The organism is Streptomyces sp. NPDC001056 (assembly GCF_053598955.1).
The window spans coordinates 1-48067 of record NZ_JBSFLI010000045.1; the positions used below are offsets into that span (position 1 = coordinate 1).

Genomic DNA, 48067 nt, shown 5'->3' on the forward strand with positions numbered 1-48067 from the left:
TCGGCGTCAAGCTGACCACGCTGCGCCCGGAGCAGGCCGCGTACATCGGCGTGGAGGTCGAAGGCCCGTACAAGCCGGACCACTACCGCTACTGAGCCCGCGGAGCAGAGAGAGATGTCCGAGCACAACCCGTACGCGGCGACGGGCCGGGATCCCGGCCTTCCCGGCCGGCTGCTCCGCACGGAGCGGGACGCGCTGATGCCGCTGCTGCGCGCCGCCCCGCGGGAGCGGTTCGAGCTGCGCACCGCCTGTCCCGGCTGGACGGTGCGGCAGGTCCTCGCCCATTGCGGCGCCGCGTTGATCCGCATCGTCGAGGGCCGCCTGGAGAAGGGCGCGTTCCTGCCGGAGGCGAACGCCAAGGATGTGGCGGAGCGCGAGGACTGGCCCCTGGAGCGCGTGCTGGACGAGCTGGACCAGGGGCTCACGGAGGCCGGTGCGGTCATCGCCCGGCGGGACGACGACCGGCTGGACGCCGTCGCGCTGGGCGAGTGGGTGCACGCCGGTGATGTGCGCGAGGCGTTCGGGGAGCGGGGGGCGTACGCCGGGGAAAGCGTGGAGCACGCCCTCCCCCTGCTCACGGCGACGAGCCGCCGGCGCGGTACGCCGGGGCTGCGCGCCCATCTGCCGGGCCTCCCGGTGCCGCTGCCCCTGGGGAACCCCTGCGCGGAGCGCCCCCTCGCCGAGTTCCACGGCGACATGCCGACGCTGATCCGCGTCTACACCGGCCGCCCGCTCGTCGGCACCCGCTACCAGCTGTCGGGTGCCACGGAGAAGGAGCTGTGCATCTACCGGTGACGCGGGGCACCCCGACCGGTCCGCGCCGCGAACCGGCCGGCGCTCACTCGGTCCTGACGATCTGGAACGCCTCGGCGAGGCGGCCCGGGGGCAGGCCGCCCGCGTCGGCGTGCTCCGCGAGCCAGTCGCGCAGCAGTCCGGCGAGATCCTCGAAGTGGGCCGTCTGCGAGGTGTGGATGCGCAACGCCTCGACCTTGCGCTCGAAGACGGTGGTGACGTCGACGTACTGGTTGGGGGTCGGTCCGGTCATGAGCCACAGTTCGGGCACGATCCAGGGGTCGAGGCCCTCGTGCTTGAGCAGCTCCGGGTGGGCGAAGGGGTTGCGCGCCTCCGGGTAGACGGCCCGCAGCGCCGCGTCCCCGACCGCCCGGTGGTCCGGGTGCAGGTCCGCGACCCGCTTCCAGTTGATCTCGGGGCTGGGGATGATCGCGCGCTGCGGCCGGACCTGGCGGATCACCCGGCACAGGTCGCGGCGCAGTTCGGCGGTCGGCTCGACGAAGCTGTCCCGGTAGCCGAGGAAGCGCACGTCGTGCACCCCGCTGAGCTTGGCCGAGTGCACCTGTTCGGCGCGGCGCAGATCGGCCATCGCCTGCCGGGGCAGTCGTTCGTCGTAGCCGCCGGCGTCGCCGTCGGTCACGATGCAGTACGTCACTCGGGTGCCGTCGGCGATCCAGCGCATCACCGTGCCGCTGACGCAGAATTCGATGTCGTCCGGGTGGGCGGCCACGACGAGAAGACTCTCCGGCGCGCCGCGGTCTGGGGGCTCGGCCCTGAACTCTTCCATGAGATCAACCCTGTTGGGCGGCCACCTGACGGACAAGGCGGCCCCGGTGGCGCGTCGACGCCATGACACCTATGCGCCAGACCAATGATTGTCACCCCCCTATATTTTGTTGCCTCAAAACAACTTGGACCCATGTCTCGGAGGCCACCAGAATGTGCAGGATCTTCGGTTCCTTCGCGGTCGCGGCCACCGGCGCCGAACTGGCCACGGTGTCGGCCCGGCAACGGCACGGGGGGCCGGACGACCGCGGTGTCCTGACCGGCCGCGGCTGGTCGCTCGGCTGCGACCGGCTCGCCGTGACCGACCCGGCGGGCGGCACCCAGCCCTTCACCCTGCCGACGGCGCCGGGTGTGCTGGCCGTACTGAACGGCGAGATCTACAACCACCGCGAGCTGCGCAGGCAGTTGACCGCGCGGGGCCACCGCTTCCCCGACCGCTGCGACGGAAGCCTGCTGCCCGCGCTGTACACGGAGTTCGGTCCGGCGTTCGCCGAGCGGCTGGACGGCATGTTCGCGATCGCCGTCCTCGACCTGCGCGAGCGCCGGCCCCGGCTCGTCCTGACCGTGGACGGGATGGGCATGAAGCCCCTGCACTACCACCAGGGTCCGCGGGGCGCCGTGCGGTTCGCCTCCGAGATCCCCGCGCTGCTCGCGTTCGACGGGGTGCCCGCCACGCCACGCGAGGAGACCCTCGACACCGTCCTGTCCACCAGGACCCCCTTCGGCACGGAGACCGCGCTGCGGGACATCCGCGTCCTGCCGCCCGGGAGCGTCGCGGTGGCCCACGGCGCCGAGGGGCTGCGGATGCTGCGCTGCGGTCCCCGCGCCCCGGAGCCCCGCACCGAGCCGGCGCCGTCGGCCGCGGACGTGCTGGAGACCCTGCGCCGCGAGGTGGGCCGGCTCTGCGACGTCGACCTGCCGCTGTGCGCCCTGACCAGCGGCGGCCTGGACTCCGGCCTGGTGACCGTCCTCGCCGCGGAGCACGCCGGGCCGCTGCACACCTTCCACCTCGGCTACCGGGGCCGCTGGCCGGGCGCCGAGCACACCTACGCCAAGGCCGTCGCCAAGCGTGCCCGCACCCGCCACCACCAGGTCGGCCTCGACCCCGCCGAGCTGCCCTCCCTGCTGACCCGCACGGTGCGCCACCTGGGCCAGCCCAACGCCGATCCCATCACCGTCAGCACCTACGCGCTGTTCCGGGCCGTACGCGAGGCCGGGTTCACCGCCGCGCTCACCGGGGACGGCGCGGACGAGCTCTTCGGCGGCTACGAGCGCGTCCGCACCGCCCTGACCGCGCCCGCCGGGGCCGACTGGACGGCGGCCTACGTCGACGCGCTGGCGGCCGCGCCCCGGCTGCTGCGGGAGTGGCTCTACACCCCCGAATACCGGGCGTTCATCGCCGAACGCGGCTCCGCGGCCGACCGGGTCACGGCCGAACTGCGCGCCTCCGACACCGAACGGGCCGGCATGCTCCAGCAGTTCGAGACGCGACGCCGGCTGCCCGCTTACCATCTGCGGCGCGTGGACCATCTGAGCATGGCGTGGGCGGTCGAGACCCGGATGCCGTTCTGCCAGCCGGCCATGGCACGTCTCGCCCGGCGGCTGCCCGCCGGACCACGCACCGGGAAACGGGCGTTGTACGAGGCCGGGCAGGGGCTGCTCCCCACCACCGTGCTCCGCCGGCCCAAGCAGCCCTTCACGCTGCCCCTGTCCGCGATGCTCGCCGTCGACGGGCCGCTGCTGTGGACCCTGCGCGAGCTGCTCTCGCCCGCGCGGCTGCGGCGCACCGGGCAGCTGCGCGCCGACCGGGTGCAGGCGCTGTTCGCCCGGCACGCCGAACGGCCCTCCGACCAGGACGCCCTCGCCCTGTGGGCGCTCGGCGTGCACGAGCTGTGGACCGATGTGGTGCAGGGTCTTCGGGTGTCGGCCGACCTCGCGGCGTGATCACCTGGCGCATCCACGTCACGGCGTGAACGCGCACCGCTCCGGGCGCGGTCGGGGCGGCACCTTTCTGTCAGGGTGGAGGCAGCCCCCGGAGCGCCACCTCGTCGAGCCCCGTTGACGCTCGCGGGCTCAGCAGCGCTCCCCCACCGCCAAGGAGCTCGGCCATGAGCAGCCCACTCTGGATCACCGCCACCCCCCTTGCCAGTGACGGCGAACTGCACATCGGGCACCTCGCCGGACCGTATGTCGCCGCCGACGTCCTCAGCCGCTCGCTGCGTGCCGACGGGCACCCCGTCCTGTTCACCTCGGGCACCGCCGATCACGCCGAGTCCGTGGCACTGCGCGCGCTGCGCGGCGGGCGCAAGCCGGAGGAGGTGGCGGAGGGCTTCCGGGCGGCGATCACCGCCGACTGGCTGCGCGCCGGTGTCCACCTCGACCGCGTGGTCCGCCCCGGGCGCGACCGCGGCTACCGGCGGTGGCTCCAGGAGCTCCTCCTCGGCCTGTACGCCCAGGATGTCATCGTGCCCCGCACCCGGCTCGCGTACTACTGCGAGTCCTGCCGGTGCTGGCTGCACGGCGCGTACGTCACCGGCGCGTGCGGCCACTGCGGGACGCGCGGCGAGGGCGGGTTGTGCCGCCGGTGCGCCCGGCCCAACGACGCCGAGCTGGTCGATCCCGCCTGCGCGCGGTGCGGTGCGCCGGGCCGCCCGCGCCGCTGCCGGCGCCTCTATCTGCCCCTGGAGCCGATGCGCGAGCTGCTCGCCGACCACTGGCGGGGCTCGGGGCTGCCGCCGCGGCTGGCGGTCCTGTGCGAAAGCCTCCTGGAGGACGGGCTGCCCGACGTACCGGTGAGCCATCCGGGCGAGTGGGGGGTCACCGTGCCCGTGGACGGCTTCGCCGGGCACCGCGTCGATTCCTGCTTCGAGTCCGCCGCGATGCATCTGTTCGGCTACGGCCACGACAAGCAGCCCTTGCCCGGACGCGCCCTGCACTTCTCCGGGTTCGGGCACGCGTTCTGCCATGTGGTCCTGCTGCCCGCGATCCTGGTCGCGCTCGGTCTGAAGCTGCCCCAGGAGTTCCACGTCAACGAGACGTTCGGCACCGGCTGCGAGGAGCCGGACGGCGGTCCCACGCTGTGGGCGCTGGACCTGCTCACGGAGTTCGGTGCGGACACCGTGCGCCGCCATGTCCTGACGGCGCGGCCGCAGGGCCCGGGCCACGGCGCCGGGCGGGCGGAGCTGGAGCACACCCGCCAGTTCCTGGACGGCACCTGGAACAGCTGGCTGAGCCGGCTGTTCGCCGCCGTGCGCGAGGACAGCGCGGGCCGGGTGCCGGACGCGGACCCCGGCGGCGAGGGCTGGGCCGCGCTGCGCCACCGGCTGCACCGGGCCGCCGAGGATCTGCGCGAGGCGTACGGACCCGAGGCGTACGACCCCCGGCGTGTTGTCGCCGTACTGGACGAAGTGGTGCGCTGCACCGCGGACTTCGGGTATGTGAACGGGTTCGAGCGGCACCGGTTGTCCGGCGCCGGACAGCATCTTCCCGCGCTGGCCGCCCAGTTGGCGGTCGCGACGGCGCTCACCGCCTGGGCCTGGCCGGTGATGCCCGAGGGCGCGACGCGACTGGCGCAGGCGCTGGACGTCTCGCCGGGTGGTCCGGTGATCCCCGGGTCCCTCGTCCCGCCGGCTCCCGGAACGCGGCTCGCTCCGCCGTCCGGCCCGGTGTTCGGCTTCTGACCCAGGCCCCCCGACCCCCTGCTCCCGCGCCCGCGGGAGAACCAGGTGCCCACCCGCTCCCGGAGAGGAGCGGGTGGGCACAGCAGTTTACGGACCGTCAGCGAAGGAGTCCCCCTCGTGTCGTTGCGCATCGCCATGCTCAGTGTCCACACCTCGCCGCTGCACCAGCCCGGGACGGGTGACGCGGGCGGCATGAACGTCTACATGGTCGAGCTGTCCCGCGCCCTCGCCCGCGAGGGCGCCCGGGTGGACCTGTTCACCCGCTGCCTCGGCGAGGGCCACCCGCCTCGTGTCGAACTCGCCCCCGGTGCGGACGTCCTGCACCTCCCCGCCGGTCCGCGCCGGCCGCTGCCGAAGGAGACCATGCCGGACCTGGTATCGGACTTCGCCCGCGCCCTGCTGGCGGCGACCGCCCGCGACCGCTACGACGTGATCCACTCCCACTACTGGCTCGCGGGACAAGCCGGCGCCCTGGCCGCCGAACACCGGGACATCCCGCTGGTGCACACGATGCACACGCTGGCCCGGGTGAAGAACGCCTCGCTCGCCCCGGGCGACCGCCCCGAACCCGGCCTGCGCATTCACGGCGAGGCGGCCCTCGCCAGAGCCGCCGACCGGCTCATCGCCAACACCACCGAGGAAGCGGTGGCGTTGCGGGACCTCTATGGGGCCGACGCCGACCGCACCGACGTCGTGACACCCGGCATCAACGTGCGGACCTTCCACCCGGCGGACGGCCGGCGGGCGGCGCGCGCACGGCTCGGTCTGCCGCGGGACGCCTTCATCCCGCTGTTCGCCGGGCGCATCCAACCGCTGAAGGGACCGGACGTACTCGTCCACTCGATCGCCGCGCTGCTGCGCGAGTCACCCGGACTGCGCCGGCGGCTGCTCGTGCCCGTCATCGGCGGGCTCAGCGGAGCCGGCCTGCGGGCGCCGGGTGAGCTGCGGGAACTGTGCGCGCGGCTGGGCCTGCTGGACGTGGTGAGTTGTCGACCGGCCGCGCCCCAGGGAAAGTTGGCCGACTGGTACCGGGCAGCGGACGTACTGGTGATGCCGTCGCGCAGCGAGTCGTTCGGGCTGGTGGCGCTGGAGGCGCAGGCGTGTGGCACTCCGGTGCTGGCGGCGGCGGTCGGCGGCCTGCCCGCCGCCGTGCGGGACGGCCTGACCGGTCTCCTCGTACGGGGGCACGACCCGGACGACTACGCGCGCGCGTTGCGCTGGTTCGCGGAGCATCCCGCACATGCGGCGGGCATGGGCCACGCCGCCGCCGAGCACGCTCGCCGGCTGGACTGGGGGGCGACGGCCCGCAGCACACTGGGCAGTTACACTCGTGCGCTGCGGGACCGGGCGTCCGAGGTGGGGCAGGAGCGGCGGCACGCCCCTGCCCCCGCGGCCGCTTCCTCCCGGAGGTACAAAAGGGCCGCGGTACCAGCCTAGCATTTCATTTGAGCAGACCAAAGGTGTTGCCTCACCCAAAAAGGATGTCCGGCCTGATTTCTTCGGTTGGCCGGATAAAGCCGCCTGTGGTGAATCCGTCGGGCACCACCAGTCCCGGCGCTGTCATATCCGCGCCATGGCAGGTCCACGACTTGAGGAAACATGGACTCCCCGTCCAGGGAGGGCGATTATAGAAATGTCTTCGGAACAAGCCCGGCGGCACGGGCCCGAAGACAAAAACCACCGATCACTTCCTGGAGGAAAAGTGTCCGTGTCTTCCCGCACCGCCGGTTTCCGCACCGCCGCCCGCCAGTTCGCCCTCGCCGCCCTCGTCTGTACCGCCGTGGCGGGCGGAGCGGTCGCGGCCACGGCCACGGCCACGGCCACGGGAACACACTCCGCGCACCACGCGGTCGCCGACAACAACTGGCCGGCCACACCCAGCGCCACCCCGGCGGACAACAACTGGCCCAACTCCGCCACCGTCACCCCGGCGGACAACAACTGGCCCACCGCCAGCGCCACTCCGGCGGACAACAACTGGCCCACCGCCTCCGCCGTCCCGGCCGACAACAACTGGCCCGCCACCCCCGCGCCGGCCGACAACAACTGGCCGACGCCGGTCGCGACGGTCTGACGCGACACCTCCCCAGGGCCGGGAGAGACGGGTGACCGTCTCCCCGGCCCGGCCTGTCATCCCGCCGCGGAAACCGCGGAACGGCAGTCCGGGCACAGCCCCTTGAAAACAATATCGGCGTCGTTCACATCCCAGTCCGGCAGATCTTTTCGCGGCAGGGCCGGAGCGCTGTGAGCAACATTTTCCACACGCCCGCAATGCACACACAGTGCGTGCTGGTGAGACGGTCCCGCGATTTCGAACACCGCCGGCCAGCCGGGACGCTCGAATTTCGTCACCAGACCCGCTTCCAGGAAATGCCTCAGCATTTCGTAGACGGCCTGGGAAGTGAGTGTGCCGAGCCGTTCGCGCGCCGCGGCCGTCAGGCCCTCGACATCGAGATGATCGCCCGAGGCAAGCACCTGCAGCACCTCCAGGCGCGGGCTGGTGACCCGCAGCCCTGCATCGCGGAGTTGGCGGATCGCCGTCTCGCGCCCCTGAGCCACCGCTTCGCGTGCCATCTTCCCGCCATCTGGTGAGACCAAAAGTTTGAATGCATCGTACCTCTTGGTCCACCGGGTGCGCGGAGGGCGCGGCAGGGGTTGGCCGAGAAGGCCCGCCTGCCGGGCGGCGGGGTTCAGTCGAGCCAGCCGAGCCGGGCGGCCCGCACGCCCAGCTCGAAACGGCTGGACGCGCCGAGCTCCTGCATCAGCTCGGAGATCATCCGGCTCACCGTCCGCAGCGAGACGCCGAGGCTGCGCGCGACCTTCTCGTCCTTCATCCCCGAGGCCAGCATGCGCAGCGCCGCCCGCTGCTGCTCCGACAGCCCGTCGCCACCCCGCGCGGGCAGCACCTGCTCGCCGTAGGGCGTCGCGGTGTGCCAGCAGTGCTCGAACAATGTCTGGTACGAGCGCACGATGGCGGAGCCGTGGGCGAGAATGGCACCGGCCGAGCCGTCCTCCGGATCGACCGGAAGAATCGCGAACTGCTCGTCCGCGATGATCATGTTCATGGGGACGACGGGCGAGAGGCGCACCTGGACGCCCAGTTTCGCCTTCATCCGCAGGTGTTCCGCGTCCTCGGGCACCGAGGTCAGGCGCTGGCTGAAAATGGAGCGGACCTGGACGCCCTTCTCGATCTGCCGCCGGTCCCGGTCGAGGGCGCGCTCGGGGATCTCCCGCCCCCGTGCGATCGGGTGCATCGAGGCGAGGTTGGCCTGGACGGTCACCGTGATGTCCTCCAGCACCTGCTGGATACGCCGGTAGTCGGAGAGGATCTCGATCTCCACGCCGACCGTCTGGGCGAGCGTCTCCGTGCGCAGGAAGTTGCCGGCGAGGGTCTTCAGGGTGTGGTGCGCCCGATCGGCCTGCTCCAGGTGGTGGCGCAGCCGGGTGCGCTCACGCTCCAGCAGGCGCAGCAGGGCGATCTCGGGGGCGATGACGGTGACGACGTCGGCCTCCGTCTCGTCGCAGGCGTCCGGTTCCAGGCGGCTCGCGTGCAGCTGGCCGGTCCGGACGACCAGCCCGAGGTCGATCAGCTCCTCGCGACATCGCGCGAGGTCGCCCTCCGAGAGGCCCATGCCGGACGCGACCTGGTGCAGGCTCGACGCCCCCCGTGCTCGAAGATGCCGGTAGAGGGTGAGAGCCAGATCAGTGGATTGCGTCCCTGCACCGCCACTGCCGTTGATCACCGCGACGCGGCCCCCCTTGTGATTGCGCGAAGCTCATCACACCTTGTCACAGAGCAGGCCAGAGATCTCCGATGCTGCTTAGTAATGTGACGCTCGTCACGTGTCGCTGCGGCATACCAGCAGGACGCTCCGGGTCCGCTCGTCCAGCCGGTACTGCCGCTCGTCGGCGACCCGCAGTCCCGCGGCGCGCAGATCCCGGTGAAGTTCCAGGGAGTTGACGATCCATTTGGCGGTCGTCACCGACGAGGAGCGGCTCCCCGCCGGCTCCGAACGCTCGATGGCATAGGTGATGTGCTCGCGCATGGCCACCGGGTCGAAGTCCTGCCGTGCCACGACCCATTCGGTGATGCCGTCGAACCGTGGCACCTCGAACGACCAGGCACGGTGCGGGTGTTCGGCCAGCTCCACGGCGTCATGGGCGGTGTAGTCGAAGGCGAGCGCGCCGTACGGCCCGAGGTGCCCGGCGATCTCCCGCAGCACGCGGGCACGGGAAGCGGGAGGGACGGCGGCGATCATCGACCCTGCCATCACGGCGAGTTGGCAGGGTCGGTGCAGGCGCAGATCGAGCAGATCGGTGCGGGTCGCGGTGATCCGGTCACGGACCCGGGGGCCGAGGCGGCGGGCCCGGTCGAGCAAGCGGTGCAGACTGCGCCCGTCCCGGTCGACCGCGTCCACCGTGAATCCCTGGCGCGCGAGGGGCACGGCGAGCCGGCCCGCGCCCGAGCCGAGGTCCAGCACCGGGCCGCCGGTGGCCCGGGCCAGCGCCAGGTACTCCAGGACGTCACCGCTGAACGGGCCGAGCAGGGCGTCCTGGAGCCACACGTCCTCCCCCGTGAGCGGGGCGAGGCACTCCAGACCGGGCAGATGGTCCGGGCGCGGAGGGGACGCGGTGGCGTTCCGGGACAGCGGGTCCGGCGCGAGCGCAGGCCTCACCGGTGTGCCGGTCTGTGTGTGCATCGCTCCTCCAGGTGGCCTCGGCCGTTCCCGGCCGTCCCGACGGGCCCCGTGCCGCCGGGGCCGCGCCGCCCGACCATCGTGTCCGGGACCGGCCGCGGCGGTCCAGCCAGGAGGTATGCGTTTTCACGCCAACGCGTGGGTACGCCAGGGCCGCGCCCCGGTCGACCACGCGACTCACACGGTTCGCGCCAATCTCCGTCCGTCGGCGGTGAAGCCGCGGGCCGTGAAGAAGGGCGGCGCGGGATCGTCGTCGGCCTGGAGGGTGACGCCTTGTGTCCGTGCCTCCCGGGCGCGCATCCGGCCGGTGAGCGCGCTCGGCAGGGCGCCGTCGATGCCGCGGCGGCGGTGGTCCGGCGCGGTGCACAGGGTGTAGATCACAGGGTGTGGATCTCGCCCTCGCCGACGCCCGGGACACCGCCGGCCGCGGCGCCGACGACCCGGCCGTCGGGCTCCGCAGCCACCAGCCGGCCGAGCCGGCCCGGGGCGCCGCCCGGTGTCCCCGTCCCGGCGGTGATGCGGGGCGGCGAACAGTTCGTCCCCACCGGCCGTGCCACGTCGTCCGCCGGGAGCCGGCCCGTGCAGCGGTGCCGTATGACGGCGGCGAGCGGCTGTGAGACCGGGGCGACGTCCGCCACCCCGGCGGACCGTACGTCCACGCTCACCAGGGCAGAACCTCCACGGAGGCCGTCCTTGCCGGGTCACATGCCGGGGGCCGGGACGAAGCAGCACACCGCCGCCAGTCCGGGCAGACCGACGGCCAGGGCGAGGACGAGCAGGGCGACACCCAGCACCGTGGGGCGCTCGGTGGGTGGTTGAAGGATGCGCCGCATGCGCAGCACCGCCGACGGGCCGCCCGCCGCCAGGGCGGCGTGTGGTGCCTGTCCGGCCGCGACCGCGTACAGCGCGACGGCGAGTGCCCGGCGCGAACACCGGCGCAACGCCCGGTCGTCCGCAATCATTTCGAGCAGTAGGGGCACCTCGTCGCGGACGAGCCGGGCCAGCGGCAGCCGCCGGGAGAGGGCCCCGACGGCCGAGGCGGCAGCGGCGACAAGGTGGTGGCGGCCCGCGATGTGCGCGCGTTCGTGCTCCAGCGCGGCCGTGAGCTGTTCTCCGGTCAGGGCGTGCACGGCGCCCTCGCTGACCACCACTTGGGGCGCGCGTCCCGGCAGGCAGTAGACGGCGGGAGTGGTGTGCGGCAGCACCGTGGCCCTCAGTTCCGAGCGCCATCGCCCCACCACGCCGAGGACTTCGGCGTGCCGGGCGCGCCTGCGCCGGAAGTCGAACACCTGCCGGGCGAAGGCCAGGGCGAGGGCGAGCGGCGGGCAGACGGCGGCGGAGAACCCCGCCCACGCGCGGGCGCTGGGCCGCTCCAGGTCGTCCAGCATGACGACGACACAGCGTCTGCCGCTGCTGAGGAAGCATCCCTGGGTCACCTCGGACAGCTGATGGCTCTCGGCGACGGGGAAGAACAGCTGGAGGACCGCGAGGGACAGGGAGGCGGTGACGACGAGCACCAGCAGCCCCCACAAGCCGAGCGTGAGCCGGGGCGTGCGGTGCGCCCAGGGGCTGCGGACGAGGAACCGCGGCAGGATCACCCCGGCGGCCACGGCCAGCACCAGCGGCGGCAGCACATGGTGGAACCGCATCACCAACTCTCCTGCACGGTACAGGAGTTCGCTCACGACGGTTTCTCCGGTGGCGCCTCGCCCGCCGGCCGGTGTCCTGCGGCACGCAGGGCGGCATCCAGGACGGACACGTCCTCCGGCGACATGTGCTCCACGAAGCGCTGGAGCGCGGCCTGCCGGTCCTCGGTACTGCCGAGGACCTCCTGCATCAGGCTCGCGGTGTACTCCTCACGGCTGCGCAGCGCCTTGTACAGCCAGGCACGCCCGGCCTTCTCGCGCCCAAGCATGCCCTTGCGGTACAGGATGTCCGCGACCGTCATGACCGTCGTATAGGCGACCGGCCGGATGCGGTTGATGTCGTCGACGACCTCCCGGACCGTGGCGGGCCGTCCCCAGTTCCAGAGACGATCCATGATTTCGGCTTCCAGACCACCGAGCCGTCGCACCTGTTCCCCTCCGCCGCCCGTCACCGAGGCGCTCCATATCGTAGGACAAGCCTTCCGGATGCGGCATCACCGACCGCGTCCCCATACCGGGGAGGGGTATGGTCGACGCATGGTGTCCTTCAGCAGGAGAGTCGTCGTCGGACGTCCGGGTGCCGCGTGCGCCACGCTCTGCGGAGCAAGCCTCGGCGAGGCCGAACTGGTTCTGCTGCGCCAGGTGTTCGGCCTGTGCCTGAGTCTCGGTCTGCGGTTGCGCGCCGAGTGCGCGGCGGCGAGGGAGAGGTGACACACGCAGGGCCCCGGGCGGAGCGATCCGTCCGGGGCCCTGCGTTTCGGAGGCCGGCCATCAGGCTCGTACGAGCCGGGCGATGGCGGAGGAGGCCTCGCTGACCTTGGTCCTGGCCTGTTCACCGCCTTCCACGATGGCCTCGGTGACACATGAGTTGAGGTGCTCGTCCAGCAGGGCCAGCGCGCAGGACTGCAACGCGGCGTTGGTGGCGGCGACCTGGGTGAGGACGTCGATGCAGTAGGCGCCCTCCTCGACCATGCGCTGTAGGCCACGGACCTGGCCTTCGATGCGGCGCAGCCGTCTGACGATGTCGTCCTGGTGGGCCACGGCGGCCTCCTTGTCCTCGTCCGCGTCTCAGCGGTCCGCGGGCGTGAAGCCGCGCAACCGGAGGCTGTTGCCGACCACGAAGACCGAGGAGAAGGCCATGGCGGCGCCGGCGATCATCGGGTTGAGCAGGCCGCTGGCCGCGAGCGGCAGGGCCGCGACGTTGTAGGCGAAGGCCCAGAAGAGGTTGGACCGGATGGTGCCCAGCGTCTTGCGGGACAGCCGGATCGCGTCCGCCGCGACCCTCAGGTCTCCCCGGACGAGCGTCAGGTCGCCGGCCTCGATGGCCGCGTCCGTGCCCGTTCCCATGGCGAGACCGAGGTCGGCCTGGGCGAGCGCGGCCGCGTCGTTGACGCCGTCCCCGACCATGGCGACCGAACGGCCCTCGCCCTGGAGGCGCTTGACGACATCCACCTTGTCCTGGGGAAGGACTTCGGCGAAGACGTGCTCGGGGGCGATCCCGACCTCCGCGGCGACCGCCTCGGCGACCGCGCGGTTGTCACCGGTCAGCAGGATGGGCGTGAGCCCGAGTCCGCGCAGCCGGCGGATGGCCTCCGGGCTGGTCTCCTTGATGGCGTCGGCGACCTCCAGCACCGCGCGCGCCTCGCCGTCCCAGGCCACCGTGATGGCCGTACGGCCGGCCGCCTCGGCCCGCGCCTTGGTCTGCGCGAGCTTCTCGGGCAGTTCGATCGCCCACTCGGCGAGCAGCTTCTCGCGTCCGACGAGCACCGCGTGCCCTTCCACGATGCCCTGGACGCCGAGGCCGGCGATGTTGGCGAAGTCCTCGGGCGCGGGCAGGATGCCCACGCGGGCGGCGGCGCCGGAGGCGACGGCCTGGGCGATGGGATGCTCGGAGGCGTGCTCCAGCGCCCCCGCGAGGCGCAGCACCTCGCTCTCGTCCGTGCTGTCGGCGGCGTGCACGGCCAGCAGGGTCATCCGGCCGGTGGTGACGGTGCCGGTCTTGTCCAGGACGATGGTGTCGACCTTGCGGGTGGTCTCCAGGACCTCGGGGCCCTTGATGAGGATGCCGAGCTGGGCGCCGCGGCCGGTGCCGACCATGAGCGCGGTGGGCGTGGCGAGGCCGAGGGCGCAGGGGCAGGCGATGATCAGTACGGCGACGGCCGCGGTGAACGCCTCGGTGATGCCGGCGCCGTTGCCGAGCCAGAAGCCCAGCGTGCCGATGGCCAGCGCGATGACCACCGGGACGAAGACCGCCGAGATCTGGTCGGCGAGGCGCTGGGCCGCGGCCTTGCCGTTCTGCGCGTCCTCGACGAGCTTGGCCATGCGGGCCAGTTGGGTGTCGGCGCCGACGCGGGTGGCCTCGACGACGAGTCGGCCGCCCGCGTTCAGGGTGGCGCCGGTGACGCCGTCGCCGACGCCGACCTCGACCGGCACGGACTCGCCGGTGAGCATGGAGGCGTCCACGGCGGACGAGCCCTCGACCACGGTGCCGTCCGTGGCGATCTTCTCGCCCGGACGGACCAGGAAGCGGTCGCCGACCTTCAGTTCGGCGACGGGCACGAGCTCCTCGCGCCCGCCGCGCAGCACGGTGACCTCCTTGGCGCCCAGTTCCAGCAGTGCCTTCAGAGCGGCGCCGGCCTTGCGCTTGGAACGGGCCTCGAAGTAGCGGCCGGCCAGGATGAACGCGGTGACTCCCGCGGCGGCCTCCAGGTAGATGTTCCCGGCGCCGTCGCTGCGGGCGATGGTCAGCTCGAAGGGGTGCCGCATGCCGGGCATGCCGGCCGTGCCGAAGAACAGCGCCCACAGGGACCACAGGAAGGCCGCCGAGGTGCCGACGGAGATCAGGGTGTCCATGGTGGCGGCGCCGTGCCGGGCGTTGGTCCAGGCGGCCTTGTGGAACGGCCACGCGGAGTAGGTGACCACCGGCGCGGCGAGTGTCAGCGACAGCCACTGCCAGTTGTCGAACTGGAGGGCCGGGACCATGGCCATCGCGATGACGGGCACGGCGAGTACCACCGCGGTGGTCAACCGCTCACGCAGCGGCCGCAGTCCGTCGGCCTCCGCCCTGGCCTCCCCGCCGCCGGAACCGGATTCGGCGCGCGGCGGCTCGGGTTCGCGCGCGGTGTAGCCGGTGGCCTCGACGGTCGCGATCAGATCGGCGACCTCGATGTCCGCGCGGTAGCTGACCTTGGCCTTCTCGGTGGCGTAGTTGACGGTGGCCTCGACACCGTCCATGCGGTTGAGCTTCTTCTCGATCCGGGCGGCGCACGAGGCGCAGGTCATGCCGCCGATGGCGAGTTCGACCTCGGCCGCGCCGGGCGTGGTGGTGGTCATGTCTCTGCTCCTCGGAGCTGGTGGACGTACAGGGTCGGGGCGGGACGCAGCGGGCGGGCAGGTCCCGCCCCGACGTGGGTGGCCGGGCGGTGGGCCCGACAGGGGTGGGTCGGGCGGATCGGCCCGACGGGGGTGAATCCGTACGGATCAGGTGGTGGGCGCCGGCGTGGACGGGCCAGGGGCCGAAGCCGAGGTGGGCGGAGCCGGTGGCGGCGCCGGGGCGGATGTTCCCGGCGGCCGGAGCCGACGCGGGTTGACTTGATGGCCAGGGCTGAGGTGGCGGCCTGTCGGCCTGGGCCCAGGGGGCGAGCCGGGCGGCCGGAGTCGACGCGAGCGGCTCGTCCGGTCAGGCGGCGGCCCGGCCCGCGAAGTCGTAACCGGCGTCGTCGACGGTCTCGGCGATCAGCGCGTCGAACGCCTCGTCGGCCTCGGCGACGGGGGTCACGGTCACCAGGCCGGTGCCGATCTCCACCTCGACCGCGGCGACCTCGTCCAGGCCACCGACCGCCCGGGTGACGACTCCCTGGCAGTGGGCGCTGCCGACGCCGTCGACCTTGTAGACGACCGTGGCCGGGGCGCTGCCGTCAGGGGTGCGGGAGTTCGACACGAGATCCTCCAAGGTGACTGCCGATACCCCCTCGGGGTATCTTCGAACGGCTTCATGTATACCCCCCACCCGTATTCGACGCAAGCCTGCACCCGGTTTGACTTCATACCCCCTGGGGGTATGGTGGCCACACGGTCGGCCGCACACCGAGCGACCGAGAGGGACGAGGAGTTGGCCATGAACACCGCACTGCGGATCACCGTCTTCGCCGCCGCGCTCGCCGCGACGTTCGGCACCGCCTACGGGGTCGGCAACGCCGTGGGCACCATCACCCCGCAGCAGAAGGGCGGCCACACCATGCACCACGGGACGAGCGGCGGACACGACGACATGGCGTCCATGCCCGGCACGCCCGGCATGCGGCACGACGCCGAGCCCGGCGGCCTGGAGATCTCCAAGGACGGCTATACGCTCGCCCTGAACACGTCACAGGTGCCGGCCGGCGAGAAGACGGAACTGAGCTTCTCCGTCGTGCGGGACGACACGGGCCGGAAGGTCACGGCGTACGAGCGGGAGCACGGCAAGGAGCTGCACTTCATCGTCGCTTCCCGGGATCTGACGGTCTACCGCCATCTGCATCCGGCGCGTGCCGCCGACGGCACCTGGAGCACGTCCGTGGATCTCCCGCGCGCGGGCGGCTACCGCGTCTTCGCCGACTTCACCCCCAAGGGCGGGGAGTCGCTCACGCTGGGCGCCGACCTCGCGGTCGCGGGCCGGTACGAGCCGACGGCGCCGCCCGCGCACAGCACGACAGCGAAGGTGGACGGCTACGAGGTGCGTCTCGACGGCACCCCCGTCGCCGGCGAGCCCTCCACCCTGAACCTCACCGTGACCAAGGACGGCCACCCGGTCCGAAACCTCCAGCCCTACCTCGGCGCCTACGGCCACCTCGTCGCCCTGCGCTCCGGCGACCTCGCCTACCTCCACGTCCACCCGACGGGCGAACCGGGCGACGGCACGACCGCCCCGGGCCCGAAGGTCTCCTTCATGGTGACGACGCCCACCGCGGGCGCGTACCGCCTCTTCTTCGACTTCCAGCACGAGGGAAAGGTGCGTACGGCGGCGTTCACGGTGCACGCGGGCGGCACGACGGGGACGCACGGCACCGGAGCCGGCGAGCACTGACGCGGCCGCCCGATCACGCGATGGCCCTGTGAGGTTCGGCACGGCCGAGTGATCTTCCGCGGACGGACGGACCGATGTTCCCCGAGACAGTACTGCACACGGACCGCCTGGTCCTGCGACCGTTCACCGACGCCGACGTCGAGGACACACAGGCGAGTTGCGCCGACGCGCTCACCCAGCGATGGCTCCCCCTCCCCCGGCCCTACACGTCGGACGACGCCACCGCCTGGTGCACCTCCGTCTCCCATGCCCTGCGCGAGTCCGGTGACGACATCCACTTCGCCGTCACCGACGCCCGCACCGAGCGGCTACTGGGCACCGTCGGCCTCAAGAAGACCGACTGGCGGGCCCGGGTGAGCGAGGTCGGCTACTGGGTCTCCCCCTGGGCCCGCGGCAACGGTGTCGCCACCGAGGCGACCCGCGCCCTGGCCCGCCGGCTCCTGGACGACCAGCATTTCGAACGCCTCGAACTCCGCGCCGCCACCGCCAACGCCGCCTCCCGGAGGACGGCCCTCAAAGCCGGCTTCCACCGCGAGGGCGTCCTGCGCAACGCGGGCTTCGTCCATGACGGGCGCGTCGATCTGGTCCTGTTCTCCCTGCTCCCGGACGATCTCCGGGGACCGGAACGATGACCGGGTGACCAGGTGACCGAGACGAGCGTTCGGCGAGCCACCTGCTCGACGCGATCCGGGGGATCGTCGGCCAGCGCGTACGGGACCGGCTGAGCCCCGGGCGGCCGATGTCGGCGCTCCCTCGGCGACCGGCTGCGGAACTTCTACGCCAGGGCGGGACGAGCCCCACCGAACCCCCGCGCCTGCCCGGCCGTGAACTCCAGGAGGCTCGGGGCCGAGCTGCCGTCCCGGGGTATCGGACGTACATTCGCGTCCATGGAGGAGATGCCGCGGCGCATCGACCCCGCCACGGACCGGACCGCCGCCGCACACCTGCTGGGCTGTCTGCCGGACGAGGTCGGCTACTGCCCGCGCTGTCAGGGGCTCACCCGCCGCTACGGCCGCCGGGCCCAGATCGTCTGCGCGGCCTGCCGGGCGGCCGAGGCCGCCGAGGCCGCCGACCCCTCCCGCGGCTGACCGCGCCGTTTCGCGCGGTCGCCGGGTGACGTGGGGCTGAGGGGGCACTCCGGAAGGACGGATGCCACCGCGTGAAGGGGGCGGACGACGAGGGCCCGGCCGACGGCCGTGAACGCCGGTTCGCCCGCTGGCAGGCGGACACCTTGGCCGACGTGCGCCTGCGCGGCCCGAGCAGATATCGAGGCCGCACGGGCGACGCGGCGACGGCGCCGAGGAGCAAGCCCATCGAAGGCATGCTCTTCCCCTTAACGCGTGTAAGTAACGTGCGTTTTACGTGCTTGCCGGGACGGAGCAAGGGCATTCGGTGGCCAGGAGGTTGATAACGATGGTTCCCCTGCTTCTGGTTCTTCTTCTGGCCCTGATCCTGTTCGGTGCGGGCTTCGCGCTGAAGGCACTGTGGTGGATCGCGGTGATCGTGCTGGTCCTGTGGCTGCTGGGCTTCCTCGTCCGGCCCGCGGGCAGCGGCGGCCGCCGAGGGCGCTGGTACCGGTGGTAGCCACCCGTCGGGCCGTCGTCCCCGGCTACCGGTCCCCCTCTGTCCCGCGGGTCGGACGGGTGACGAGACGGTAGTCGACGGCGATGTCGCGGTACTCCCGGCCAGGGGCGACCCGGTCGGGGAGGTCGGTCCGCTCGCCGTGGGAGGAGGACACCCGGACGTCCGTCGCCGAGGAAGCCGACGGACGTCCGGGTGTCCTCCTCGAAGCGCAGACGGCCACCGCGGACCGTCGCCTCGAACGAGACGTCCGGTTCCGGGGATTCCTCGGAGCCGCGCGCGACGGGTGACCTACCGGCGGCGAGGACGGGCCGACGGCTCGTCCTCGCCGCCACCGCCGTCGCGGTCGCGAGAACGGCCGGGCGGGCCGGGTCCGTTCGGCTTCGCCGCTTCTGCTCGCGGCCCCTCTTGGCCGACCGTGCCGTTCACCCGGCGGCGCCGCGGTCGGCCGCCTTCCCCACCACGTCGACCGGTTCCCCTCGGCGCCGACCGATTCAGCGGCGGTGTCTCCCGCCTTCTTCACCGTGCGCCCCGCGGTCCGGCCGACGTCCTCGACGGCCCTTCCCACCCCGGTGCCGAGTTCGCCTACGGCCGGCCGCCGCCTACGTTCCACACCGCCGACCAGCATGGGACGGGTGACGAGGGCGGGCCCGCGGACCGCGCGGGTCGGCGCGCGAGGCACCGGACGGCCCCTGCCGGTCAGGACGCGAACGCGTCCACGCCCGTCAGCTCCGCCGACAGTGCCCACAGCCGGGCCGCCTGCTCCGGGTCGATCGCCCATTCCCTGACGCCGACGCGGTCACCGCTCTCCGGAGCGGTTTCGGCGACCTCGCAGTCCTCCAGGTAGAGGCCGCCGAGCCCGTCGAGCTGCGGAGAGGTCGCCGCCCACACCTGGGTGGCCGCGCCCTGCTGCGGGGTCTTGAAGGCCTCGGGGTGGAGCACGGTGCCGTCCTCGTCGATCCAGCCGCGCTCGATCATCTCCTCCTTGGCCAGGTGCCGCTGAAGCGGGGTGATGATGCCTCCGGGGTGCAGGGCGAAGGCACGGACGCCGGTGTCGCGGCCGAGCTTGTCGAGTTGGACGGCGAACAGGACGTTGGCGGTCTTGGCCTGGCCGTAGGCCTCCCACTTGTCGTAGCCCTGCCGCCAGTGGATGTCGTCCCAGCGGATGCCGGCGGCGTGGTGGCCGCGCGAGGACACGGAGACGACCCGGGCGCCGCCCGGGGCGATCGCGGGCCACAGCCGGTTGACGAGGGCGAAGTGGCCGAGGTGGTTGGTGGCGAACTGCGCCTCCCAGCCGTCGCCCACCCGCGTCTCCGGGCACGCCATGATCCCGGCGCTGTCGATCACGATGTCGAGGCTCCGCCCGGAGTCGAGGAACCGCTCCGCGAACCCCCGTACGCTTTCCAGGTCCCCGAGGTCCATCTCGTCCACCTCGACACCGGGCAGCCCGGCCAGCGCCCGCTCGGCGGTCTCCGGACGGCGCGCCGGCACGACGACCGTGGCACCGGCCTTGACGAGCGAGCGCGTGGTCTCCAGGCCGATACCCGAGTAACCACCGGTGACCAGAGCCAGTTTGCCGCCGAGGTCGATGCCCCGCAGAACCTCGTCCGCGGTGGTGGCGGCGCCGAATCCGGACCCGATCTTGTGCTGTGCAGTACTCATGCCCGGAACGCTACGGATTGGAGTGCCCTCTAAGTCAAGCGACGAACCCCGGGCTGAGGTTACCCGCCTCCCACGGCCGACCGGCCGGCGTCCTAAGGTGCTCGGCATGCCGATACCCGTACATGCCCTCGCCCACCGGCCGTTGACCCCCGAGGCCGTCGCGGAGCTGGTCGCCCTGCCGTTCGAGGCGCCCGTCGGCGAGGACCACGACGCCGTCGAGGAGGAACTGCGGCGGCGCGGCTGGGACCGGGAGGACCTGGTCTGCGAGTCGTTCCGCACCGGGCACGGGCATGTGCTGTGCAGCGAGGACTACAGCCCGTTCGGGGAGCTGGAGGCGCGGACCTTCCTCGTCTTCGGACAGATGTATCCCGTGGACCCGGACGACGAGAAAATGGTCAACGGAACCTGGCTGAACGGGTATATGGAGGGGTGGGAGCGGGTGCCCGGCTGGAGCGGCCTGCGGCCCGCCACCGATCAGGACTGCGAGTCCGTGCTCAAGCAGGCGGCGGGGGCGGTGACCGAGGTGCTCGGCTCGGCCCCCGAACGGACCCTCGTGTCCGCGCACACCGTGGGTCCCGGCCCCGCGCTGACCCACCGCGTCTGGCGCACCCCCACCCACGCCCTGGTCCTCGGACCGTCGGCCGACGAGGGCCCCTACGGCTACCTCACCCACCTCCAGTTGTCCTCCTCCCCGCTCTCCTGCGCCCCCGCCCTGCCGCCCGCCGACGACGAACAAGCCCTGGCCGACTGGATCACCGCGCACATCGATTGGTGACGTCGGACATCAACCGGTAGGAGACCGGGGCTCGTTGGCCGCAGACGACCTCTCACCACAACCGCGCCGTCATGCGCGGCGTCGGCGGCGGCCGGTTCGCCGAGGATGCCGTCGGCCGGCGTGTGAGGGCGAGCAGGACGAGCAGGGGCACCATCGGGTACCACGTGCGCGTGCTGCGCGAGGCCGGACCCGTGCGGTCGGCCGGGGGACGCCGGGTGCGCTTCCGGTGGGACCCGCGCAAAGACGTCAGGGCCCGCGATCCGGTGGATCGCGGGCCCTGACGCGGACGCGCCCGGGGGCGCGCCGGACTCGTTATCGGCCGGTGTCCTCGTGGGACAGTTCGAGGTCGAAGTCCGTGGTGGCGCCGGCGTCCAGGCGTACGGAGGTGGCGACCGGGGCGTACCCGCCGGCGATGACGGTGTACTCGCCGAGGTCGAGGTCGGTGAACGCGTAGGCGCCGTCGGGGCCGGTGGTCACCGTGCCGAGCACGTTTCCGGCCGCGTCCAGCAGCGTCACCTTGGCGTCGCCGAGCGGGGCGCCGGTGACGGCGCTGATGACACCGTGCAGCCGGGCACCGGGTTCGAGACGGATCTCGCAGGGCTCGGCCGTACCCGTGGTGACCTCGACCGCGACGGCCGTCGGACGGTGGCCCGGCGCGTTCACGGCGAGCGTGTAGCTGCCCGGGGCCAGGTCCACGAGCGAGAAGCCGCCGTCGGCGCCGGAGGTCGCGGAGGACACGACCTCACCGCGCAGGTCGGTCGCGACCAGCAGGGCACCCGGCAGCGGGTTGCCCTCGGCCGCGTCCCGCACGGACCCGGCGAGCGCGGCGCCGCTGCCGCCGAGCACCAGGTCGCAGACGACCGGCTCGTCGCCCACCAGCACCGTGACGGCCTGCGGCTGGTGAGCACCCGCGGCGCCGATCAGGACATAGGTGCCGGTACCGGGCACCGACAGCGTGTAGCCGCCGTCCGTGCCGCTGACCGCGCGGTCCAGCTGCCGGCCGCGTACGTCGATCAGGGTGATCGCCGCCTGCGCGACCGGGGCACCGGAACCGTCCAGCACCCGGCCGCTGACGACCTGCCGGGCGGCGGAGGTCACGGACTCGGCGGCCGCGGGGACGTCCGCGACCGGCGCGGCGGCGGGCTCCGGCGTCCGGACGTCGTCCGCCGGGGCGCCACTCGCCTGGACGTCGTCCGCCAGGGCGCCGCTCGCCTGGACGTCGTCCGCCAGGGCGCCGCTCGCCTGGGCGTCGTCCGCCTCGGCGCCCTCCGCCTGCGTGCCGTTCGCCTCCGCGGCCCGTGCCTCCAGGCCGGAGACCTTGCGCAACGGCACCTCCTTGGTCCACACCGCGACCAGGAAGCCGAGGACCATGATGGCGGCGGCGCACAGGAACACCACGTGCATGGCGTCGGTGAAGCCCTCCTTGAAGGGCTGGGCCAGACGCGGGTCGAGCCGCTGGATGAAGGAGGAGTCGTCCAGCACGCCCGAGCCGCCGCCGCTCGCGGCGGGGTTCTTGAGCATCTTCAGCACGGGCGCGTTCGCCGGGTCGGCCTGCACGGCCGGGTCGTGCAGGGCCGCCTGGAACGCGGACGTCCGGACCGCCGCCCGGAACGCGGAGCTGATCTTGTCGCCGACGGTGCTGAAGAGCACGGACAGGAAGATCGCCGTTCCGGCGGTGCCGCCCATCTGCCGGAAGAAGGTGGCCGACGCGGTGGCGACGCCCATGTCCCTGGGTTCGACGGAGTTCTGCACGGCCAGGGTCAGGATCTGCATGCAGCCGCTGAGGCCGAGGCCGAACAGCGCCATGTAGGCCATGGTCTCCGGCAGCGGGCTGTCCCACTGGACCCGGTAGTGGAACAGCAGCATGGCGGCGATCAGCAGGATCGTGCCGACGATCGGGAAGATCTTGTACTTGCCGGTCTTGGAGATGATGCGGCCGACCACCATGGTGCCGGCGATCATGCCGACCATCAGCGGCAGCATCAGCAGACCGGATTTGGTGGGGCTGACGCCCTTCACGATCTGGAGGTACAGCGGGACCATCATCATCCCGCCGAACATGCCCATACCGATGAGCACGGACATCAGGCTCATCTTGCTGAACACCGAGCTGCGGAACAGGCGCATCGGGATCAGCGCCTCGTCGCCCATGGCCCGCTCCACGAAGACCCAGGCCACCAGGCCGACCACGCCGATGGCGTAGCAGACGTACGACCTGGTGGAGGTCCAGCCCCAGCTCTGGCCCTGCTCGGCCACGAGCAGCAGCGGCACCACGCCGACGGCGATGGTGAGCGCGCCCCACCAGTCGATGCGGTGCTCGCGCCGGGTGTGCGGGATGTTCAGCACCTTGGCGACGACGAACAGCGCGATGATGCCGATCGGCACGTTGACCAGGAACACCCAGCGCCAGCCCGCGATGGCCAGGATGCTGCTGCGGCCGGCCAGGAAGCCGCCGATCAACGGGCCGAGGACGCTGGAGGAGCCGAACATGGCGAGCATGTAGCCCTGGTACCGGGCACGCTCGCGGGGCGGCACGATGTCACCGATGATCGCCAGGGCCAGCGACATCAGACCGCCGGCGCCGATGCCCTGGAAGGCGCGGAAGGCCGACAGCTCGTTCATCGAGGTGGCGAAGGAACAGGCCGCCGAGCCGATGACGAAGATCGTGATGGCCGCGAGGAAGAAGGGCTTGCGGCCGTAGAGGTCGGACAGCTTGCCGTACAGCGGGGTGCTGATGGTCGACGTGATCAGGTAGGCGGTGGTGACCCACGCCTGAGCGCTGAGTCCGTGCAGATCGTCCGCGATGGTGCGGATCGAGGTGCTGACGATGGTCTGGTCGAGGGCCGCGAGGAACATGCCCAGCATGAGGCCGCTGAGGATCGTCATGATCTGGCGGTGCGTCAGCCGGCCGGCCGGCGGTGGTGGCGACGCGGATATCGCTGGGGTTCCCCCGCGGGCCGGGGACGCGGACGTGGTCATGCGTGCGGATCTCCTTGCCTCGCCTCGCCCGCCGGGTGCTGCCCGGTCCCGAGGCTCGTGTACGTGCTGTCCACCAGGTCGTCGTTGAGGCGCTTCAGCAGACGGGTGAGAAGGGTGCGGTCCCCGGCCGGCCACGGCTCCAGGAGGCGGGTCAGCTCCGCCTCGCGGCGGCGTACGGCGCTCTGGTACGCGGCGCGCCCGGCCTCGGTCGCGCTGAGCAGCGAGCCCCGGCGGTCCTCCGGGTCCGGGTGGCGCTCCACCAGCCCCCGGTCCACCAGCGAGCGCACCTGCCGGCTGACCGTCGACAGGTCGAGGAAGACGTCCGCCGCCAGATCGGTCGCGCGACGCCGGCCGCAGGTCACCAGCCGGGCGAGGAGCACACGGTCGGCGGCCCCGCACTCGAAGCCGGCGCGCTGCGTCCAGGCGGCGAAGAGCCGCATGAGGCGCACCATCTCGGCTCCGAGGCCCGACGCCGCGGCCTCGGCACTCCCGGCCTGCGCGATCACGGTCGCGGCGTCGGCCGTCCGCGCGCCCGCCGTCGCGGCGGCCACCGGTTCGGCGATCGCCGTCGCGGTGCGCGGCGCACCGGCGGGCGGTACGTCGTCGGTGCGCGCGGCGCCCGGACGTACGGCGCCCGGACGTACGGCGCTCCCCTTGCCCCTCCGGCTCTCTGTGCCGATCATCACTCACATTCCGTTGCTTGCAGCTACCAAGTGAGTGTAGGGCCTGGTCGACGCCACCTGTACGCCGGCGTCCGGTCATGCTTCGGCAATCCGAGGACCGGTGGGGCGGGGGGAGCAGGGTACCCGGCCATCCTGTGTGCCCGGACCGCACTCCACGCTGGCCGGGCATCGCGGTACTGCCGTCCGGCCGGGTGGGACGCGCTCTAGGGTGACCGCGGCGGCGCTCCGTCCGTTGGACACGGGGGCGCCGTGCGCGCACGCGCGGGCGGGGGTGGGGGGTGCCGCGCGGCCCGGTCCGGGTCGCGCGCGGGGGGCGTGGCGTGTCGAACGGCTGTTGTCCCTCGTTCCCGGAACGTTCAACTCTCCTCCCTGCCAGGGTTCTTCGGCGCACGCCTACGGTCCTTGCGGTCTTGGAGGAGGAGTTCATGGACGCAGTGCTCGCGGTGCGGGCGCGCGGGATCACGAAGTGCTTCGGCGATGTGGTCGCGCTCGACGGGGTCGATCTCGACGTGACCCGGGGTCAGATCCACGGACTGGTCGGGCCGAACGGGGCCGGGAAGACAACGTTGCTCGGCCTGCTGCTCGGGCTCGCCGTCGCCGACGACGGCGCTCTGGAGATCCTCGGAGCGCCGGTCGGGCGTGCGCTTTCGGCCGTTGACGGAGTGGCCGGTTTTGTCGACGGTCCGGGCCTGTACCCGTCATTGACCGCCCGGCGGAACCTGGCCGCGCTGGCCTCGCTGCGCGGGCGCGACGCGCGGACGGCGGGGATCGAGGAGGTGCTCGCCGAGGTCGGTCTGCGCGATGTCGCCGACGACCGGGTGCGCGGCTTCTCGCTCGGCATGCGGCAGCGGCTCGGGCTCGCCGCCGCCCTGCTCACCCGGCCCCGGCTGCTCGTCCTGGACGAACCCGCCAACGGCCTCGACCCGTCGGGCAAGCGGCATGTGCACCGCGTCCTGAACCGGCTCGCGGCGGACGGCACGAGCGTCGTGCTGTCCAGCCACCGGATGGACGACGTCGAGGCGCTGTGCTCCGAGGTCACCATCCTCGCCACCGGACGGGTCGTCTTCTCCGGCCCGCTCACCGAACTCGCTTCTGAGAACAGCGAGTTGGAGTACCGCTTGCTCACCTCCGACCCCGAGGCCGCGCGGCGGCTGGCCGCCGGGACGGACGGCGTGCGGGTCGTGGCGGACGGCGGGACGCGGTACGGCGACGAGGTGCTGGTCGTACGGGCGTTGGTGCCCGCGCTCGACCGGCTCGTCTCCAGCGTCGTGCGGTCGGACATCGCGGTGCGCGAGCTGGCGCCGGTCGTCTCGCCGTTGGAAGCCGCCTTCCTCGCCCTCACCGAGCGGCAGGAACAACAGGACCAGCGGGACCAGCACGAGCGGAACGAGCGGCGGGAACCGCAGGAGGCCGGCCGATGACCGTCACGCCCACCGCGGAGCACCCCGCCCCCGCCCGCCCGGTCTCCGTGCCGCGCGGCTACCGCTTCGAGCTGGTCAAGCTGGTGTCCCAGTGGCGGATCCGGCTGCTGGTGCTCGCCTGCTGGATCGTGCCGGCGGTGTTCGTCGTCGGCGTGAGCGCGCAGAGCACCCTGCCCTCGGACACCCTGTTCGGGCGCTGGATGCACGCCACCGGCTGGGCCGGGCCGCTGGTGGTGCTCGGTTTCGCGGGCACCTGGGCGCTGCCGCTGCTGACCTCGGTCGTCGCCGGTGACGTGTTCGCGGCCGAGGACCGGCTCGGCACCTGGCGCCATCTGCTCGTGGTCGTACGGTCGGCCCGGCGGATCTTCGTGGCCAAGACCCTGGCCAGCCTCACCGTCATCCTGCTGCTCGTGGCCGGGCTGGCCTGTTCCAGCGCGGTCGGCGGTCTGCTCGCGGTCGGCGACCACCCGCTGGTCGGCCTCGACGGCCATCTGCTCACGCCGTCGGACGCCGCCGTCAGGGTCCTGCTCGCCTGGGTCGCCGTCCTCGCGCCGACGCTGGCGCTCGCCGGGATCGGACTGCTCGGCTCCGTGACGCTGGGCCGCTCCCCCATGGGCCTTCTCCTCCCCGCGGTCGTGGCGCTCGCGATGCAGCTCGCGCAGATGCTGCCGCTGCCCCTCGTCGTGCGCCTCGCGCTACCGGGCTACGCCTTCATCGCCTGGAACGGCCTGTTCACCAGCCCCGAGCAGGTCGGTCCGCTACTCATCGGCGTCGCGGTGAGCCTCGCGTGGGCGCTCACCGCGACCGTGCTGGCCTATGTGCTCTTCCTGCGGCGCGACTTCACCGATTCGAGCTACGACGGCTCGGGCCGGCGCGCGGTGGCGGCGGGACTGCTGCCGCTCGTGGGCCTGGTCGCCGTGTCGGCCGCCGTGATCGCGCCGGCGACCGGGGTGTCGGGCTCCGGCATCGAGCAGGACAAGGTCCAGCGCTCGCTCGCCACCGCCTTCGCCCACCTGTACCGGATGCAGACCGAGCAGCTCCACCGACCCCACGTCACCGAGGCGCAGTTGAGGGCCACGGCCGCGTGCGACAAGGGCAGCGACAAGGTCGCCGTCCAGGGTCCGGGCAACGACTGGCGCTGCGTCGTGTCCTGGCATCTCCCCGGCGTCGAGGCCACCGGTACGGCCGTCTACCAGCTCGACGTCACCTCGGACGGGCGGTTCGTCGCCGACGGCGACGGCCCGAAGGAAGTGAACGGCTACTTCCTGGTGCGCACCCCCACCGGGGACGCACCGAACCCGCTGTGGCAGTTCGACGGCAACGTCGAGCTGCTTCCCACCTCGAAGGGATAACCCATGCAGGTAACACGCCGCCGCAGGCGTGTCCAGAAAGAGCGTTCGGGCTTGCTGTCCGGGCGCTTCGGCCGCCGGATACCCCTGGTGACCGCTGGGACCTCCGCGCTCGCGCTCATCGCGGCCGGTGCCGCCTTCGCCCAGACCCATCAGTTCGGTACCCAGCAGGTCGGCCAGACCACGCGCAACGGCCAGGTCATCTCCAGCGACCAGTACATCGCCCCCTACGGCGAGCACCTGGTCGTGAACAACGGCAAGATCATGTCGTCCACGGTCAGCCCGGACGGCACCCACCTCGCCGCCTCCGTCGCCGACGGCGGCAGCGCGCTGGCCGTCGTGGACCTGAACGGCTGGAAGGTGCAGCAGGTCGTCGGCAACGCCGCGTCGTCCAGCCCGCGCATCAAGGGCAACGATGTCGGCCAGGAGGGACCGACCTACTCCCCCGACGGCAAGCAGCTGTGGCTCGGTCAGACCGACGGCTACACCCGCTTCACCGTGAACGCGGACGGCACGGTCGCCGACCCGGCGTACATCAAGATCCCGGTGGACGGCGGCAAGCACGCGCTCGTCGGCGCCGCGGTGTTCTCGGCCGACGGCTCCACCGTGTACGCGGCGGTCAACGGCCAGAACCGGGTGGTCGCCATCGACACGGCGACCGGGAGCATCACGCGGAGCTGGCCCGTGGGCAACGCCCCGCGTGGCCTGGTGCAGGTCGGCGACAAGCTGTACGTGAGCAACGAGGGCGGGCGCCCGGCCGAGGCCGACGACACCACCATCAACTCGTACGGCACCCAGGTCCCGGCCGACCCGAAGACCGGCGCCACCACCACGGGCACGGTCAGCGTCATCGACCTGGCGCACCCGTCCGACGCCGCGAGCAGCATCGACGTCGGTCTGCACCCGACCGCGCTGTACGCCGGGAAGGGCGCGGTGTTCGTCACCAACACGGCGACCAACAGCGTGTCGGTCATCAGCACGGCCAACGACAAGGTCGTCCAGACGATCTCCACCCAGCCGTGGCCCGAGGCATCGGTGGGCTACGAGCCGGACGCGGTGACCCTCACCGACGACGGGCACCTGCTGGTGACGCTCGGCCGTGCCAACGCGGTCGCCGTCTACCGCTACACCAGCCCGCAGGAGCCGGTGAGTTACGTCGGTCTGCTGCCGACGGACTACTTCCCGGCGGAGATCGCGAGCGTCGGCGACCAGGTGGTGGTGTCCAACACCCGCGGTATCGACGCGCTGCGTCCCACCACCAGGGCCGGGCACGGCACGCACGACACCACGTCGAGCGTGCAGCGCTTCACGCTGCCCGACGACAGCGTCATCCGGGACCAGACGTCCAAGGTCTTCAAGCAGAACGGCTGGACCGACGGCTCGGTGAGGATGGCCAAGGGCGCGAGCAGGGCCAGGCCGGTGCCGGTCCCGGCGCGCCTCGGCGACCCTTCGACGATCAAGCACGTCTTCCTGATCGTCAAGGAGAACCGCACCTACGACCAGGTGCTCGGCGACATGCCGCAGGGCAACGGCGACCCGTCGCTGACGGAGTTCGGCGAGAACGTCACGCCCAACCAGCACGCGATGGCCGAGCAGTTCGGCCTGTACGACAACACGTACGACATCGGCACCAACTCCGCCGAGGGCCACAACTGGCTGATGCAGGCGGACAACCCGGAGTACACCGAGTCCTCCGCCGGTGAGTACGCGCGCAGTTACGACACCGAGGACGACGCCCTCGGCCACCAGCGGACCGGGTTCCTGTGGACCGGTGCGCAGGCGGCGGGCAGGTCGGTGCGCGACTTCGGCGAGTTCCAGCAGTTCCTGACCAAGCCGTCGGGCGCGAGCTGGCAGAACCTGTACTGCGATGCCAAGAACATGGACGCGACCGGGCAGGACACCGCCTACACGCTGAACTCGTCCTCGCCGATCCCGTCGCTCAACGACGTGTCGGTGCACGGCTTCGCGAAGTTCGACACCAGCGTGCCGGACGTCTACCGGTACCAGATCTGGAAGCAGGACTTCGAGAAGAACGGTCCGGCGAACCTGAACATGTTCTGGCTCTCCAGCGACCACACGGGCGGTCCGGCGAGCGCCGCCGCCCAGGTCGCGGACAACGACCTCGCCACCGGCAGGATCGTGGACCGGATCTCGCACAGCAAGTACTGGAAGGACTCGGCGATCTTCGTCGTCGAGGACGACTCCCAGGCGGGTCTCGACCACGTCGACGGCCACCGTGCCCCCATCCAGATCATCAGCCCGTGGGCCCAGCACGGCACGGTCGACAGCCACTACTACTCGCAGATCACGATGATCCGCACCATCGAGCAGATCCTCGGGATCCACCCGATGAACCAGAAGGACAGCGCGGCCACCCCGATGACCGGGGCGTTCACCGGTCACCCGGACTACACGCCGTTCACCGCGCTGCCCAACCGGACCTCGCTGACCGACGGCCTGAGCACCCCGCCGTCGTGCGGCGTGGACACCCCGGCGCCGCAGGACCCGAAGGCCGCCGCGGTACCCGCGGCCAAGGTGCCGGCGGCCGAGAAGGCGCTCGCGGCGCAGTGGGACACCTGGAAGTCCAAGCAGCGGCTGACCGGGCCGAACGCGGTGCCCGACTACGCCAACCCGGCGCAGATGAACCACTACACGTGGTACGAGACGCACAACTGGGCCAAGCCGTACCCCGGTGAGAAGAAGCTCTACGCACCGAACGAGGTTCCGGGCGCGTACCTCCCGTCGTCGGAGAACGACGGCTGACGCACCCCGGCCGCGTGCAGGGGCCCCCGGCCGGCGTGACCGCCGGCCGGGGGCCTTCTCTGTTTCCGGCGGGGAGTCCCGGTGCAGGGTTCATCCATGGCTGATTCTTTCTCCGCAGGGTGGCCGGCCGGCTATCGGGTCCGCCCCGCCACCGCTTCCGACACCGGTGTGGTGCACCGTCTGGTCGGCGCGTGCGAGTGCGCGTTGCACGGCCGGGCGACGACCGGCGCCGATCGCATCGCGGCCGATCTGGGCTTCGCCGGCGGTGAGTCGGCGGGTGACACGGTGCTGGTCCAGGACCGTGGCGGGGACCCGGCGGCGTGGGGCTGGGTGCGGGGTCGGCGGGCCACCGTCCATGTGCACCCCGCGCACCGGGGGCGGGGGCTCGGCGCGTCCCTCCTCGCCTGGACCGAGGCGCGGGCCCGGGAGTCGGGTGGCGACCGGCTCGCCCAGACGATCTCCGACAGCGATCTCGCGGCGACGGCGCTGCTGCGGTCGGGCGGGTACGCCGGGCTGGTCACCGAGTGGCTGCTGGAGATGGCGCTGCCGGACGAGCCGGAGGTGCCGGGGCCGCCCGCGGGCGTCACGGTACGGGCGTTTCGCGCGGGCGACGAGGAGGCGGCGTACCGGCTCACGGAGGACGCGTTCGACGAGTGGCAGCAGCGGCGGAAGTCGTACGCCGAGTGGGCACGGCACACGGTCGGGCGGTCGACGTTCGCGCCGGGGGCGTCACCGGTCGCGTTCGTGGGCGAGGAGATGGTCGGGGCGGTGCTGTCGCTGGATCCGGGGTGGGACGCTGCCTGCCCCCGTACAGGTCCTGCTGCCTGCCGGAGTGATCGCGCCGCGGGCGGTCTCTACCGTGGTGCGCATGGCAATTCCTTTACTCTCACCCGCTCTTCGCGGATGTGCGGCGCTCGCCGCCGGCGCCCTCGCCGCCGTGCTGCTCGCCGCGCCGCCGTCGGCCGCCCGGCCACCGGACGCGTCCCGGGCGTGCGGCACGCACGAGGCCGTGCGCGGGTCCGTGCACCGCCTGGTCACCCAGGACCGGATCGCCGGTGTCGCGGTGCTCGCCGACGGACCCCCCACAAAGGCCGGTTGCGCGCGCTGGACGGTGACGGACGGGCTGGCCGACCTGCGCACCGGCCGCCCCATGAACGCCACGGACCGGCTGCGCGTCGGCAGCGTCACCAAGACCTTCACCGCCACCGTGGTCCTGCAACTCGCCGCCGAGCACCGGCTGTCGCTGGACGCACCGGTCGAGCGCTATCTGCCCGGCCTGATCCACGGGCACGGATACGACGGCCGGCGGATCACCGTCCGCCGGCTCCTCCAGCACACCAGCGGCCTGCCCGACTACCTCGAAGCGCCCGAATGGGAACACCCCGAGGCGCTGCGCCACCGCCACTTCGAGCCGCGCGAACTCATAGCCCGCGCGCTCCGTTTGCCGCACCCGGAGCAGAGCTGGCACTACGCGACCACCAACTACGTGGTGGCCGGGCTGATCGTCCAGGCCGTCACCGGGCACTCCCCCGAGGCGGAGATCACCCGCCGCGTCATCGCACCGCTCGGGCTGCGCGACACCTACTGGCCCGGTGATGACTCCCGTGTCCAAGGACCCCATTCCCGGAGCTACTTCACCGACGCCGGGGGCCACCGGGTCGACGGCACCGACTGGAACATGACCTTCGGGGACGTCGGTGGCGCTCTGGTGTCCACGCCGGACGACCTGACGCGGTTCGCCACCGCGCTGTTCGGCGGCCGCCTGCTGCCCCCGGCGCAACTCGCTGAGATGCGGCGGACGGTGCCCGCCGACCCCGACCGGATCTGGCCCGGCGCGCGCTACGGGCTCGGGCTGATCACGACGCCGCTCCCCTGTGGCGGGGCCTGGTGGGGCCATGCGGGGACGGTGCCGGGCGGGCACCGGGCCCTGGTGGCCGTCGGGCCCGGTGGGCGCAGTGTCGCCGTGGCCCTGAACGAGACACCGGCCACGCTCCAGGCCGAGCTGGACTTCCTCGACGTCGTCGACAAGGCCTTCTGCGAGGAAGGCTCCCCTGCCGAAAGGACAACCGCATGACCACCTCCTTCGAAGGCGACAGGCGCGGGCGCCGCTTACGCCGTCGCGTGACGCGGACCGGCCCAATGGCCGCGCTGTGCCTGGCGGGGGCGCTCACCCTGGGGGCCGCCCCGGCATCCCCCGCCGCCCCCGCCGATCCCCTGGCCCGCTATCACCACCAGCACCTCACCTGGAAGAGCTGCCTGCTCGGCCCCGACGACGAGACCGGCAAGGAACTCGAACAGGCGGGCGCCCGATGCGCCGACGTCACCGTGCCGCTGGACTACACACGGCCCGGCGGCCGTACGATCACCGTCGCCGTCTCCCGGATCCGGGCCACGGACTCCGCGCACCGCGTCGGCGCGCTGCTGCTCAACAGCGGCGGTCCCGGCGGGCAGACGATCGGTGATCCGCCATGGGTGCGCAAGGCCATGAAGGACGTCGGCGGGCGGTACGACGTGGTGGGGGTGGACCCACGCTTCGTGGGCCGCAGCTCTGTGCTGGACTGCCAGTGGCCGACCGGCAGCATGATCCGCGGGGCGGGCAAGGACCGCGCCGGCTTCGACCGCATGGTGTCCTTCTCCGCCGACCTCGCCCGACGCTGCCGTGCCCACGCGGGCGACCTGGTGCCGTACGCGAGCACCCGCAACAGCGCCCGCGACATGGACGTGGTCCGGGCGGCCCTGGGCGAGCGGCGGATCTCCTATCTCGGCTACTCGTACGGCAGTTACCTCGGCGAGGTGTACACCACGATGTTCCCCGGCCGCACCGACCGGGTGGTGCTGGACGGCGTGATCGATCCCGCCCGCTACGGTCCCCGACTGCTGCGGGGCACGGAGGCCGCGGGGAAGCACGCCCTGCGCGACTGGGCGGACTGGGCCGCCGCGCACGACCAGGACTACGGCCTGGGCCGCACCGGGAGCGCGGTCCTCGCGACGGTGGAGCGGATCCAGTCGGCCGCCGAGCACGCTCCCCTGCGGGTGGGCGGGTACCGGGTGGACGAACAGATCGTCCCCACCCTCGTCTTCAACGGCCTCTCCCAGGACAATTCCCTGGCCTTCGGCGACTTCGCCCAGGGAGTGCGGGACCTGCGGCTCGCCGCCGAGGGGCACCCGGTGTCCCCGTCCCCGTGGCTGGCGGAGTCCCTCCGGTTCCTGCTGACGGGGCACGACTCCACGTACGGCAGCGCGCAGACGGCGGTCCTGTGCGGCGACGAGGCCGCGCCCCGCGATCCGGAGACCTACTGGCGCGATCTGCGGCAGGCCGGGACCGATGACCGGCTGTTCGCCCCCGTCACGAACGACATCAACGCGTGCGCGTTCTGGGACGCCCCCCGTGAGCGGCCCACCCGGATACGCGCCGACCTCCCGGCCCTGCTGGTCAACGCCACCGGCGACCCGCGCACGGTGTACCCCGGCGCCCAGGCGGTCCACCGTGCCTGGCCCAGCTCCCGGCTGATAACCCTGCACGACGCCGACCAGCACGCGGTGTTCGGCGTCTTCGGCAGCGCGTGCGTGGACGACGCGGTGAACGCCTACCTCGCTACCGGCCGCCTGCCGGCCACGGACACGTCCTGCCCCCGCGGCTGACGCGTCAGGGACACATCAGCACCCCGTCAGGGGCCGCTGCCATCCTCTTCTTGTGAACGGAACGGGGCACCATCCCGGACCGGGAACAAGGAGAGGTGCCCGGAGCGGTTGATCGGGGACCGACGAGCTCGCCTCAAGGTCGGACCTTCAGGGGTCCACGCAGGTTCGAATCCTGCCCTCTCCGCCAGCGTGCCCCGTCCTCGGTCCTCCGTCGGCGGAGACCAGGGCGCCACCGGGGGCCGCGGTCCCTCCCAAGCGCTGCGGAACATCTCATCCGCGTCACCGGCGGCGAGCGCCGGGGCCCGCGTCCCCGTTCGCTCCTCGACCGGCCGGGTGCCTTCCGTCCTGCCGGGCGCTGTCGCCTCGCCGCCGGTCGCCGGGGAACCTAACCTCGGAGTATGCCCCGGCTTCCCGCACACGTACGCGCCTGTCTGTTCGACCTCGACGGGGTCCTCACCCAGACCGCCAAGGTGCACGCGGCGGCCTGGAAGGAGATGTTCGACGCCTATCTGCGCGAGCGCGCGCGGCGGGAGGGGAGGGAGTTCGTGCCCTTCGACGCGGTGCGGGACTACGACGAGTACGTGGACGGCCGGCCGAGGGAGGACGGGGTGCGCACCTTCCTCGCGGCGCGTGGGGTGCGGCTGCCCGAGGGGTCCCCGGACGATCCGCCGGACGCCGAGACCGTGAACGCGCTGGGCACCCGCAAGAACGAGCTGGTGCTGCGCCGGATCCGGGAGGACGGCGTGGAGCCGTACGAGGGCTCGGTCCGCTTCCTGCACGAGGCCCGCGAGGCGGGTCTGGCGTGTGCGGTGGTGTCGTCCAGCGCCAACGCCCGGGACGTGCTCGCCGCGGCCGGTATCGCGGACCTGTTCGACGAGCGGATCGACGGGGTGGTGACACGCGAACGGCGGTTGCGCGGCAAACCCGCTCCGGACACCTATCTGGAGGCGGCCCGGGGACTGGACACGGAGCCCGGTGCGGCCGCCGTGTTCGAGGACGCGCTCGCCGGTGTCGAGGCCGGGCGGGCGGGGAGGTTCGGGCTGGTCGTGGGGGTGGACCGGGTGGGGCAGGCGGAGCAGCTGCGGGCGCACGGCGCCGACGTGGTGGTACGCGACCTGGCGGAGCTTCTGGAGTCGCCGTGATCACCCATCCCAGTTACACCGTCGAGCCCTGGTCGCTGCGCGAGACCGAGCTGAACCTGGACGTGCTCGCGCAGAGCGAGTCGGTGTTCGCGCTGTCCAACGGGCACGTCGGCTGGCGCGGCAACCTGGACGAGGGCGAGCCGCACGGACTGCCGGGCGCCTATCTCAACGGCGTCCACGAGCGGCACCCACTGCCCTACGCGGAGGCCGGTTACGGCTATCCCGAGTCCGGCCAGACGGCGATCAACGTCACCGACGGCAAGGTCATCCGGCTGCTGGTGGACGACCACCCGTACGACATGCGCTACGGCCGGGTCCTGTCCCACGAGCGGGTGCTGGACTTCCGTACCGGTGTGCTCAGCCGCACCGCCCGCTGGACCTCACCCGGCGGCCGCACGGTGCGCATCACCTCACGGCGGCTGGTGTCCTTCACCCAGCGCGCGGTGGCCGCGGTCGTCTACGAGGTGGAGCCGGAGGACGGACCGGCCTCGATCGCCATCCAGTCCGAACTGGTCGCCAACGAGCAACTCCCGCATGTCGAGGGCGATCCCCGCGTCGCCGCCGCGACCGGGTCCCCGCTGACGGCGGAGGAGCACTACGCCGAGGAGACCCGGCTGCGCCTCGTGCACCACACGGACCGCAGCGGGCTGCGGGTGGGCGCGGCGGCCGACCATCTGGTGGAGGGTCCCGACGGCACCCGCTGGTCGGCCCAGTGCGAGCCCGACGTCAGCCGGCTGACGGTGACCGCGGACCTGGCGCCCGGACAGCCGCTGCGGCTGGTCAAGTTCGTGGCCTACGGCTGGTCCGGTGAGCGTTCGCTACCGAGCATGCACGACCAGGTGGACGGGGCGGTGGCGGTCGCCGTCAGCACCGGCTGGGACGGTCTGGTCGCGGAGCAGCGGGCGTATCTGGACCGGTTCTGGGCGGGCGCGGACGTCGAGGTGGAGGGGGACGCGCAGATCCAGCAGGCGGTGCGGTTCGCCCTCTTCCACGTGTTGCAGGCGGCGGCCCGCGGCGAGAACCGGGCGATCGCGGCGAAGGGGCTGACCGGGACCGGGTACGACGGGCACTCCTTCTGGGACACCGAGTCGTACGTGATGCCGGTGCTGACGTTCACCGCGCCCGAGACCGTGGCGTCGGCGCTGTGCTGGCGGCACAGCACCCTGCCGGCGGCCCGCGAGCGTGCCCGTCAACTGGGCCTCCAGGGAGCGGTGTTCCCATGGCGGACGATCGACGGCGCGGAGTGCTCCGCCTACTGGCCGGCCGGGACCGCCGCCTTCCACATCAACGCGGACATCGCGCTGGCCACGGTCCGGTACATCGCGGCGACCGGCGACGAGGACTTCGAGCGCGGGGTCGGGCTCGACCTCCTGGTGGACACCGCCCGGCTGTGGCGCTCCGTCGGCCATCACGACCCGGAGGGCGTCTTCCACATCGACGGGGTCACCGGTCCCGACGAGTACAGCGCCATCGCCCGGGACAACCTGTACACCAACCTGATGGCCCGGCAGAACCTGCTGGCCGCAGCGGACATGGCCACCCGCCATCCGGAGCGGGCCGACGAACTCGGCGTGGACGACGAGGAGGCCGCGGCCTGGCGGGACGCCGCGGCCCGGATGGCGATCCCCTACAACGAGACCCTCGGCGTGCACGAACAGTCCGCCGGGTTCACGCACTTCCAGCGCTGGGACTTCGAGTCGACGCCGCCCGAGAACTACCCGCTCCTGCTCAACTACCCCTACTTCGACCTGTATCGCAAGCAGGTGGTGAAGCAGGCCGACCTGGTGCTGGCGATGATGGAGTGCCCGTACGCGTTCACCGAGGAGGAGAAGGCGCGCAACTTCGCCTACTACGAGGCGCTGACGGTGCGCGACTCCTCCCTGTCGGCATGCTGCCAGGCGGTGCTCGCCGCCGAGACCGGGCACCTCAGGCTGGCGTACGCCTATCTCGGCGAGGCCGCGCTGATGGACCTGGACGACCTGGAGCACAACACCCGCGACGGGCTGCACATCGCCTCCCTCGCCGGGACGTGGATCGCCCTCGTCGGCGGCTTCGGTGGCCTGCGCTGGCATCTCGGCGAGGACGAACGGCCGGACGTGCTCGGCTTCGCGCCGCGCCTGCCCGAGGCGCTGTCCCGGGTGAGGTTCACGGTGCAGTTGCGCGGGCGCCGGCTGACGGTGGACATCGCCCCGACACGGGTGCGCTACCGGCTGGCGGAGGGCGACCCGGTGACGTTCCTCCACTACGGCGACCCGGTCACCGTGACCGCCGACGCGCCGCAGGACCGCCCGGTCCCGCCCCCGCCGGTGCGCCCGGAGCCACAGCAGCCCCGGGGGCGCGGCCCGCAGGGGCCGGCCGAGCAGGACGAGACGTCGGAACAATAGGCCTGCACGCCAACGGGATTCAGCCCCCTCCGGGACGGCCGACCGGCCCTCACCCGGACGGGTACATCCGGCCAACAGTCACGGCCCGCACGCATGACCGGCCCCCAGGCGGTGAGACATCCGGTCATGGAGAGGAACATGGACGAACCGCCGCGGGGCGGCCCGTTACCGGGCGCCCCGCGTTTCCCGGCCGCTCCCGACGTGGTGTTCACGGCGGACTTCGCCTCCACGTCCCAGTGGGTCGCGGGCCGCTCGCGGGCGTTTCCGGGCGGCGGCCCGGCCCATCCGGACGAGGACAGGCTGGACCGGCTGGTACCCGACCCCGGCCACTGCCGCTCGGGTGTCTTCCGGGCCACCCCGCGGGCGGACGGCCGTTGGGACACGGGGCTGTTGACCACCGAGGGCAGTCAGGAGGGGTTCACCGTACAGCCGGGCGATGTGCTGGAGGCCCGGGTGCGGCTGCCCCGGGAGACCGGCGCCTGGCCGGCCATCCGGACCTGGCGGGACGGGGGTCAGGGCGTGGACGTTTTCGAGTACCACGTGGACAACCCCGACCATCTGGAGTTCACCAACCGCGTGCGCAGCGCCAGTTGTTACCTCCACGACGACGCGATCCGTCCCGGCGCCTGGGTGGACCTGCGCACCGAGTTCGGGCCCCGCTGCGTGATCTGGTCGCTGAACGGGGCCTCGGTGTTCGCGGACCACCGGGGCGTGGGGCAGGCCTGGCGGGCCCATCTCATCGTCGCCCTCTCGGTGTGCGCCGGGCGATATCATCCGCCACCGGAGCCCGGGACGAGCGAGATGTCGTTCGAGGTGGGCAGTCTGACCGTGCGCCGCCCCTTCGGAGGTGCGCGTACGGCGTACGCGCGTCCCGTGTGAGCCATTCCCCAGATCCCCCGGCGAAGGTGGTCCCGTCCATGCACGTGCCGAGTCTGCTCGCGGTGTTCGCCCACCCGGACGACGAGTCGCTGTCGGCGGGCGGGGTGCTGGCCCGGCACGCGGACGCGGGCGCCCGTACCGGGGTCGTCACGTCGACCTGGGCGGAAGGCACCGGCCGCGCCGCGGAGTTGGCCGACGCGCTGCGCATCCTCGGCGCCGGCGAGCCCCGGCTGCTCGGGTACGCCGACGCGCGGGTGCCGTGGTCGGCGCCGGGCCGCGCACGGTTCTGCGACGCGCCGCTGGACGAGGCCGTGAGCCGGCTGGTGGCGCACATCCGTGAGTTCCGCCCGGAGATCGTCGTGACCCACGATGCCTACGGAGGGCTGACGGGGCATCCGGACCATGTGCACACCCATCGGGTGACCGTGCTCGCGGCCCGTGCGGCCGGGCTCCCGCGGTTCCGTCCGGACGCCGGCGCCCCCTGGCAGCCGCGCGCGCTGTACCTGGCCACCCACCCGGACTCGGCCGTCGCGGTGCTGCGCGAGGTGGTCGGCACGCGCAGGACGGCGTACAGCGTGCCGGACGAGCTGATCACGGCGACGGTCGATGTCGGGCCCTGGCTGGAGCGGAAGACCGCCGCCGTCCTGGCGCACCGCTCCGAGGTGGAGCGCGGGGCCGTTCCGGGACTGCTCGCCGGCCTGTCCGCACCGGAGCGGCGGCGGCTGATGGGCACCGAGTGGTTCATCCGGCATGACCTCGCGACCCTGGCACCGGCGCAAACGGAGCTGACCGCCTGACCGCCGAGAGGCGGACGCACGTCCGATTGGCCATGCTGGGCTGAGAGTGGCAGTTCTCGCGACAAGGAGCACGGCATGCCGACGGACACGGTCGGACGATTCATGGCGGCCCTGGACCCCGATCAGCGGGAGACCATCGGCGCGAAGCCGCGCGCCGAGCAGGAGCAGCTGGCGGCGGCCTGGGAGCGGGAGCTGGAGGCGGACGACGAACTGGACACCCTGGACGAGCTGTCCCCACCGGCCGCGGAAGCCGAGGCGGCACGTCGCGTCCTGCACCGCGAGGCGGGCTGAACGACCGCCCCGGGACTCCCTCCGCCCGACCCACGAAGCCGCGTAGCGCCGACCGCCTCGACCCGTCACGCGGCGAGACGCGAGGCCCCACCCCCGAGACGGCCCCCGTCAGCGATCACGAGGCGAGGACGGACCGGCCACCGCCCCACCGGTGGTCCACGAGACCGAGTGGCGTCCGCCGGCCGGGCCCGAGGCAGGTCCTGGGCCGAGGCCCGGAGCGATCACCGTCCGGCCGTGAGACGGCCCGCCGTGCTCAGGGCCCGGCGAGCCGGTGGCGGAAGCCTGCCGCCTGGTCCGAGGCGCCCGCCCGGCCCCGTGTCCCGAGCCCGAGTAGCGCCGGCCACCCGGCCCTCCACGCCCCTGGGCCGAAGGGCCCGGCGAGCGACCGCCGGCGGACTCCGAGGTGGCCCGCCACGCCCTGGGCAGCACGCCGACGGCACCCGTCGCCCGGCGCCGAGGCGACCCGCCGCCCCCTGGGCCGAGAGGCCGGACGGCGGCCGTCGTCCGGCGCGGCGCGTCCGTCTCAGGCCCGCAGCGCGCTGTCCAGTTCCCGGATGTATCCGCCCACGCGGCCCCCTCCGGGAGGTGCGGGGGGCAGTCGGCCGAGTACGGCGGTGACCGCGGCGGGGGCGTGACCGCGCGCCCACGCGAGGGCGGCGGCGGCGACCGCCGGGTCCTCGGCGGCCGCCAGCTCCGCCGCCCGGGCCGCGTGTGCCGCCGCGCCGAGGATGTGTTTGACCTGGTGGGCGTCGGCGAGGGGGTGGAGGAACGCGGCGCCCGCCGCGTGGCTCGCGGCGCGGGCGGCGTCGGCGGCGACCGGTGAGCCGGCCTCCCGCGCCGCGCGGAACGCCGCGAAGGCGCAGCGACGCAGCGCCTGGGTGCGCCGGCCGCCGCCGGCGAAGGCGCGGGCCGCGTCGACGGCCTCGCGGGGGCGCGCGTCGGCGGCGACGCTCTGTTCGAAGAGGGCGAGTGCCCTGCTCGCGCAGTCGGCCGCGTAGCCCGTGATCTCCCGCAGTTCGTCCTCGGTCAGTTCTATCCGGTCCATCCGGTCCGCTTTCCCTGGCGTGGTCGGCATCGCCCCATCCTGCCGCGGCCCGGCCCCGCACCGCAGGACGTTGAGTCGGCCGGGATGGCCCGAACGGCCCCGTGGCGATCTCGGGGCGGACGCGGAGACTGGTGACCGAGCGGCCGGTGAGGCCGACGTCCTCTCGGGCAGGAGCTTCCTCGTCATGCAGCACCGCACCAGTGTCGTCATCAGGGGCCGGGCATGGTGACCACGACCGTCGACGCCGGCCCCGGTGCCGCGAGCGGGATCGCCGCGGCGGCGGCACGACCCGGCGAGCAGGTGCTGCGCGAGCTGGGCGTGGCCGAGACCGGGCTGGCCGAGGAGGAGGCGGAGCGGCGGCTGGTGCGCTGGGGGCCGAACGCGGTCCGCTCGCACCGGGCGCGCGGTCTGCTGGTCCTGTGGCACCAGGTGCGCTCCCCGCTGCTCGGCCTGCTGCTGGCCGCCGCGGTCGTGTCGTACTTCGTCGGCGAACGCAACGACGCGGTGATCATCGCGGTGATCGTCGCCCTCTCGGTCGGCCTCGGCTTCGTCAACGAGTACCGGGCGGAGAAGACCGCCGAATCCCTGCACGCCCGTATCCGGCACCAGGTGCTGGTGCTGCGCGACGGCCGTCCGCGGGAGGTCGACGTCACCCGTCTGGTCCCGGGCGACGTGGTGGACCTGCGGCTCGGCGACGTGGTGCCCGCGGATCTGCGGCTGCTGTCGGTGACCGAGCTGAACTGCGACGAGTCGGCGCTGACCGGCGAGTCCCTGCCGGTCGCCAAGGACACGGCGGCCGTGCCCGCCGGGTCCGCGCTCGCGGAGCTGACCGGGTGTGCGCTGATGGGCAGCGTGGTGCACGCGGGCAGCGGGCGGGGGGTGGTGGTCGCGACGGGCGCGCGCACCGAGTTCGGGGCGATCGCGGCCGGGCTCGGCGAGCACCAGCTGGAGACCGAGTTCCAGGTGGGACTGCGGCGTTTCTCCATGTTTCTGGTGTACGTCGCGGGCGCGCTGACCACGACGATCTTCGTGATCAACGTGGTGCTGCACAAACCGCTCATCGACGCCCTGCTGTTCTCCCTCGCGATCGCGGTCGGCATCACGCCCCAGCTGCTCCCGGCGGTGGTCTCCACCAGCCTCGCGGCCGGTTCGCGGCGGCTGAGCAAGCTCAAGGTGCTGGTCAAGCGGTTGGTGTGCATCGAGGACCTCGGGGACGTGGACGTCCTGTTCACCGACAAGACCGGCACGCTGACGCTGGGGCGCATCGAGTTCATGCGGCCGGTGCCGCTGGGCGACGACTCGGCGCAGGACGTGCTGCGCTGGGGGCTGCTGTGCACGGAGACGGAGTTCGACCAGGGCCGGGCGGTCGGCGGCAACCCGCTGGACGCGGCGCTGTGGGCCTCCCCCGCGGCCGACGCCCAGCGCGCGGCGGTGGCCGGGTGCACCAAGACGGGGCTGCTGCCGTTCGACCATGAGCGGCGGCTGGTCTCCGTGACCGTCACCGACGCCTCGGGCGCCGCGCTGCTGGTGACCAAGGGTGCCCCGGAGGCCGTGCTGGAGCGCTGCGGGCAGGTGCCGGAGGAGGCGCGTCGGCGGCTGGAGGCGGAGTTCGCGGCGGGCAACCGGGTGGTGGCTGTCGCCACGCGTCCCCTGCCGACCGCCGCGGCACCCACCGCCGAGGACGAGCGGGGGCTGCGGCTCGCCGGGCTGCTGGTCTTCCTGGACCCGCCGAAGCCGGACGCCGCGGAGGCGCTCGAACGGCTGGCCGCGCTCGGGATCGGCGTGAAGATCGTGACCGGGGACAATGCCGCGGTGGCCGTGAAGGTCTGCCACGACCTGGGGCTCGGCGAGGTCACCGCGCTCACCGGCACGGAGCTTGACGGCCTGGACGACGCCGACCTGACCGCCGCCATCGCCCGGACGACCGTGTTCGCGCGGGTGAGTCCGGAGCAGAAGGCGCGGATCGTCCGGTTGCAGCGGGAGACCGGCAGCGATGTCGCCTTCCTGGGTGACGGCGTCAACGACGCGCTCGCCCTGCACGCCGCCGACGTGGGTATCTCCGTGGACTCGGCCACCGATGTCGCCAAGGACGCGGCGGACATCATCCTGCTGGAGAAGAGCCTCGGCGTCCTCGCGAACGGGGTAGCCGAGGGGCGGCGCATCTTCGCCAACACGATCAAGTACGTGCTGATGGGGACGTCCAGCAACTTCGGCAACATGTTCAGCGCCGCCGGTGCCTCCCTCTTCCTGAGCTTCCTGCCGATGCTGCCCTCGCAGATCCTGCTGAACAACCTGCTGTACGACACCAGCCAACTGGCCATTCCCACCGACGAGGTGGACGAGGAGCAGGTCCGCCGCCCGGCGCACTGGGACCTCGCGTTCATCCGCCGGTTCATGCTGTGCTTCGGCCCGATCAGCTCGGTGTTCGACTTCGTCACCTTCGGGGTGATGCTGTGGGTCTTCCACGCCGGGCCCGCGCAGTTCCGCACCGGCTGGTTCGTGGAGTCCCTCGCCACCCAGACGCTGGTCATCTTCGCGATCCGCACCCGGCGCAGCCCGTTCTGGCGCAGCCGGGCGAGCCTGCCGCTGGTGCTGACCACGCTGGCCGTGGTCGTCGTGGCAGCCGTACTGCCGATCACCCCGCTCGCCCCCACGCTCGGCTTCCAGCGGCTTCCCCTCGGCTACTTCGCCGCGCTGGCCGGGATGGTGGTGTGCTACCTCGTCCTGGTGGAGGTGGCCAAGCGCCTCTTCTACCGGACCCGGCCCGGCGAGGCCGGCCCGCGCGCCGCGGTCGGCCGCCGCCACCTGCGGCGCCGCGCGGCCCGCTTCAGCACGGTCGGCCGAGTGGCCCACTGAAGGACGCCTCGCGGGACCCTGCCGCCGGGTCCCGCGCCGTCGGCGGCTACTGTCACCTGTCGTCCGGTGTGCTCCCTATAGGCAGGTGGAGGCAGCTTTTCCATGTCTGGTCACGCGACGGCCGTCGTAGCGGTCGGGAGCCTGCCGGAGCTGACACCCGCGCGAGCGCTGACATCGTGGCAGGTCGATGTGCCCGCGCTGATCCTGATCGCCCTGCTGGGCGGTCTGTACGGCTGGGGTGTGCTCCGGGTGCGCCGGGCGGGCGGCACGTGGTCGCCGGGCCGGACCCTCGCGTTCACGCTGCTGGGCCTCGGCGGGCTCGCGGTGGCCACCATGTCGAGCCTCGCGGTCTACGACCATGTGCTGTTCTGGCCGGCCGCGGTGCAGAACGTCCTGCTGGACCTCATCACCCCGCTCGGCCTGGCCCTGGGCGATCCGCTGCGGCTCGCCGTCGAGGCGCTGCCCGGCGGAGGGGCCGGGCGGGTGCAGAAGGTGATGACCGGCCGGATCGTACGACTGCTCACCTTCCCCCTGGTCAGTACGGCCCTGGTGCTGGGGACCGAGCTGACGGTCTATTTCACGCCGTACTTCGCCACGGCCCTGCGCGTCGGCTGGCTGCACGAGCTGATGTACCTGCACCTGCTGGCGGCCGGTTCTCTGTTCGTCGTACCGGTGCTCACGCGTGAGGAGGCGCTGCCCACGTGGTGCAGCCACCCGGTGCGTGCGGCACTGGTGTTCCTGGACGGCGTCATCGACGCGGTGCCCGGCCTCGTGGTGATGACGCACGGCACGCTGATCGCCGGGGCCTGGTACCTGCACCACGCGCCGGCCTGGTCGCCGGACGTCCAGCGGGACCAGCAGATCGGCGGCGGCGCCATGCTCAGCATCGCCGAACTGGTCGCACTGCCTTTCCTGCTGGCGATCCTCGTGCAGTGGGCGCGCGCCGAACGCGTCCAGGCCGCGGCGCTCGACCGGCGTCTGGACCGTGACCTCACGCCGGTGGTGTCCCCGGCGCCCGCTATCGGCCGCACCGACGGCGCGTCCGACGGGGCCGAGGCCGTGCGGGTACGGCCCTGGTGGGAGACGGAGCAGAACGAGGTGGCCGCCCGGATCCGCCGCCAGCACGGCGAGGACTGACCGGCCGGATCAGGGCCGCGCGCCCCGGGCGAGGATCACGGCGTAACGGCATTCGGTGTCGGTGGTGTTGGCGAAGACGCGCGGGGCGGGATCGCCGAGTTCGAGGGTGTCCCCCGGGCCGAGTTCGTGGATGTCGTCACCGTCGTGGAAGCTCAGCCGCCCGTCGAGGACCCAGACGACCTGGCGTACGAAGGCGAAGGCCGCGGCCGGGTACGGCACCCGGGCGCCCGCGGGCAGCCGGATCTCGGCGACCTCCGCGGGGAAGCGCGGGCCGGTGATCTGGCGGCGCCGGTAGCCGGTGGCGGGGTCCCGCCATTCGGGCGTCTCGGTACGACGGCACACGCCCGCTTCCCCGTCCGTGTCCTGAGCCCGCTCCGGCCGGGCGCCTTCCGCGAGGGCGAGCAGGGAGGCGATGCTCAGCTGGAAGGCGGCGGACAGCTTGCCGAGCACCACGGCGGTGGGGCTGCTCTCACCGCGCTCGATCCGGTTGATCATGGCGCGGGAGACGCCGGACGCCTCCGCCAGCTGGGCCAGGGTCCAGCCGCGCCGTTCCCGCTCGGCGCGGATGCGGGCCGCGATCCGACCGACCAGGGGATCTACTATGTTGGACATGCTTCCAATATATGAGAGAGATCGTGTGGCGACGGTGCGCCCGGCGTGCGCCGGTGACGCGGAGGCGGTGCGCGCGATCCGCAACCACGCGATCGAGCACTCGACGGCCCTGTGGACCGAGACCCCGCAGTCGCCCGCCGAGGCCGAGGCATGGCTGGCGAGGCACCTGGAGCGCGGTTCGGCGTTCGTGGCCGAGGCCGACGGCGAGGTGGCCGGGTTCGCCACGTTCGCGCCCTGGCGGGAGCTGGAGGGCTACCGGCACACGGTGGAGGACTCGGTCTACGTCCGCGAGGGCCGGCACGGGCTCGGCATCGGCTCCGCGCTGCTCGACGCGCTCATCGCGGCGGCGCGCGAGGCGGGCCACCACCTCGTGATCGCCGGTATCGAGGCGGGCAACGCCGCGTCGATCCGGCTCCATGAGCGCTTCGGCTTCGAGCACGCCGGGACGGTGCGGGAGGCCGGCCTCAAGTTCGGCCGCCGGCTGGATCTGACGCTCATGCGGCTGGCGCTGGGCTGAGCCGGGACGCCTCGTTCCTGGGCTGGTCAGGCGCCTCCCGAGATGCGGGGCGCGGCGGGCGGTCGTTTACTGAAGCCCGCCCGGTGCGTTGCCGAACGCCACCCGAGGGCGCCGTGGGCGGTGGAGGTGGAGCGGGCGTGAGCGGCACGGTCGGGCAGTCCCCCGCGGCCGACGACCCGGCGCGGCTGCTGCTGAGCCGCGGCTATCTCCGGCTGCTTCCGCTGTCGCTGGGGCTCGGCGTGCCCATCGCGCTCGCCAGTTTCTTCTTCGTCGGCCTCCAGCACTGGATCCAGAACCTGGTGTGGCAGGAACTGCCACACACCCTCGGCCTCGGGCGCGCCCCCTGGTGGTGGCCGCTGCCCGCGCTGACGCTGGCCGGACTGATCCTCGCCCCGATCGTCACCCGGCTGCCCGGCGCGGGCGGGCATGTCCCGGTGCACGGTCTCGGCGGGGACCCCATCGGACCGCGCGCCCTGCCGGGCGTGGCGCTGGCCGCCGTACTCACCCTGCCACTGGGCGTGACCCTCGGCCCGGAGGCGCCGCTGATGGCGGTCGGGTCCGCGCTCGCGCTGCTCGGTGTGCGGGCGCTGCGACGGCATCCGGCGGATCCCGCCTCGGCGAAGGTCGTGGCCACCGCGGGTTCCACGGCGGCGATCTCCACCATTCTGGGCGGTCCGGTGGTGGCGGCCATCATGGTCGTGGAGGCCGTCGGACTCTCCGGGCCCCGGCTCGCCGTGCTGTTGCTGCCCTGTCTGACCGCGAGCGGGGCGGGCGCGCTCGTGTTCACCGGGTTCGGCCACTGGACCGGCCTGTCGACCGGCGCCCTCGCGCTGCCGACGGTGCCGCAGGACACCCTCCCGGACGCGGGCGACTTCCTGTGGGGGCTGCCGGCCGCCGCGCTGGTCGCCGTACTCGTCTCGACGGCCCACCAGTTCGGCGAGCGCACCCACCGGTGGACCTCCACGCGCGCCACGGCGATCCGCACGTCGGCCTGCGCCATGGCCGTCGGAGTCTGTCTGACGGCGTACGCCCTGCTGACCGGCCGCTCGCCCGAGGAGGCGGCGCTGTCCGGACAGACGACGCTCGGGCAGATGGCCGAGGACCCGCGCGGGTGGTCCGTGCTCGCGCTGGTGGCGCTGGTCCTGTGCAAGGCGCTCGCCTGGGGCATCAGCCTGGGCAGCCTGCGCGGCGGCCCGATCTTCCCGGCCGTGCTGATCGGCGTGGCGACCGGGCTGGCCTGCGCGGGCCTGCCGGGACTCGGCGCCGCGCCCGCGTTCGCGCTGGGCATCACGGCGGCGGCGACCGTGGTCACCGGGCAGCCCCTCACCAGCTGCGTCCTGGCGGTGCTGCTGCTCGGACGCGACGCGTACAACCAGATGCCGCTCATCGTGCTGGCGGCGGTGACCGCTCTGCTCGTCGGCCGGCTGCGGTCCCGCCGCCGGCTGGAATGCGCGCCGGCCGACGCATGACGGACGGCGTCCGAGCGCCACGCGCGCCGGGGGCCGCTAGCCGCGGCCCCCGAACCGCCAGGCGTGGACCTCGATTTCGGCGTAGCGGTCCCGGGTCAGCAGGGCGCGGGCGGCGGCCGGGCCGGGGGCCCGGAGCAGGGCCGCCGTGCCCAGCCAGAGGGCGGCGTCGTCGGAGAGCAGAGGGCCGTAGGCGATCAGGTCGTCGCCGCGCCCGGCCGGAACCGTGAGGTCGGCGGGCTCGCCCGCGCCGAGCCCGAGGACCAGGTAGCGGTTGCCGCCGGTGCGTCCGCCGGGAAAGTCCCACATGGTGCGCCCGAGCAGATTGCGCCAGCGCCGCAGCAGCACGTCCCGGTACACGCCCGCCTGGTAGCCGGGCTCGTCGAAGGCGAACGCGCGGGCCGCGGCGGGATCCGGCAGATCCAGGATGTGCACGCTGCCGGTGGGCACCTCGCCGTCGGCCGCGAGCGTCGGGCCGCGGGCGATCATCTCCTTGTCGTACCGGTCCATGTACGACCAGTGCTCCTCCAGCAACTCCATGCGGAGCGCGAGGGAGTCGGAGCGGTCGCGGTGGTGGCAGAGGAACTCCATGCGCACACTCTCTCGCGCCGATCGCCACCGCTTCACGCCCTTTTCCCGCACCGGGGACGGTCCCGTCCGGGCGGGCGGGAACCCCGCGGGCGCTCCACGTGCGGCACCGGGAGAAACCGTGCACTGTGGGAACGTCGGCCGTCCGCCCGCCGGCCCGACGGCCCGAAGATGCCGAGGAGAACCGATGTCCGATGCCGTAGCGCCCCCGCAACCGGTACTGGAGCCCGCGGCGGCCGAGTTCGCGGCGGCGACCGCGAAACCGCCGTTCCTGTTCGACCTGCCGCCCGCGGAAGGCCGTAAGGCGGTCGACGAGGTGCAGTCCGGGGACATCGGGAAACCGGCGGTCGACGAGGAGTGGATCACCGTCTCGGGCGGCCCCACGGGCAGCGTACGGGCGCGGATCGTCCGGCCCCCCGGCTCCTCCGGCAGCCTCCCGGTCATCCTCTATCTGCACGGCGCCGGCTGGGTGTTCGGCAACGCCCACACCCACGACCGCCTGGTGCGCGAACTCGCCATCGGGGCGCAGGCCGCGGTGGTCTTCCCGGAGTACGACCTCTCCCCCGAGGCCCGCTACCCGGTCGCCATCGAGCAGAACTACACCGTCGCCCAGTGGGTGGTGGAGCAGGGCGCGACCAAGGATCTGGACGGCTCGCGGATGGCGGTGGCCGGGGACTCGGTCGGCGGCAACATGAGTGCCGCCCTCACCCTGATGGCCAAGGAGCGCGGCGGTCCCGCGCTGGTCCAGCAGGTGCTGTTCTACCCGGTCACCGACGCGAACTTCGACACGCCGTCCTACCACCAGTTCGCCACCGGCTACTTCCTGCGCCGC

46 protein-coding genes and 2 pseudogenes are annotated in these 48067 nt (G+C 72.9%); 29 read left to right on the forward strand and 19 right to left on the reverse strand.

The genetic code is table 11. From position 1 onward, the window contains the following. Window positions 1-95: adenosylhomocysteinase (locus tag ACWDD7_RS33765; protein WP_351877651.1), on the forward strand; the 95-nt coding region annotated here is incomplete at its 5' end. Between the two features lie 19 nt (window positions 96-114). After that, the gene (locus ACWDD7_RS33770; RefSeq protein ID WP_450460193.1) at window positions 115-795 is read left to right on the forward strand and encodes a maleylpyruvate isomerase family mycothiol-dependent enzyme; all 681 of its coding nucleotides are present in this window, start codon (window positions 115-117) and stop codon (window positions 793-795) included. A gap of 43 nt (window positions 796-838) precedes the next feature. Here ACWDD7_RS33770 and ACWDD7_RS33775 read toward each other — a convergent pair whose 3' ends face one another. Beyond that, a complete protein-coding gene (locus ACWDD7_RS33775) occupies window positions 839-1579 on the reverse strand; it encodes a PIG-L deacetylase family protein (protein WP_392217998.1) in 741 nt (246 codons plus the stop codon). Between the two features lie 152 nt (window positions 1580-1731). Between ACWDD7_RS33775 and asnB the strand changes: the two genes are divergently transcribed. The 4 genes from asnB to ACWDD7_RS33795 all read left to right on the forward strand — a co-directional run bounded on the left by asnB (window position 1732) and on the right by ACWDD7_RS33795 (window position 7332). Then, window positions 1732-3522: an asparagine synthase (glutamine-hydrolyzing) gene (gene asnB / locus ACWDD7_RS33780; RefSeq protein WP_450460194.1), complete on the forward strand. Its 1791-nt coding sequence runs from the start codon at window positions 1732-1734 to the stop codon at window positions 3520-3522. Window positions 3523-3686: 164 nt separating this feature from the next. Beyond that, window positions 3687-5258 carry a class I tRNA ligase family protein gene (locus ACWDD7_RS33785; RefSeq protein WP_450460195.1) on the forward strand — a complete coding sequence of 524 codons (1572 nt, stop codon included), beginning with the start codon at window positions 3687-3689 and terminating at the stop codon, window positions 5256-5258. A 117-nt stretch (window positions 5259-5375) separates the two neighbouring features. Next, entirely contained in the window at window positions 5376-6695 is a 1320-nt protein-coding gene (gene mshA, locus ACWDD7_RS33790; protein WP_450460196.1) for a D-inositol-3-phosphate glycosyltransferase, read from the forward strand. Window positions 6696-6966: 271 nt separating this feature from the next. After that, window positions 6967-7332: a hypothetical protein gene (locus ACWDD7_RS33795; RefSeq protein ID WP_450460197.1), complete on the forward strand. Its 366-nt coding sequence runs from the start codon at window positions 6967-6969 to the stop codon at window positions 7330-7332. Between the two features lie 56 nt (window positions 7333-7388). Here the strand turns inward: ACWDD7_RS33795 and ACWDD7_RS33800 are convergent, their stop codons facing one another. The 7 genes from ACWDD7_RS33800 to ACWDD7_RS33830 form a co-directional block, all read right to left on the reverse strand. Then, window positions 7389-7832 (reverse strand): Fur family transcriptional regulator, encoded by a 444-nt coding sequence (locus tag ACWDD7_RS33800; RefSeq protein ID WP_351877635.1) that lies wholly within the window; start codon window positions 7830-7832, stop codon window positions 7389-7391. 116 nt (window positions 7833-7948) lie between these two features. Beyond that, window positions 7949-8890 (reverse strand): helix-turn-helix transcriptional regulator, encoded by a 942-nt coding sequence (locus tag ACWDD7_RS33805; protein WP_392217990.1) that lies wholly within the window; start codon window positions 8888-8890, stop codon window positions 7949-7951. Window positions 8891-9097: 207 nt separating this feature from the next. Further along, window positions 9098-9958, reverse strand: a complete 861-nt coding sequence (locus ACWDD7_RS33810) for a class I SAM-dependent methyltransferase (RefSeq protein WP_450460198.1) — start codon at window positions 9956-9958, stop codon at window positions 9098-9100. A gap of 174 nt (window positions 9959-10132) precedes the next feature. After that, a complete protein-coding gene (locus ACWDD7_RS33815; protein WP_450460199.1) occupies window positions 10133-10336 on the reverse strand; it encodes a GNAT family N-acetyltransferase in 204 nt (67 codons plus the stop codon). After that, complete coding sequence (locus tag ACWDD7_RS33820) at window positions 10333-10620, reverse strand: hypothetical protein (RefSeq protein ID WP_450460200.1); 288 nt, start codon at window positions 10618-10620, stop codon at window positions 10333-10335. The genes ACWDD7_RS33815 and ACWDD7_RS33820 overlap by 4 nt, the downstream gene beginning before the upstream one ends. A gap of 36 nt (window positions 10621-10656) precedes the next feature. Then, a complete protein-coding gene (locus tag ACWDD7_RS33825) occupies window positions 10657-11640 on the reverse strand; it encodes a M56 family metallopeptidase (protein ID WP_450460201.1) in 984 nt (327 codons plus the stop codon). After that, window positions 11637-12029 carry a BlaI/MecI/CopY family transcriptional regulator gene (locus ACWDD7_RS33830; protein WP_450460229.1) on the reverse strand — a complete coding sequence of 131 codons (393 nt, stop codon included), beginning with the start codon at window positions 12027-12029 and terminating at the stop codon, window positions 11637-11639. The genes ACWDD7_RS33825 and ACWDD7_RS33830 overlap by 4 nt, the downstream gene beginning before the upstream one ends. 109 nt (window positions 12030-12138) lie before the next feature. On the opposite strand from ACWDD7_RS33830, the gene ACWDD7_RS33835 reads away from it, so the two are divergent. Next, the gene (locus tag ACWDD7_RS33835; protein WP_450460202.1) at window positions 12139-12312 is read left to right on the forward strand and encodes a hypothetical protein; all 174 of its coding nucleotides are present in this window, start codon (window positions 12139-12141) and stop codon (window positions 12310-12312) included. A gap of 60 nt (window positions 12313-12372) precedes the next feature. On the opposite strand, the gene ACWDD7_RS33840 is transcribed toward ACWDD7_RS33835, so the two are convergent. The 3 genes from ACWDD7_RS33840 to ACWDD7_RS33850 all read right to left on the reverse strand — a co-directional run bounded on the left by ACWDD7_RS33840 (window position 12373) and on the right by ACWDD7_RS33850 (window position 15541). Further along, the gene (locus ACWDD7_RS33840) at window positions 12373-12642 is read right to left on the reverse strand and encodes a metal-sensitive transcriptional regulator (RefSeq protein WP_070025049.1); all 270 of its coding nucleotides are present in this window, start codon (window positions 12640-12642) and stop codon (window positions 12373-12375) included. A gap of 27 nt (window positions 12643-12669) precedes the next feature. Next, window positions 12670-14934 (reverse strand): heavy metal translocating P-type ATPase, encoded by a 2265-nt coding sequence (locus ACWDD7_RS33845; protein ID WP_351877623.1) that lies wholly within the window; start codon window positions 14932-14934, stop codon window positions 12670-12672. 346 nt (window positions 14935-15280) lie between these two features. Further along, the gene (locus ACWDD7_RS33850) at window positions 15281-15541 is read right to left on the reverse strand and encodes a heavy-metal-associated domain-containing protein (RefSeq protein WP_450460203.1); all 261 of its coding nucleotides are present in this window, start codon (window positions 15539-15541) and stop codon (window positions 15281-15283) included. 177 nt (window positions 15542-15718) lie between these two features. Between ACWDD7_RS33850 and ACWDD7_RS33855 the strand changes: the two genes are divergently transcribed. The 4 genes from ACWDD7_RS33855 to ACWDD7_RS33870 all read left to right on the forward strand — a co-directional run bounded on the left by ACWDD7_RS33855 (window position 15719) and on the right by ACWDD7_RS33870 (window position 18250). After that, window positions 15719-16666 carry a hypothetical protein gene (locus ACWDD7_RS33855; RefSeq protein ID WP_450460204.1) on the forward strand — a complete coding sequence of 316 codons (948 nt, stop codon included), beginning with the start codon at window positions 15719-15721 and terminating at the stop codon, window positions 16664-16666. 74 nt (window positions 16667-16740) lie between these two features. Further along, a complete protein-coding gene (locus ACWDD7_RS33860) occupies window positions 16741-17298 on the forward strand; it encodes a GNAT family N-acetyltransferase (RefSeq protein WP_450460205.1) in 558 nt (185 codons plus the stop codon). Between the two features lie 255 nt (window positions 17299-17553). After that, window positions 17554-17754, forward strand: coding sequence for a hypothetical protein (locus ACWDD7_RS33865; RefSeq protein WP_450460206.1), 201 nt, complete (start codon window positions 17554-17556; stop codon window positions 17752-17754). 325 nt (window positions 17755-18079) lie between these two features. Beyond that, entirely contained in the window at window positions 18080-18250 is a 171-nt protein-coding gene (locus ACWDD7_RS33870; RefSeq protein ID WP_285563149.1) for a DUF5670 family protein, read from the forward strand. Between the two features lie 25 nt (window positions 18251-18275). Here the strand turns inward: ACWDD7_RS33870 and ACWDD7_RS33875 are convergent, their stop codons facing one another. Further along, on the reverse strand, window positions 18276-18404 hold the full coding sequence (locus ACWDD7_RS33875) for a hypothetical protein (RefSeq protein WP_450460207.1): 129 nt from the start codon (window positions 18402-18404) through the stop codon (window positions 18276-18278). A 542-nt stretch (window positions 18405-18946) separates the two neighbouring features. Beyond that, window positions 18947-19909, reverse strand: coding sequence for an SDR family NAD(P)-dependent oxidoreductase (locus tag ACWDD7_RS33880; RefSeq protein WP_450460209.1), 963 nt, complete (start codon window positions 19907-19909; stop codon window positions 18947-18949). Window positions 19910-20015: 106 nt separating this feature from the next. Here ACWDD7_RS33880 and ACWDD7_RS33885 point away from each other — a divergent pair, with 106 nt between their 5' ends. Beyond that, window positions 20016-20684, forward strand: coding sequence for a hypothetical protein (locus ACWDD7_RS33885; RefSeq protein ID WP_450460210.1), 669 nt, complete (start codon window positions 20016-20018; stop codon window positions 20682-20684). Between the two features lie 312 nt (window positions 20685-20996). Here ACWDD7_RS33885 and ACWDD7_RS33890 read toward each other — a convergent pair whose 3' ends face one another. Then, on the reverse strand, window positions 20997-23663 hold the full coding sequence (locus ACWDD7_RS33890; protein WP_450460211.1) for an MFS transporter: 2667 nt from the start codon (window positions 23661-23663) through the stop codon (window positions 20997-20999). Then, window positions 23660-24346, reverse strand: coding sequence for a MarR family winged helix-turn-helix transcriptional regulator (locus ACWDD7_RS33895; RefSeq protein WP_450460212.1), 687 nt, complete (start codon window positions 24344-24346; stop codon window positions 23660-23662). Before ACWDD7_RS33895 ends, ACWDD7_RS33890 begins: the two co-directional genes overlap by 4 nt. Window positions 24347-24771: 425 nt before the next feature. Between ACWDD7_RS33895 and ACWDD7_RS33900 the strand changes: the two genes are divergently transcribed. The 4 genes and pseudogenes from ACWDD7_RS33900 to ACWDD7_RS33915 all read left to right on the forward strand — a co-directional run. Then, entirely contained in the window at window positions 24772-25767 is a 996-nt protein-coding gene (locus ACWDD7_RS33900; protein ID WP_450460213.1) for an ABC transporter ATP-binding protein, read from the forward strand. Further along, window positions 25764-27119: an ABC transporter permease gene (locus tag ACWDD7_RS33905; RefSeq protein WP_450460214.1), complete on the forward strand. Its 1356-nt coding sequence runs from the start codon at window positions 25764-25766 to the stop codon at window positions 27117-27119. The genes ACWDD7_RS33900 and ACWDD7_RS33905 overlap by 4 nt, the downstream gene beginning before the upstream one ends. Window positions 27120-27122: 3 nt before the next feature. Continuing rightward, window positions 27123-29879, forward strand: coding sequence for an alkaline phosphatase family protein (locus tag ACWDD7_RS33910; protein WP_450460215.1), 2757 nt, complete (start codon window positions 27123-27125; stop codon window positions 29877-29879). Window positions 29880-29975: 96 nt separating this feature from the next. After that, window positions 29976-30362 (forward strand): annotated as a pseudogene (locus ACWDD7_RS33915) (N-acetyltransferase family protein); the annotation flags it as partial. 246 nt (window positions 30363-30608) lie between these two features. Here the strand turns inward: ACWDD7_RS33915 and ACWDD7_RS33920 are convergent. After that, complete coding sequence (locus ACWDD7_RS33920; RefSeq protein WP_450460216.1) at window positions 30609-30749, reverse strand: hypothetical protein; 141 nt, start codon at window positions 30747-30749, stop codon at window positions 30609-30611. Window positions 30750-30753: 4 nt separating this feature from the next. Here ACWDD7_RS33920 and ACWDD7_RS33925 point away from each other — a divergent pair, with 4 nt between their 5' ends. The 8 genes and pseudogenes from ACWDD7_RS33925 (at window position 30754) to ACWDD7_RS33960 (ending at window position 39014) form a co-directional block, all read left to right on the forward strand. Beyond that, window positions 30754-31953 (forward strand): serine hydrolase domain-containing protein, encoded by a 1200-nt coding sequence (locus ACWDD7_RS33925; RefSeq protein WP_450460230.1) that lies wholly within the window; start codon window positions 30754-30756, stop codon window positions 31951-31953. Window positions 31954-32018: 65 nt separating this feature from the next. Beyond that, window positions 32019-33521 (forward strand): alpha/beta hydrolase, encoded by a 1503-nt coding sequence (locus tag ACWDD7_RS33930; RefSeq protein WP_450460217.1) that lies wholly within the window; start codon window positions 32019-32021, stop codon window positions 33519-33521. A gap of 89 nt (window positions 33522-33610) precedes the next feature. Further along, window positions 33611-33708 (forward strand): annotated as a pseudogene (locus tag ACWDD7_RS33935). Window positions 33709-33919: 211 nt separating this feature from the next. Further along, complete coding sequence (locus ACWDD7_RS33940) at window positions 33920-34663, forward strand: HAD family hydrolase (protein ID WP_450460218.1); 744 nt, start codon at window positions 33920-33922, stop codon at window positions 34661-34663. Beyond that, window positions 34660-37047, forward strand: coding sequence for a glycoside hydrolase family 65 protein (locus ACWDD7_RS33945; RefSeq protein ID WP_450460219.1), 2388 nt, complete (start codon window positions 34660-34662; stop codon window positions 37045-37047). The genes ACWDD7_RS33940 and ACWDD7_RS33945 overlap by 4 nt, the downstream gene beginning before the upstream one ends. 138 nt (window positions 37048-37185) lie before the next feature. Then, complete coding sequence (locus ACWDD7_RS33950) at window positions 37186-37926, forward strand: beta-glucanase (RefSeq protein ID WP_450460220.1); 741 nt, start codon at window positions 37186-37188, stop codon at window positions 37924-37926. Between the two features lie 38 nt (window positions 37927-37964). Further along, window positions 37965-38723 carry a PIG-L deacetylase family protein gene (locus ACWDD7_RS33955; protein WP_450460221.1) on the forward strand — a complete coding sequence of 253 codons (759 nt, stop codon included), beginning with the start codon at window positions 37965-37967 and terminating at the stop codon, window positions 38721-38723. Between the two features lie 75 nt (window positions 38724-38798). Next, window positions 38799-39014 (forward strand): hypothetical protein, encoded by a 216-nt coding sequence (locus ACWDD7_RS33960; protein ID WP_285563165.1) that lies wholly within the window; start codon window positions 38799-38801, stop codon window positions 39012-39014. 523 nt (window positions 39015-39537) lie between these two features. Here the strand turns inward: ACWDD7_RS33960 and ACWDD7_RS33965 are convergent. Beyond that, window positions 39538-40059, reverse strand: coding sequence for a putative immunity protein (locus ACWDD7_RS33965; protein WP_351868263.1), 522 nt, complete (start codon window positions 40057-40059; stop codon window positions 39538-39540). Window positions 40060-40281: 222 nt separating this feature from the next. On the opposite strand from ACWDD7_RS33965, the gene mgtA reads away from it, so the two are divergent. Continuing rightward, on the forward strand, window positions 40282-42915 hold the full coding sequence (gene mgtA / locus ACWDD7_RS33970; protein WP_450460222.1) for a magnesium-translocating P-type ATPase: 2634 nt from the start codon (window positions 40282-40284) through the stop codon (window positions 42913-42915). Window positions 42916-43017: 102 nt separating this feature from the next. Further along, entirely contained in the window at window positions 43018-44052 is a 1035-nt protein-coding gene (locus ACWDD7_RS33975; RefSeq protein WP_450460223.1) for a cytochrome c oxidase assembly protein, read from the forward strand. A gap of 9 nt (window positions 44053-44061) precedes the next feature. On the opposite strand, the gene ACWDD7_RS33980 is transcribed toward ACWDD7_RS33975, so the two are convergent. Further along, the gene (locus ACWDD7_RS33980) at window positions 44062-44664 is read right to left on the reverse strand and encodes a helix-turn-helix domain-containing protein (protein WP_450460224.1); all 603 of its coding nucleotides are present in this window, start codon (window positions 44662-44664) and stop codon (window positions 44062-44064) included. Between ACWDD7_RS33980 and ACWDD7_RS33985 the strand changes: the two genes are divergently transcribed. Together ACWDD7_RS33985 and ACWDD7_RS33990 are read left to right on the forward strand one after the other, a co-directional pair. Then, entirely contained in the window at window positions 44663-45181 is a 519-nt protein-coding gene (locus ACWDD7_RS33985) for an N-acetyltransferase family protein (protein ID WP_450460225.1), read from the forward strand. The genes ACWDD7_RS33980 and ACWDD7_RS33985 overlap by 2 nt on opposite strands. A 137-nt stretch (window positions 45182-45318) precedes the next feature. Beyond that, entirely contained in the window at window positions 45319-46650 is a 1332-nt protein-coding gene (locus ACWDD7_RS33990; protein WP_450460226.1) for a chloride channel protein, read from the forward strand. A gap of 36 nt (window positions 46651-46686) precedes the next feature. Here the strand turns inward: ACWDD7_RS33990 and ACWDD7_RS33995 are convergent, their stop codons facing one another. Continuing rightward, complete coding sequence (locus tag ACWDD7_RS33995; protein ID WP_450460227.1) at window positions 46687-47238, reverse strand: YciI family protein; 552 nt, start codon at window positions 47236-47238, stop codon at window positions 46687-46689. A gap of 184 nt (window positions 47239-47422) precedes the next feature. On the opposite strand from ACWDD7_RS33995, the gene ACWDD7_RS34000 reads away from it, so the two are divergent. Continuing rightward, window positions 47423-48067, forward strand: a 645-nt coding sequence (locus tag ACWDD7_RS34000; protein WP_450460228.1) for an alpha/beta hydrolase, incomplete at its 3' end; no start/stop codon positions are given.

What these genes read in the sequence shown, in the direction of transcription:
- ACWDD7_RS33770 (WP_450460193.1), top strand. Translation starts at nt 115, where the DNA reads ATGTCCGAGCACAACCCGTACGCGGCGACGGGCCGGGATCCCGGCCTT.
- ACWDD7_RS33775 (WP_392217998.1), bottom strand. Translation starts at nt 1,579, where the DNA reads ATGGAAGAGTTCAGGGCCGAGCCCCCAGACCGCGGCGCGCCGGAGAGT.
- asnB (WP_450460194.1), top strand. Translation starts at nt 1,732, where the DNA reads ATGTGCAGGATCTTCGGTTCCTTCGCGGTCGCGGCCACCGGCGCCGAA.
- ACWDD7_RS33785 (WP_450460195.1), top strand. Translation starts at nt 3,687, where the DNA reads ATGAGCAGCCCACTCTGGATCACCGCCACCCCCCTTGCCAGTGACGGC.
- ACWDD7_RS33800 (WP_351877635.1), bottom strand. Translation starts at nt 7,832, where the DNA reads ATGGCACGCGAAGCGGTGGCTCAGGGGCGCGAGACGGCGATCCGCCAA.
- ACWDD7_RS33805 (WP_392217990.1), bottom strand. Translation starts at nt 8,890, where the DNA reads ATGGGCCTCTCGGAGGGCGACCTCGCGCGATGTCGCGAGGAGCTGATC.
- ACWDD7_RS33810 (WP_450460198.1), bottom strand. Translation starts at nt 9,958, where the DNA reads ATGCACACACAGACCGGCACACCGGTGAGGCCTGCGCTCGCGCCGGAC.
- ACWDD7_RS33835 (WP_450460202.1), top strand. Translation starts at nt 12,139, where the DNA reads ATGGTGTCCTTCAGCAGGAGAGTCGTCGTCGGACGTCCGGGTGCCGCG.
- ACWDD7_RS33845 (WP_351877623.1), bottom strand. Translation starts at nt 14,934, where the DNA reads ATGACCACCACCACGCCCGGCGCGGCCGAGGTCGAACTCGCCATCGGC.
- ACWDD7_RS33855 (WP_450460204.1), top strand. Translation starts at nt 15,719, where the DNA reads ATGAACACCGCACTGCGGATCACCGTCTTCGCCGCCGCGCTCGCCGCG.
- ACWDD7_RS33860 (WP_450460205.1), top strand. Translation starts at nt 16,741, where the DNA reads ATGTTCCCCGAGACAGTACTGCACACGGACCGCCTGGTCCTGCGACCG.
- ACWDD7_RS33865 (WP_450460206.1), top strand. Translation starts at nt 17,554, where the DNA reads ATGGAGGAGATGCCGCGGCGCATCGACCCCGCCACGGACCGGACCGCC.
- ACWDD7_RS33870 (WP_285563149.1), top strand. Translation starts at nt 18,080, where the DNA reads ATGGTTCCCCTGCTTCTGGTTCTTCTTCTGGCCCTGATCCTGTTCGGT.
- ACWDD7_RS33880 (WP_450460209.1), bottom strand. Translation starts at nt 19,909, where the DNA reads ATGAGTACTGCACAGCACAAGATCGGGTCCGGATTCGGCGCCGCCACC.
- ACWDD7_RS33885 (WP_450460210.1), top strand. Translation starts at nt 20,016, where the DNA reads ATGCCGATACCCGTACATGCCCTCGCCCACCGGCCGTTGACCCCCGAG.
- ACWDD7_RS33890 (WP_450460211.1), bottom strand. Translation starts at nt 23,663, where the DNA reads ATGACCACGTCCGCGTCCCCGGCCCGCGGGGGAACCCCAGCGATATCC.
- ACWDD7_RS33895 (WP_450460212.1), bottom strand. Translation starts at nt 24,346, where the DNA reads ATGATCGGCACAGAGAGCCGGAGGGGCAAGGGGAGCGCCGTACGTCCG.
- ACWDD7_RS33900 (WP_450460213.1), top strand. Translation starts at nt 24,772, where the DNA reads ATGGACGCAGTGCTCGCGGTGCGGGCGCGCGGGATCACGAAGTGCTTC.
- ACWDD7_RS33905 (WP_450460214.1), top strand. Translation starts at nt 25,764, where the DNA reads ATGACCGTCACGCCCACCGCGGAGCACCCCGCCCCCGCCCGCCCGGTC.
- ACWDD7_RS33910 (WP_450460215.1), top strand. Translation starts at nt 27,123, where the DNA reads ATGCAGGTAACACGCCGCCGCAGGCGTGTCCAGAAAGAGCGTTCGGGC.
- ACWDD7_RS33920 (WP_450460216.1), bottom strand. Translation starts at nt 30,749, where the DNA reads ATGCGCACCACGGTAGAGACCGCCCGCGGCGCGATCACTCCGGCAGGC.
- ACWDD7_RS33930 (WP_450460217.1), top strand. Translation starts at nt 32,019, where the DNA reads ATGGCCGCGCTGTGCCTGGCGGGGGCGCTCACCCTGGGGGCCGCCCCG.
- ACWDD7_RS33940 (WP_450460218.1), top strand. Translation starts at nt 33,920, where the DNA reads ATGCCCCGGCTTCCCGCACACGTACGCGCCTGTCTGTTCGACCTCGAC.
- ACWDD7_RS33950 (WP_450460220.1), top strand. Translation starts at nt 37,186, where the DNA reads ATGGACGAACCGCCGCGGGGCGGCCCGTTACCGGGCGCCCCGCGTTTC.
- ACWDD7_RS33955 (WP_450460221.1), top strand. Translation starts at nt 37,965, where the DNA reads ATGCACGTGCCGAGTCTGCTCGCGGTGTTCGCCCACCCGGACGACGAG.
- ACWDD7_RS33960 (WP_285563165.1), top strand. Translation starts at nt 38,799, where the DNA reads ATGCCGACGGACACGGTCGGACGATTCATGGCGGCCCTGGACCCCGAT.
- ACWDD7_RS33965 (WP_351868263.1), bottom strand. Translation starts at nt 40,059, where the DNA reads ATGGACCGGATAGAACTGACCGAGGACGAACTGCGGGAGATCACGGGC.
- mgtA (WP_450460222.1), top strand. Translation starts at nt 40,282, where the DNA reads ATGGTGACCACGACCGTCGACGCCGGCCCCGGTGCCGCGAGCGGGATC.
- ACWDD7_RS33975 (WP_450460223.1), top strand. Translation starts at nt 43,018, where the DNA reads ATGTCTGGTCACGCGACGGCCGTCGTAGCGGTCGGGAGCCTGCCGGAG.
- ACWDD7_RS33985 (WP_450460225.1), top strand. Translation starts at nt 44,663, where the DNA reads ATGCTTCCAATATATGAGAGAGATCGTGTGGCGACGGTGCGCCCGGCG.
- ACWDD7_RS33980 (WP_450460224.1), bottom strand. Translation starts at nt 44,664, where the DNA reads ATGTCCAACATAGTAGATCCCCTGGTCGGTCGGATCGCGGCCCGCATC.
- ACWDD7_RS33995 (WP_450460227.1), bottom strand. Translation starts at nt 47,238, where the DNA reads ATGGAGTTCCTCTGCCACCACCGCGACCGCTCCGACTCCCTCGCGCTC.